Source organism: Paralimibaculum aggregatum (assembly GCF_030270585.1).
GTDB classification, from domain to species: Bacteria; Pseudomonadota; Alphaproteobacteria; order Rhodobacterales; family Rhodobacteraceae; genus Thermohalobaculum; species Thermohalobaculum aggregatum.
On sequence record NZ_BSYI01000049.1, the window covers coordinates 1 to 40,665 of the forward strand.

Consider the following 40,665-nt stretch of genomic DNA (forward strand, 5'->3'; position numbering starts at 1 on the left):
CTGAGGCGCGCAAACCGCCCGGGGCCCCAACCAGGGCCCCGGGAGAACCCGCATCCGGCGGGACATCGACACCGGACGATGCGCTGCCCGCGGTCGCGGCAGCCGTTCCCGCAGTCGCGCCGCCTTTTCGCTGGGAAAGCGCGGGCAAGCCCGGAGAAGCGCATCCAAGGCATCCGGGCCGGACGCGACGCTGCTCCTTGTCCACCTCCTGCCGCACGACTGGTAAGGTCCCCGCCACGGCGTCAGGACTGCCCTCCCACTGCGCCCTCCCCCTCGCATCCCCTCACGCGGGACGAACGGCCTATACCACCAGGTGCCGGAGTAGCGCCCGGCATCACCGATCGCGCCGCCTCCGCGGGTCCCGTCATGGCGGAGACCCTGATCGTGGGGTGCGCGGCGGCGAGCCCTGCCCTGCCACCCGGCCGCTGCTGGTCCCGGCCGTAACCCGGGCAAAGCCGCAGGGCGGGTGGAATTCTCGACGCCATCTGCCAGGACGGCAGTCCTCGGCGCGGGCGAAGGCCGCGGCATTGGCATCGGCACAGATGGGGTACGAAAGGTATCCGCTCCGCAAGGCAGTGCGTCGCGCGAGGGGTCATGCGGCTGCCCGCGCCGATATCGAGGTGGGCCCCCCTGCCCCGGTCTCGCGGAAGACCCCGGCGATGCGGTGCACGAGATCGCGCGTCGGCGTGGGGTTCGCCCGGCCCACAGGGGTGTCGCGGACAGCGCGGATGCGGCCCGCCACCGACAGGCGATGGATGCCGCCGGGCGGCGTCCGGCAACGGTGGTCGCGTCGCGGTCGCCGTTTGCACGTATCGAGCGGGGCGGGACATTGCCGGGATTGCCGCCGGTGCCCGGGTCGCCGCCGGGGAGATCGGCGAAGCCGCAGGCACAGGCGATGCCGCGCCCGTCCTTGCTTGTGGTCTCGATGACTGTGCGGACGGCCCGGTCGATACCGCCGGTGTTGGCGATGCGCGGGTATCCGACCGTTGATGCCAGCCGGTGCCGGCGCCCGCGTCGCTTGCAGTTGGAATCTTGCCACGCTCGAAGGTGCCGAGGCCGTTGCAGGCTCTGCCCATGTCGCCTTCCGCCTTTGCGGCAATCCCGTGGGCGATGCCCCCGATCGTCCCGCCATGGATGTCGAGCGCATCGGCGGTGTCGAGGTCGATGCCGCGGGCGCTGCCAGCCTCGGCGGCCCTTGGAGCAACGGTTGCGGGATTGGCGTGGTTGGCGCCGTCGCGGCCGAGGCTGGCTGCGAAGGGCGCCGCGGCGCTTTCGGTCGGCGGCGGGTCAGACGGCGCAGCTCTCTGCCGTCGTTGCCGCCAGCGGGTGTCCGCGCCCTTGAGAGATGCCCGGACGACGGGCCTGCCGCGGTGAGGTTGCGCGGGGAAGGGCGTTGCTCTCTGGCAAGTCCGGGCCAGGCCGACCTCGTGGCACCGCCGCCGCGCCGGTCCGGGAGGGTGTGCGGCAGACCGGCTCCGCCGCCGGGGCGGAGCCAGGCATCTTGCGGCGAGGATGCGGGCCGGCACCGGCCGGGCCGGCGCAGCGCCCCTCGACGGCCGCCGAAGCGCCGGCGGCTAGAAGAACACCGTCAGCGATCTCGGCAGGGTCGTGTGGTCGAGGATGACCTGCCGCCGGTGGATGCGCCAGCCGGCATCGGTGCGCCGGAAGGCATCCTGCCGCTCGCCGACATACTGGTGCTCGAGCCGCCCGAGCCGGGTCTGGTTGACCAGCAGGTTGCAGCGGGTCGCGAGCCCCTCCCCGGCCGGCTCGATCCGCAGGTTGGTGACGAAGTAGCGCAGCCGCGAGGGCGGCAGCTCGGCATGGGCGAGCGCCGACCTGAAGCGCTCGGCGCGCGCCGCGAGGAAGGTCCGGTCGTCGTCGTAGATCGCGAGATCGCCCTCGCCCCGGACCCCGAGCGCCCGGTCGTTGTGGGTCTCGCGGACCGGCATCCAGTAGTGGATGTCCTCGGTGAAGGTCGCCTCGATCCAGTCCTCGTAGCGGCCGGCCTCCAGCAGCTCCGCCTCGGCGAAGTAGAACTGCTCGATCTCGTAGTGCAGCAGGCGGGGGTCCTCGATCGTGTCCAGGGTCATTGCACGACCTCGGCGGCAGGCTCGGCCATCATCTCGGCCCAGCGGGTGTAGAAGTTCATCTGGTTGTTCTCGCTGAAATAGGGCGCAACGCGGCCCGGGTGCAGCGGATGCGGCTCGCCCGGCGCCTCGAGGCCCATCTGGTAGTTGAAGTCGAGCGTCTGGCCGATCACGCCGCGGGTCGCCTCGGTCACCTGCTCGAAGTTCTCCGCATCGTCCTGCGCCGCGATGCCCGAGGCGGCCTGGGTGCGCGTGAAGTCGACCCGCACCATCTCCTTCACCGCCTCCGGCGCGTCGCGGTCGATGGCGCACCACTGCCACATCTCGATCTCGTGCGGCGCCTTGGGATGGGCCTGGTAGAAACCCATCGGCCGCAGCGCGCTGAAGTTGTTGAAGGCAAGGTTCGGAAAGATGTTTCCGAAGCCGAGGGCATAGATGTTCGCACGATCCTCGCCAAGGCGCTCGACCAGCCGCGCCCGGCATTTCTCGAGATAGGCGCGCACCTCCTCGGTGTATTCCCTGGCCTCGTTCATGTCGGCCTCGAAGCGCTCGTTCTCGAAGGCGATGCTGGTGAAGCAGTGCCCGTTGTCGGCGGTCACGGTGTGCAGCGCCGGCGCCGAGGTGTAGGTCACCGGGCTGATCTGCCGGATGTTCAGGCGGTAGACCGAACCGTGGGAATAGGGAAGGTGATAGCTGTCCCCGGCAAAGTTCTCCGCCATCAGCTTCCAGTTCGAGGTGGCGCGGTAGCGCTGGGTGCCCTTCAGGAAGGTGACGCCGCCGAGCGGGCGCTCCATGGTGATGTCGAGATAGTATTTCGCGTTGCCGAGCCAGTCGTCGAGGCTCGGCGCGCCGGCGTCCCAGTTGGCGAAGACGAAGCCGCCATAGCTGGTGACCTTGGGCACCTCCAGCAGGCCCCATTTCTCGGTGTCGAGCCGCTTGCCGTAGGCCTCCTTCTGGTAGGGCACGCCGGCCAGCTTGCCATCGGTGGAATAGGACCAGCCGTGGAAGACGCAGACAAAGGTCTTGGTGTTGCCGAAATCGTTGCGGCAGACCTTCATGCCGCGGTGGCGGCAGGAGTTCAGGAACACCCGGACGGCGCCGGCCCGGTCGCGGACCATGATCACCGGGTCCTCGCCCATGTAGTTGGTGATGTAGTCCCCGGGCTCCGGGATCTGGCTCTCGTGCCCGACGAACAGCCAGGAGCGTGCGTAGATCCGCCGGATCTCCTCCCGGAAGATGTCCTCGTCGAAGAAGATCCGCCGGCTGACCAGCCTGTTGCTCGTGTCGACGAGCTGATGAAGCGCGGTTGCGCCGTCCATTGTGTGCCTCCCTCTGGTTGTCAGTCGACGAGTTCGAGATCGGCCCAGGAGCCGTAGGGGCCCTCCGCGCCGACGGTGTGGCCGGTGACCTTGACGTTGGCCAGCGTCACGAACTTCATCTCGAAGAGCTGCAGCACAGGCATGTCGCGATGCGCGATCGCCTGCATCTCGGCATAGAGCTCCTTGCGGACCGCCGGGTCGTTCTCGAACTGCGCCGCCTCGAGAACCTCGTCCATGCGCGGGTCGCTGTAGCCATGGGCATTGGCGAAGGGCACGCCCTTGCGGATGTTCTTGCTCCAGTAGAGCCGCTGCACGCCGATCGTCGGATCCGGCATCGCGTAATAGAAGTTGAGGTGCATGTCGAAGTCGTAGTCGGTGAAGACGCGGCGCAGCAGCGTCGGGATGTCCTGCGAGCGCAGCACGAGATCGACGCCGACGGCCTTCCAGGCCTGGCGCAGATACTCCGCCGTGCGCGGGATCGTCTCGGCATAGGGGCTGTAGTCGATCGAGAGCGAGAAGCGCATGCCGTCGTCGCCGCGCGGGAAGCCGGCCTCGTCGAGCAGCGCATTGGCCGCGCCCACATCGAAGCCGTAGCCATCCGAGGCCACGTGCAGATCGCCGTGCGTCGAGGGGACCGGGCTGTTCGCCACCTTGCCGTAGCCGTACCAGACCACGTCGACGATGAAGTCCTTGTTCACCGCCATCGCCAGCGCCCGGCGGACATCGCGGTTGCCGAGATACTCGCCGCGCTGGTTGAACTCGATCAGGAAGATCGGCGAGAGATACTCGTAGCCGCGGGTCTCGACCTCGAGGAAGCCGGTCTCGCGCAGCCGCTCGACATCGTTGAGCGGAACCGGGTTGAAGGTGGCGAGCTGGGCCTCGCCGGCTTCCATCGCCGCGGCACGCGAGCCGGCATCGTTGATGTAGCGGAACACCAGCTCGTCGAGATGGGGCTTGCCCTCGGCCCAGTAGTCGTCGTTGCGGGCATAGCGGGTGTAGTCGCCGCGCTGCCACTCGACGAACTTGTAGGGGCCGGTGCCGATCGGCGCGTCATTGGCCGGGTTCGCGGTGATGTCGGTGCCGGCATAGATGTGCTCGGGCAGCACCTGCGCGCCGTAGGAGGACAGCGATTTCATGATGGCCGGCGAGGGCTCGGACACCGTGATCACCACGGTGTGGTCGTCCGGCGCCGAGACATCGGTCACCTTCGCGAAGATGGTGCGCCCGCGCGGGTTCAGCTCGCGCCAGACCTCGTTGAGCGAGAACACCACATCCGCCGCGGTGAAGGGCTCGCCGTCGTGCCAGCGCACGCCCTTCCGGAGATTGAAGGTGTAGGTCAGGCCGTCGTCCGAGAGCTCCCAGCTTTCGGCCAGCGACGGCTGCGGCGTCAGGTCGAAGTCGTAGGTGAGCAGGCCCTCGAGGACCTTCGTCGAGACCACGCCCGCGAATCCCGCGGGGTTGAAGGCCGAGGTGAGCGTCGGCGGTTCGCTCTGCATGGCGACGACGACGGTGCCGCCCTCGGCGGCATCGGCCGCCGGGGGATGCGTGAGCGGAACCACGGCAAGCATCGCGGCGAGCGCGATCGAACCGAGGCGGTGTCGGTAGGCGTCCAGGGGTCGAAACATTGATGGTCCTCAACTTTACTGGCTTCGCTGTGATGAAGAGCTTGCGTTCCCTCCGTGTGATGTTGCAAGCTGAAATCGTCGCAGGAGGCCAAAATGTCATCAGAGTCAGCCAGAACAGTCGAGATCGCACAGTGATTGAACAGAATTGTAACTGTTGTGATGTGAAAATAGGCAGAATGAGGGCAAAACCCGGTGATTCGATGCCGACGGCGCTCCTCGGGCCCGGATCCGGGGGGTGCGCCGCGTGAGACGCTCCAGGATCCTCGCCTATGCGGGCCGGCGGCTGCTGCAGGCCGTTCCGCTCATCCTCGCGGTCGCGGTGCTCAACTTCCTGCTGCTGCAGATCGCGCCCGGCGACGCCGCCGAGGTGCTGGCCGGCGAAGCCGGCACCGCGACCCCCGAATACATGGCGCGGCTGCGGGAGGAGTTCGGCCTCGACCAGCCGATGCATGTCCAGCTCTGGAACATGCTGCTGCGGCTCCTGCAGCTCGATCTCGGCCATTCCTTCCGGCACGGCGTCCCGGTGCTCGAGCTGATCCTCGACCGGCTGCCGGCGACGCTGCTGCTGATGCTGACGACGCTCGGCGTCTCGGTGCTGTTCGGCGTGCTGCTCGGCACGCTGGCCGCCCGCGGTGCCAACGGGGTGGTCGATGCGATCATCTCGGTCGGCGCGATGATCGCCTATGCGACGCCGGTGTTCTGGATCGGCCTGATGATGATCGTGCTGTTCTCGGTGGAGCTGCGCTGGCTGCCCTCCGGCGGCATGACCACGATCACCGGAGACCGCGAGGGGCTGGCGCTCGTCGCCGACATCGCCTGGCACATGATCCTGCCGGTCACCACGATGTCCTTCTTCTTCATCGCGATCTACTGCCGGATCATGCGCGCCTCGGTGCTGAACGTGATGGAGGAGGACTATGTCACCACCGCCCGCGCCAAGGGGCTGTCGGAGCTGGCGATCCTGCCCCGCCACACCATGCGCAACGCGCTGCTGCCGATCGTCACGCTGGCCGGGCTGCACCTGTCGACGCTGCTCGGCGGCTCGGTGCTGATCGAGACCGTCTTCGCCTGGCCCGGGCTCGGCCGGCTCACCTTCGATGCGGTGTTCCAGCGCGATCTCAACCTGCTGCTCGGCATCCTCTTCGTCTGCTCGGTGCTCGTGGTGCTGATGAACCTTCTCGTCGATCTGCTCTATTTCTGGATCGACCCGCGGATCGAGGTGGACTGATGGCCGAGGCCGATCCTTTCCTGAAGCGCTTCGGGCGCAACCGGCCGGCCGCCATCGGCGCGGTGCTGCTGCTCGCGGTGACCGCCGGCGGGCTGCTCGCGCCGATGCTCTCGGCGCCCGATCCCTGGGCCATGGTGGCGCGGCCCTTCCTCTGGCCCGGCAGCGATCCGCGCTTCCCGCTCGGCACCGACATGCTGGGCAGGGACCTGCTGGCGGGGATCCTGCACGGCGCCCGCGTCTCGCTGCTGGTCGGGCTGATCGCGACCGCGGCGGCGGCCTTCGTCGGCATCTCGATCGGCGCGCTGGCGGGGTATTATGGCGGGCGCATCGACAACCTGCTGATGCGGCTCACCGAGCTTTTCCAGATCGTCCCGCCCTTCATCCTCGCGGTGGTGCTGGTGGTGATCCTCGAGCCCTCTGTCGGCACCATCATCCTCGCCATCGCGGCGATCTCCTGGCCCCAGCTCGCCCGGCTGACGCGGGCCGAGGTGCTCTCGATCCGCGAGCGCGAATATGTCGAGGCGGCGGTCTCGGTCGGCATGAGCGACCGGCGCATCATCTTCCGCGAGATCCTGCCGAACGCTGCGCCGCCGCTGCTGGTCTCCACCTCGCTGGCGGTGGCCACCTCGATCCTGCTCGAGAGCAGCCTGTCCTTCCTCGGGCTCGGCGATCCCAACGTGATGAGCTGGGGCACCATGGTGGGCGCCGGGCGCGAGGTGCTGCGCAGCGCCTGGTATGTCTGCGCCGTGCCCGGGGTGGCGATCCTCGTCACCGTGCTGGCGATCAACCTTGTCGGCGAGGGCCTCAACGACGCGCTCGATCCGAAACGGAGGCGGCGATGACCGGGGGCGATCCCATTCTCGACATCCGCGGGCTGGCGACCGAGTTCCACACCAGCCGCGGCCCGGTGCGGGCGGTCGACGGCATCGACCTCTCGGTCGGCCCCGGCGAGACCGTGGCGCTGGTCGGCGAATCCGGCTGCGGCAAGACCACGACGGCGTTCTCGGTGCTGCGGCTGATCCCGCGCCATCGCGGCCGGGTGGTGGCCGGCGAGATCCGCTTCGACAGGCTCGATCTCGCCACCCTCGACGAGCGCAGCCTGCGCAGGATCCGCGGCAACCGCATCGCGATGATCTTCCAGGACCCGGCCTCGGCGCTGAACCCGCTGATGACCGTCGGGGCGCAGATCGCCGAGGCGGTGCGGCTGCATCGCGGGCTCGGGCGGGCGGCGGCGCGGGCCGAGACCGAGGCGCTGCTGCGCGCGGTCCGGATCCCCGAGCCGCGGCGGCGCCTCGACGAGTTTCCGCACCAGCTCTCGGGCGGCATGCGCCAGCGGGTGATGATCGCGCTCGCGCTCTCCTGCCGGCCCAGGCTGCTGATCGCCGACGAGCCGACCACCGCGCTCGACGTGACGGTGCAGGCGCAGATCCTCGCGCTGATCGAGGAGCTCAAGCAGGAGTTCGGGATGTCGGTGCTGCTGATCACCCACGACCTCGCGGTGGTGGCCGAGGTCGCCGACCGGGTGGCGGTGATGTATGCCGGCCGCAAGGTCGAGGAGGCGCCGGTCTCGCGGCTCTTCGCGGCGCCCCGGCATCCCTACACGCGGGCGCTGCTCGCCTCGATCCCCGATCCGGACGCCGATACCGGCGGCGGCGCCGCGGCGCAGCCCCTGCCCGAGATCCCCGGACGGGTGCAGCCTGCCGGCAGCCGGATCGAGGGCTGCGCCTTTGCCGAGCGCTGCGCGATCGCGGCGGATATCTGCCGGCAGGCGGCGCCGCCCGAGGCGCTGAGCGGCGATGGCGCGGCGGTGTTCTGCCACCATGCCGCGCCGGAGGATGCGGGCCAGATAGCGGCCGCGGTGGAGGGACGGCTGTGAATCTCGTCGAGGCAACCGGGCTTGTGAAGCATTTCCACACCGGCCATGGCGCGGTCCAGGCCATCGACGGCGTCGACATCGCGGTGCGCGAGGGGGAGACGCTGGGCATCGTCGGCGAATCCGGCTGCGGGAAATCCACCCTCGGCCGGCTCCTGACCGGGCTGCTGCCACCCGACCGCGGCTCGGTGCGGCTGCTCGGCGAGGAATGCGCCGGGCAGAGCCGGCGCGCGCTGCGCCGGATCAGGCCGCTGGTGCAGGTGGTGTTCCAGAACCCCTATTCCTCGCTGAACCCGCGGCGGACCGTGGGGCGCACCCTGCTCGAGCCGCTCGCGGTGCACCGGATCGGAACCCCGCGCGACCGGGCCGCGCGGGTCGCGGCGATGCTCGAACGGGTCGGGCTCTCGCCGGCGGCGGCGGCGCGCTATCCGCACGAGTTCTCCGGCGGCCAGCGCCAGCGGATCGCCATCGCCCGGGCGATGATGCTCGAGCCGCGGCTGATCCTCTGCGACGAGGCGGTCTCGGCGCTCGACGTCTCGGTGCAGGCGCAGATCCTCAACCTGCTGGCCGAGATGAAGCGGGAGTTCGGCCTGTCCTACGTGTTCATCTCCCACGACCTCTCGGTGGTGCGCCACATCGCGGACCGGATCGCGGTGATGTATCTCGGTCGCATCGTCGAGGTGGCGGACCGGCAGCGGATCTGGAGCGAGCCGCGCCATCCCTACACCCGCGCGCTAATCGCCTCGGTGCCCCGGCCGCGCCCGGGGCGCCCGAAGCCGGCACCGGTCCTGCACGACGACCTGCCGAGCCCGATCGACCCGCCCTCGGGCTGCCGCTTCCGCACCCGCTGCCCGGTGGCGACCCCGTCCTGCGCCGGGCAGGCGCCGGTGCTCGAGAAGATGGGTGCGGACCACGCCTGTGCTTGCTTTCACGCGTAAACTGTCCGATCCGGTAGTGCCTACCCGACGGGCGGTTTTGCGAAGGAGCCTGCATGAACGGTGATATCCGGCTCAAACATGCCGATCTGCGCATGCTCCGGCGTTTCATCACCGTGGTCGAGGCCGGCGGGATCACCGCGGCGAGCCAGCAGCTCGGAATCACCCAGTCGACCCTGAGCAGCCAGCTCGCCTCGCTGGAGCGGACGCTCGGCACGCGGCTCTGCCGGCGCGGGCGCGGCGGTTTCCGCCTGACCCGCGAGGGCGAGGTGATCTACCGCTCGGCAGAGCGGCTGCTCGGCGCGGTGGACGCCTTCGGCAACGACGTCGCGGCCCTGCGCGGGGAGCTGACCGGCGTGCTCCACATCGGCACGGTCGACAACATCGCCTCCAACCGCGACTGCCGCCTGCCCGATGCCATCGCCGAGTTCCGGCGCGTCGCGCCGAACGTCCAGATCTCGCTGCGGGTCTCGACGCCGGAAGAGCTCGAGACCGGCGTGCTCGAGGCGAAATACGGGCTGGCGCTCGTGCCGCTGCGCAAGGAAGGCCGGGCGCTGCTCTACGATCATCTCTTCGACGAGCCGCAGGCGCTCTATTGCGGCCGGCAGCACCCGCTGGCGGAGGAGGCCGGCGAGATCGAGCCGGCGATGCTGACGGAGTTCGCCTATGCCGGGCGGGGCTATTTCCAGGACCAGACGATCCCGCTGAAGCCCGCGACCGTGGCCTGGGACATGGAGTCGATCCTCCTGCTCGTGCTCTCGGGCCATTTCATCGGCCACCTGCCCCGGCATTATGCGGAGACCTGGCTGAGCTCGGGCGAGATCTCCGAGGTCCGGGGCCCGGGGCTGCGCTATGCCTCCCCGTTCTACGCGGTCCGGCGCGGCGGCCATCACGCCGACCCGATGATCGACCGTTTCCGCCAGGCGCTCGTCGCGGTGCATGCCGCACCGATGGGCTGATCCGGCCGGCGGCTCGGCGTCGCCCGCCCCCCGCGGTCAGCTGAACGATGGCTCCACCCCCGGCGGCACCGAGAAGCCGAGATCGCCGCGCGCGATGATCGGCTCCTTGCCGCCGTTCTCGACAATCTTCCGGGCCTGATGCGCGCGCGCCTCCCGGTCCACCGCCGCCGGGTCGCAGATCTTCAGCAACTCCTGCATCAGCGCCTCGCGGATCGCGGCGCAGCCCGGCTCCTCCGCCCGGTCGTTCACCTCGTCCGGGTCCTCCGCGAGATTGAACAGCTGGTCGGGATAGTCGATGTAGTGGACCAGCTTCCAGTCGCCCTTGCGGATCATGAAGGCGGCCTTTCGCGAGCCCATGCCGTGATACTCGGAGAACGCCGCGCGATCGGCCTCGGCGCCGTCGATCAGGGCGCGCACGCTGGTTCCCGGCACGTCGTCCGGCACCGTCTCGCTGTCCCGCGCGCCGACGCCTTCCATGATGAAGGGATAGAGATCGAGGATGCTCGCCGGGGTCTTCACGACCGTGCCGGCGGGAATGCCGGGGCCGGCCACCATGAGCGGGACGCCGACCGACTCCTCGTACATCAGCGACTTGCCCCAGGCGCCCCGCGCACCGAGGTTGTCGCCATGGTCGCTGGTATAGACGACATGCGTGTCGTCCTGCAGCCCGGCCTTGCCCAGCGCGTCGAGCACCAGCCCGACCTGCTCGTCCATGAAGGAGACCAGCCCGAAATACCCGGCCAGCGCCCGCTTCACCGCATCCGGCGTGTCGAAATACTCGTCATAGGCGAAGATGCCACGATAGTCGTCGACATAGGGATGGATCGGCTTGTCGCGCAGGTGGTAGAGCTTCGGCTCCGGCAGGTCCTGGTTGTAGTAGTGGTAGAAGTGCTGCGACGGCGCGGTCAGCGGGAAATGCGGCGCCACCCAGGAGACGAACATCACCCAGGGCTTGCCGCGGTGTTTCGGCGCCTCCTCGTGCAGCCAGGTGATCGCGTCGGAGGTGATGTCGCGGTCATAGCGGGTGTACATCGACTCGCCCGGGCCGGCCATCTGCGCCATCTTGCGCGAGCCGCCGCGCTTGACCGTGTCCTCGTCGCGGATCAGCCCGAGCAGATCGCCCTTGGCCTCGACGATATGCATCGAGAGGCGCTCGTCGGCGAAGCCGTTGTCGTCCTCGGTCGAGCGGAAATGCAGCTTGCCGATCGAGACCGTCTGGTGCCCGCGCTCGCGCAGCAGCCGGTGCCAGCTCGGCAGCGAGCCGTCGAAGGCGGTCGCGTTGTCCCATGTCCCGATCTGGTGGATGTATTTCCCGGTGGCGAAGGCGGCGCGCGCCGGGACGCAGACCGGACAGGGGGTGTAGGCGGTGTCGAAGCGCGCACCCCGCGCCGCCAGCCTGTCGAGGTTCGGCGTCCTGACGATGTCGTGCCCGTAGCAGCCCGCCGCGCCGCGGGTGTGTTCGTCCGACATGAGGATCAAGACGTTCTTCGGTTTCATTCGGTCATTCCCAATCGTTCGGTGCCGGATCGGCCGCTTGCCGCGGGGCAGCGCTTGTGGATGCTCGGTGCACGGGCCGACAGGGGAGTGGCCGCATGCTGATTGCTATATAGTAATTACGCTATGCAGTGATATCATCCCTGTCAAGCGATCCGCGTGATGCAACCTGGGAGGCCGGCGATGGCGCGACGGGACAACGACTTGGAGCGGCTGGACCCGATCCGCGCGGCGCAGGTCGTCACGGTGCTGCGCGGGTATCTCGCGCGCGAGCTGGCAGATGGCGACCGGACCGTGCCGAAATACCTGCAGCTGCAGAACGCCCTGGTCCGCGCCATCGAGACGGGCGTGATCGTCGAGGGCGACAAGCTGCCGAGCGAGGCCGAGATGACCGCGCTGTCGCCCTACAGCCTCGGCACGGTGCAGAAGGCGCTGCGGGCGCTCATGGAGGCGGGGCTGGTGCTGCGCAAGACCGGGGTCGGCACGGTCGTCCGCGGGCTGGAGCACAGCATGCGCAAGCCGCTGCATGCGCGGTTCTCGCGGCCGGGCGGGCCCTTCCTGCCGGTCTATCCGAAGATCCTCGGCCGCATGACCGTCGCGGAACGGGGCGCCTGGACCGAGGTGATCGGCGAGGATGCGACCGTGCTGCGCCTCGACCGCCGGATCATGATCGGCGAGGAATTCGCCATCGTCACCCATTTCTACGTCGATGCCGGGCGGTATCCGTTCTTCAGGGACCGGCCGCTGGACGCGCTGCACAGCGAGAACTTCAAGAACCTGGTGCAGGCGGAAACCGACCGGCGGGTGACGCGCCTCGATCACCGGATCGCCTTTGCCGGCGCGCCGGAGGGGGCGGCACAGCACATCGGCGTGGCACCGGGGGCGATGATCCTGAACATCAAGTCCACCGCCTGGGATCAGACCGGCGAGGTGGTCTACTACCAGCGCTTCTACATCCCGCCGAACGAGCTGGATCTCACCATCGAGTCGCTGTTCTGATCGGCCGTGCCGGAGCGGTCTGCCGGGGCGTTCTTTCGGAGCGGGCCGCGGCGTGCAAAGGGAGATGGCCGGCCCGGCGGCGTGTGACTAGGCTGCCGCCGTCGTGATAGGGAGGATGCGCATCCGTGATGCCCGGCATTGCAGCGCCGCATGCACCGGGACGCGCGCGCTCCGAAGGCAGGATCTGTGAGGCTCGACAAGGTGGCAAACCCCTACAACACCGATCTCGATCGCAACCCGGCAAACCATCAGCCGCTGACGCCGCTGGGCTTTCTCGAGCGCGCGGCCAGTGTCTTTCCCGGCCACACGGCGATCGTGCACGGCCCGCTGAGGCGGGACTATGCGTCGTTCTACGCGCGCTCGCGCCAGCTTGCCTCGGCCCTGCAGCGGGCCGGCATGGGCCGCGGCGACACGGTCTCGGTGCTGCTGGCGAACACGCCCGCCATGCTGGAATGCCATTACGGCGTGCCGATGTGCGGGGCGGTGCTGCACTCGATCAACACCCGGCTGGATGCGGCGATCATCGCCTTCCAGCTCGATCATGCGATGTCGCGCCTAGTGATCGTCGACCGGGAGTTCATGCCGCTGATGCAGGCGGCGCTGGCGCTGGCCACGGTGCGCCCGGCGCTGATCCAATATGACGATCCGGTGTTCGACGGACCGGAAACCGATGGTATCGCAGAGGATTACGAGGCGTTCCTCACAAGCGGCGACCCGGCCTTCGAATGGCTGATGCCGGAGGACGAATGGGATGCGATCTCGATCAACTACACCTCCGGCACCACCGGAGACCCCAAGGGCGTCGTCTCCCACCACCGCGGCGCCTATCTGCTGGCGCAGGGCAATGCGCTGACCACCTCGATGGCCAAGCACGCGGTCTATCTCTGGACCCTGCCGATGTTCCACTGCAACGGCTGGTGCTTTCCGTGGACCCTGTCGGCGATCGTCGGCACCCATGTGTGCCTGCGCCAGGTGCGGGCCGGGCCGATCTGGGCCGCGCTGGCCGACGAGGGCGTGACCCATCTCTGCGGCGCGCCCATCGTGATGCAGCTGATGATCTCGGCGCCGGAGGCGGTGAAGCGCGATCTCGGCCGCACCGTGCAGGTCTTCACCGCGGCCGCGCCGCCGCCCGAGACGCTGCTGGCCGGGATGCAGGCCGCCGGCTTCGAGGTCACGCATCTCTACGGGCTGACCGAGACCTACGGGCCCGCGGTGGTCAACGACTGGCACGCGGACTGGTCCGCCCTGCCCCCGGCCGAGCAGGCCAGGCTGAAATCCCGCCAGGGCGTGCGCTACCTGCCGCTGGAGCGGCTCGCGGTGCTCGATCCGGAGACGATGCGCCCGGTGCCGCGCGACGGCCGCAGCATGGGCGAGGTGATGTTCCGCGGCAACGTGGTGATGAAGGGCTATTTCCGGAACCCCGGGGCGACCCGTGCGGCCTTTGCCGGCGGCTGGTTCCATTCCGGCGATCTCGGCGTGGTGCATCCCGACGGCTACATCCAGCTCAAGGACCGCTCCAAGGACATCATCATCTCGGGCGGCGAGAACATCTCCTCGATCGAGGTCGAGGAGGCGCTCTATCGCCATCCGGCGGTGGCGGTGGCGGCGGTCGTCGCCATGCCGCACGAGAAATGGGGCGAGACGCCCTGCGCCTTCGTCGAGCTCGCCGATGCGGCGCAGGCCGATGCCGAGACGCTCCGCGCCTGGTGCCGCGAGCAGCTCGCGCCCTACAAGGTGCCCGGCCGTTTCGTCTTCACCGCGATACCGCGCACCTCGACCGGCAAGATCCAGAAATTCGTCCTGCGCGAGCGCGCCCGGGAGATCGCCGACTGAGCCCCGGCGCCCGCCGGTTCTCCGGTTCTCCGGAGAGGTGAAGTACCGGAAGGCGCCCACGGCCCGCCAGCCCGGCGCCTCCGGATGCATCTCGTAGCCGCGCCGCTCCGCGGCATGGTGCCGGTCCACCTTGCGCCGGAACGGCCGGAAGATGATGCTGCTCCCATGCAGGACGCCCCCGCGCCGGGCCAAGATCTCGCGCCGGGCATCCCGGCCATCGGTCGCCGACGCCTCGTCCGGCACCAGCGCCCGAGCGGCCGCCCGCCCCGGTCGGTCTCCGGGAAGGGCGTTTCGTCCGGTCGCTCCCGAAGCTGCCGCCGAGGATCACCCTGCGCCCGACCGCGACCCCGGCCCGCCGGAGCCGGGCGCCGGCGGCATCCCTGGCGGTGCGCGGCCGGCCGCCGTCGATCGGGATCAGCGCGAACCCGTCCTCCCCCTGCCCGGCCTCGGCGAGCATGGAGAGGCCGCGCTCCGGGCCGTGCTCGGGCACCGGCAGCGCGGCACATCCCCGGTGCATGGGGCCCGTGTGGTGACTTGCGGCGGCTGGCCCGCTGTCGCCATTGCCGGGCTGTATGACGTGGCCGCTGCAAAGGACCAGCGGCATCGCCCGGCGCATGGCCCGGTCGGTGCAGGGCGCGGCGGTTGCGCTCTTGCGGGCGACGATGGATCGCGCCGTTTGCGTCTACCGGCGCGCGAGCCAGAGGCTGTCTAAGAGCCCGCGCAGGTTCGCCGGGCTCTCGCGGTCGGCATGGATCTCCGCTGCGCCGATGGCGGTGATCGCGGCGGCGCCATCGGTGCCGGGATCGATCTGCTCCACCGTGTCGAGCAGCGCCGAGCCACCGGCCGCCGTTCTCGCGCCGCTCCACAACCGCGCGGTGGCCGGCCGCGAGTTCTGCCAGCTCGAGGGGGCCGGTGCCGGTCGGCGCATCGGCCGGGGTGCCACTGGCGCCGGCACCGCGATGCACGATCAGCGCCGGGCAGACGGACATGGCGGCGTCCGGCGTGGCCATGAGACGGCCATCGCGCTGCCCTCGGCGGCGCGGCCGCACCGGCGGCGGATGGCTATCATCACCTCCGCCGGGCCAAAGGCGTCACCATCGATCCGGGCCGCGCCCTCGCGAAACGTCAGCGTGCAGGGATGCGTGTCGTCGGAGACCTCCCAGCGCCCGATCAGCCGCCCGGAGAAGGGTGGCGAGCTGCTCGCAGCGGATCGGCGTCCCGCAGATCGGGTGGGGGTCACTGAGCGTCATGACCTGCCGGCCGCCATGCGGCGACGACTCCTGCTCGAGCGTGGGGCGCGGCAGGCTGAGCATCGCTTGGGCGGCGACAGCGGCGGCGCCCAAAGTGCTGACTAGGCGGGAGAAAACTGCGCCGGTCGAGGCTGCCGCTCCGGGCCTTCCCCGCCAGACACGAGGCGATCGGGTGGCCCGCAGACGGGCGCCCGGCCTAGTTTGTCTTGGGTCTGCTTCCATTGATAGGTTGCGTGCATAGCGCGGCGGGCCGTGGCGCCGGGCGCGCCGGGGCCGGCGATAGAGCGGAAGAAGCCTGTCGGCGGCAGCAGTGGACCTGCGCTTGACGCGGCGGATCTTCGCTGGCCTGCCCGGCTCCGGCTCCGGAGCTATGCGGTCTCGCCGAGCCAGCCGGCCAGATCGCCATAGGCGGCAATGCCGAACTCGGCCGCGATGGTCTCGCGCCAGCGGGCCGCGAAGGCGGCGCGGATCTCCGGGGTGAGCGCCGCCCTGCCCTGCCCGTCCTGCCGGGCGACCTTGGTGGACCAGCCGCCCGGCGGCAGCCCGCAGGCGGCGTCGCGCGCGGCGCGCAGCAGGTGATCGTCGAACTGCGTCCCGTGGCGGCGCATGAAGTCGAGCCCGGCCTGGCGGGTGACGAGCGCGCGCAGCGCCGGGTCGGGCGGCGCGCCGATGAAATCCGCCACCCGGTCGACGGTGCCGGGCAGATCGGCCTTCATTCCCTCGAAGGTCAGCAGCAGGGTATCGGCCCGCCCGCGCCGGCGCAGCCAGGAGCGCGCATGGTGCCACCAGCTCTCCGACCCGCGCTCCAGGAAATAGGCCGCGAATTCCGCCACCGGGATCGCCCCCGCCTCGAACACCCAGCCCTCGAAGAAGCGGTGCAGCGACAGCATGGCGTCGAGCGGATCGCGGAACACCACGATGTAGCGCCCGCCCTTCGGGATCTCCTCCCAGCCGAGATGCGACTTGAAGGCGCGCGGATGCGCGCGCTGCGGCGCCGCCGGATCGACGCCCATGTCATGCGCCAGCTCGAGCCAGGGCACCGCCTCGGTGATCTCGCGGAAGTCCATCGAGCCGCCGGTGCGCAGCCCGTGCACGATCTGCTGCATCCAGGTGGTGCCGCATTTCGCGTAGGGCGAGATGAACACATCGCTGGGCCCGGCCACGAGAGCGAGGCCGCGGCGCAGGCCCTCCTCGGTCGCGAAACCCTCGAGCGCGCGGCGCATCTCGGCAATGGTGGCGGGCCGGCGAGAAACCATGGGATCTCCGGTGGATGCAGCCGCCCGGGCGGTGCGCGGGCTCATCCTGCACATGCCGCCGGCGCGGTCAAAACCGGATTGTCGCGCTGATGCGGAAGGCCCGGCCCGGCTCGTCGAGCGGCACCACGCCGTCAAACTCCTGGCCATAGGTGGCGCGGCTCGCATAGTCCTCGTCGAGAAGGTTGGTGACCTCGGCCCGCAGGGTCACGTTCGGGAATTGCGGCGGGGTATAGGCGGCGAAGGCGTTCACCACCTGATAGGCCGGCAGGGGGTTCGCGCGCTGCCCGGTATAGGGATCGTAGGTGCCGTCGTATTCCAGGTAGAACTCGGCATCCGCCCCGATGGTCAGGCCGATATCGGCGAAGCCGTGATTGACCTCGAGCACCACGACCTGGCCGACCGGTGTGGTGAGATACTGGCCGAGGTCGCTGTCCGCGGGCCTGCCGTCGATCTCGGTCTCGATGTTGGCATAGCCGACGCGGACGAAGCCGGGCCCCCAGCTGTAGCCGGCGCCGAGCTCGATGCCCTGCGAGAGCACGTCGCGGTAGAGCGCCGGGCCGCCGCGGTATTCCTCGTCGCGGGCATCGTCGATCTCGGTGCGGAACAGCTTGGCCTTGACGAAGGCGCCCTCGAGCGCCGGCACCAGCGGGCCGAAATCGTAGTGCAACCCGGCGAAGAGGTTGTTGGAGACCGCGGGCCTGAGATCCCCGTCCGGGTAGACCCAGGCCGGGTTGATCAGGAAGTTCTCGGCAAGCTCCACCCCGCCCCAGACCCGCGAGGCCCCGGCGCTGGCGGTGAGCCCGTCGAGGATCTCGTAGCTGCCGGAGAGGTTGCCGGAGACGCCGGCATTGCGGCTGACCGAGCCCTCGATCCCCTCGAAGCGCTGATAGTCGACCCGGCCGCCGAAGGAGATGTCGAGCCGGTCGAGCGGCGCGAGCCGGGCCTGGGCGAAGGCGCCGATGTTCCGCGCCGTCTCGGTGCCGCCCTCGTTGAACTCCGGCGCGGGCAGGTAGCGATAGTCGAGCTCGGCGCGGTCGGCATAGAAGTCGAGGCCCGCATCCAGCGTGCCGAACGCGAGGATCGACTGGTTGGCCAGCTTGCCGTTGAAGCTCCGGGTGCTGCCGAAGGAGCGCTGCTCGTCCTCCACGATGTCGAGATCGGTGGCGCTGTGGGCGACCACCAGCAAGGGGTTCCAGAGCCCCTCCGGGGTCGCATCCTCGAAGCTCAGCACGATGTTCTCGCGGTCGAGCGCATAGGGACGGGTCAGCGGCACCGGCCGGCCGCCGATGATCTGGCCGATATTGGCGCGGTAGGGCCGGGCCTCGTCGTCGTTGACCCGCTCGTAGGAGATCTCGACGCGGTAGCCCTCGTCGGACTGGTAGGCGAGCTTGCCGATGCCGCTCAGCAGGCTGGTGCCGGAGCCGATGATGGTCTGGCCGTCGCCGTCCTGCATCGCGTTGCCGCCGGCATGCTTGAAATAGGCCAGCCCCTCGAAACCCTCCGCCCGGCCGAAGAGAGAGACGCTGGTGGCGAACACGTCGCCATTGGTGCTGTACTCGCCCGAGAGATAGCCGCCGAAATCGTCGCCCGGCGCCAGCAGGTCGGCGGCGTCCTTCGTCTCGAACAGGATCGAGCCGGCCAGCGCCCCCGGCCCGGCATCCGCGGGCGCGACGCCGGGGTCGATGCGCACCGCCTTCAGCAGCTCCGGGTCGATCAGCGTGGTGGCGTTGTGGTGGAAGATCTTGTTGTTCTGCCGCGCGCCGTCGATGGTGACCGCGAGGTTGGTCTCCTCGATGCCGTTGACATAGAGCTTCTGCGAGGCCGGGATCGAGCTGCCGACGGTGATCGTCGGCTCGGTGCGGAAGAGGTCCTGCAGATCCACCGGGTCGAGCCGCAGCAGGTCCTCGTCGGTCAGCGTCACGCCGTCGCCGGCCAGCGATTCGATGACGATCGGGTTGAGCTCGAAGGTCTCGACCGATTGCGCCCGTGCCATTCCCTGCGCCATCGACACGGCACAGGCCAGCGCCGTCGGCGCCGCGATGCGCGACATTCCCTGCATGGTTCCCCCCAGGCTGAAACAGGCTGATCTGGGTGGCAGGCGGGGCGTGCCGCATGGCTTCCTGCGCCGGAACCGACCATATCCGACTGTTGCAGTCAAGAATGTTTCCCGCCCCCCTGGTGCGCCCGGAACGGTGCGGGATGAAGGGCGCATCGGATTAGTTGACTGCAATGATCGGGAATTGTATCCCTCCGCCGGTCCTCAATGGCCGCGGGCGGCAAACCCCCGGCCCACAACGCAAATCCGGGAAAGCGGGAATCAGCATGTCGGGATGTTCGATGGCATCGGTCAATCTGATGGCGGGAGCGGCGCGGCGCCGGGCGGGCGGCGGGTGCGCCGTTCTCGGCCTCGCGCTCGCCGGATTGCTGCTGACGCCCGCCGCCGGAGCGGAGGTGACCGTCGCGACCGCCCGCGGGCCGGTGGCTGTCGAGACCGATCCGGCGCGCCCGGTCGCGCTCGACATCGCCGCCATCGACACGCTCGACGCGCTCGGGGTGGATCTCGCCGGGGTGCCGGCGCAGCTCTACCTGGATCACCTCGCGCATCTTGGCGGCAGGGCCGAGCCGGTCGGCACGCTGTTCGAGCCGGACTACGAAGCCCTGGCCGCCCTCGCCCCGGAGCTGATCATCGCCGGGGGGCGTTCGGCGGGCGAGGTCGACGGGCTCGCGCGCCTCGCGCCGACCATCGACATGACCATCTGGGGCGACGATCTGGTCGCGCAGTCCTTCGCGCGGCTGCGGGACTATGGCCGGATCTTCGGCCGGGAGGATGCCGCCGCCGAACTCGCGGCGCGGCTCGAGGGCGCGATCGCCGCTGCCAGGGCGGCGGCCTCGGGCAGGGGCAACGCGCTGATCCTGCTGGTCAACGGCCCGAAGATCTCGGCCTATGGCCCGGGCTCCCGCTTCGGCTGGGTCCACACCGCGCTCGGCATCCCGCCCGCGGTCGAGGGGCTCGACACCGCCAATCACGGGCAGGCGGTCTCCTTCGAGTTCGTGCATGTCGCCGATCCGGACTGGCTGATCGTGATCGACCGCAGCGCCGCCATCGGCGAGCGCGGCGCCGGGGTCTCGCCGACGCTGGGCAACGCGGTGATCGCCGAGACCGCTGCCTGGCGCAGCGGCCGGATCATCGAGCTCGATGCCGCCGGCGCCTATATCGCCGCCGGCGGCGTGCGCGCCATGACCGGGATGTTCGACACCATTGCCGCCGGCTTCCTTGCCCACCGCTGAGCCTCGGGCCGGGCGCCATGCCGCGCTGGCGCTGGCCGGGCTGGCGCTGCTGGCGGGGGCGAGCCTCTTCGTCGGGGCGGCCCCGCTCTCGGCTTCGGCGCTGCTGGCCGATGGCGAGGGCGCGCGGATGCTGATGCTGAGCCGCCTGCCCCGCACCCTGGCCTGCCTGCTGACCGGCGCCGCGATGGCGATCGCCGGGCTCGTCATGCAGATGCTGGCGCGCAACCGCTTCGTCGAGCCCTCCACCGTCGGCTCGGCCCAGGGGGCGGCGCTCGGGCTGCTGGCGGTCACGCTGGTCTGGCCGGCGGCGGGGCTCGCGGCGAAGATGCTGGCGGCCAGCCTCGCGAGCCTTGCCGGCACCGCCGCCTTCCTCGCGATGGTGCGGCGCCTGCCGGTGACGCAGCCGCTGCTGGTGCCGCTGGCCGGGCTCGCCTGGGGCGCGATCCTCGGCGCCGCCGCCACCTTCATCGCCTGGGAGACCGACCTCATGCAGTTTCTCGAGATCTGGCTGAACGGCGAGTTCTCCGGCGTCGTCCAGGGCCGCTACGAGATCCTCTGGCTGACCGGGATCTTCGCCGCCGCCGCCTATCTGCTGGCCGACCGCTTCACCATCGCCGGGCTCGGGCGCGACGCGGCGGTCGGCCTCGGCCTGCGCTACGAGCGGGTGCTGCTGCTCGGCCTGCTGATCGTCGCCGCGGTGACGGCGCTGACGGTGGTGACCGTCGGCATGATCCCCTTCGTCGGGCTGGTGGTGCCCAATCTCGTGCGGATGGGCGCGGGCGACAACATCCGCGCCGCGCTGCCGCTGGTGGCGCTGGCCGGAGCCGGCGCGGTGCTGGCCGCCGATCTCGTCGGGCGGCTGGTGATCCATCCCTTCGAGGTGCCGGCGGCCACGGTGTTCGGGGTGATCGGCGCCGGGGTCTTCGTCTGGCTCATCGTCACGCGGCGCGGCCATGGCGCATAGGGGCCTCGCGATCCTCGCCGCGGCGCTCGCGCTCTCCTGCCTGGTCTACCTGGTGATCGGGGTGCGCGGGAACTGGGGCTTCGTGCTCGCGCTCCGGGCCGAGCGGCTGGCGGCGCTGCTGCTGGTCGCGGCCTCGGTGGCGGTGGCGACGCAGATCTTCCAGACCGTGAGCGGCAACCGGATCCTGACCCCGGCGATCGTCGGCTTCGACGCGCTCTACATCCTGATCCAGTCGGTGCTGGTGCTTGCCATCGGCGGGCTGGCGGCGGCGCAGCTCCCGGAGATCGGGCGCTTTCTCGGCGAGACGGCGATCCTCGCGCTGGCCGCGGTGGCCCTCTTCGCGGCGCTGCTGCGCGGCGCGGCGGGAGACGTGCAGCGCATGGTGCTGGCGGGGATCGTGCTCGGCGTCATGTTCCGCAGCCTGACCGCCTTCGTGCAGCGGCTGATCGATCCGAACGAGTTCGCCGCGGTGCAGATCGCCTCCTTCGCGCGCTTCAACCGGATCGAGGCGGGGCCGCTCTGGATCGCCATGGCGGTGGGTGCGGCGGCGCTGGCGGGGGCCTGGGCGATGCGCCACCGGCTCGACGTGATGGCGCTCGGGCGCGACCATGCGATCAGCCTCGGGCTCGACCATCGGCGCATGCTGATGACGGCGCTGGTGCTGGTGGCGCTGCTCACCGCCACCGCGACGGCGCTGGTCGGCCCCCTCGCCTTCTTCGGCCTGCTGGTGACGAGCCTCGCGCATCTCGTGCTGCGTGACCATCGCCATGCGGTGCTGATGCCCGGCGCGGCGCTGATCGCCGGCATCGTGCTGATCGCCGGACAGACCGTCTTCGAGCGCGCCCTCGGGCTCGCCGCCACGCTCGGCGTGGTGGTGGAGTTCCTCGGCGGGCTCGTCTTTCTTGCACTGCTGCTGGGGCGAGGCTGGCGATGATCGAGATCCGGAACCTGAGCCATGCGGAGGGTCGCACGCCGATCCTCCACGACATCACGCTGAGCCTGCCGAAGGGCGGCGTCACCGCGATCCTCGGGCCGAACGGGGCGGGCAAGTCCACCCTGCTGTCGCTGATGGCGCGGCTGCGCCCGCTGCAGGCCGGCAGCATCGCCTATGACGGGATGGACATCGCCGCGACGCCGACCGAGCGCCTCGCCCGCAAGCTCGCGATCCTGCGCCAGGACAGCACGGTGGGCAGCCGGCTCACGGTGCGCGACCTCGTCGGCTTCGGGCGGTTTCCGCATCACCGCGGGCGGCCGGGGCCGGCGGACCGCGCGGCGGTGGAGGCGGCGCTCGGGCAGTTCGACCTCGCGCCCCTGGCGGGCCGCTTCACCGAGGAACTCTCCGGCGGGCAGCGCCAGCGCGCGCTGGTGGCGATGGCCTTCGTGCAGGCGACCGACTACCTGCTGCTCGACGAGCCGCTGAGCGGCCTCGACATGTACTACGCGCGGATGCTGATGCGCCTGCTTCGCCGGCTCGCCGAAGAGCACGGGCGCACCGTGGTGGTGGTGCTGCACGAGATCAACTACGCCGCCGCCCATGCCGACCGGATCGTCGCGCTGAAGGACGGGCGGGTCGCGCTCGAGGGGCCGGCGGCGGAGGTCTTCGCCAGCGCGCGGCTCTCGCCGATATTCGGCATGGAGATCCCGGTGGAGCGCTGGCACGGGCGGCCGGTAGCCCTGCACTACACCTGACCCGCCGGGCGCCGGCGATCTCTTGCAGTCAGCGCCCCGGGATCGCGACATCCGGGTTGCCGGCGGCCCGCGGCGGGATCGCGGGGTGACGGCCGTAGTCCCCGAGCGCCGCCGGCGAGAGGCGCCGCAGCCGGCCGTCATCGAGCCCGGGCTGCACCGGGCGGCCGTTGATTGCGACGCCCTGCCCGTCGATCACCGTCTGCACGCGGAGATCCGGGTCCGGGATCGTCAGCCGCGCGCCGCTCGCATGCTGCGGCAGGCCGACGCGCTCCAGCCATTCCTGCCAGGCGGTGCTGCCGTCGCGGTCGTCGAGCAGGATCGCGTTGCCGAGGCTGCGCTCGCGCCCGAGCCCGCCGATCCGCCCGGCGAGCGCCGGCGACGCCGCCGGCCAGGCCGGGCAGGCGAAGAGCGGGGTGACGGGCATGTCCCGCCTCTCGCCCCTGCCCCGGCGGATCGCGACATCGACCCGGTCCCGCTCCGGATCGAACCGCCCGATCATCGGCTGCGGGCGGAGCCGGATCGCCGGATGCGCCTCGCTGAAGCCCATCAGCCGCGGCGAGAGCCAGCGCGAGCCGACATAGGTCGAGAGCCCCGGCGTCACCGAGCGCCGGCTCTCGCCGCGCGGCGCCAGGATCTGCCGGTCGAGCGCATCGACGGCACTGCGGGCGGCATGCAGCAGCTGGGCGCCCTTCTGGGCGGGCCGCACGCCGCGCGGAAGGCGGCGAAGGAGATCGAACCCGAGCGCCGCCGCGAGCGCCTTGATCCGGTGGCTGATCGCGCCCTTGGTCGGGTCAAGCCCCTGCGCCGCCGCCGTGATCCCGCCGAGCCGGGCGACCGCGATGACCTGCGGAGCCCCTCACGGTGCCTGAAGCGCATGGGCCGTGTCCAATTCCGTTGAACGGATGGGTGGGAGCCTTTCCACGGTCGACCGCCCCGCCCCGCGGCAATGCTTGTCTGCAGAGGCAGGCCGGAAAGAGACCCCATGATAGCGATACAGCCGTCCCGGACCATGCATCCGGCCCCCGCGGCGCCCCGGCGCCGGGGCGGGCGCAGGGCGCGGCGCGCCGGCGCGGCGGATCCGCTGCAGGACCGCGTCCGGCGCCTCCCGCAATATGCGCTGCTCGACGGGGCGGCGCTCGAGGCCACGGAGCGCCGGGCCCACCGGATTCTCGCCGAGATCGGCGCCGCGTTCCGCGGCGACCGCGAGGCGCCGGCGCTGTTCCGCGCGGCGGGCGCGAGCCTGGCGGGCGAGCGGATGCGCTTCACGCCGGGCCATGCGCGCGCTCCGTGCCGGCGCGCCGGCGCAGGTCGTGCTGCACGGGCGCGAGCCGGCCGGCGACATCGTGCTCGGCGGCGATCATCTGGCGCTTATGCCGGACCATGGCTCGCCCTTCGTAACCGGTCTCGAGCGCGGCCGGCGCCATGCCGCCATCGAGGGTCTCCGCAACTTCGGGCGCATGACCCAGGCCACGCCCTGTCCGCACCACTCCGGCGGCACCGTCTGCGAGCCGGTGGCCCCACCGGTCGACAAGCACCATCTCGACATGGTCGCGGCGCATCTGACGCTCTCGGCCAAGCCCTGCACGGGCAGCGTCACGGCGCCGGAGCGGGCCGCCGGCAGCATCGCGATGGCGCGGCTGGTGCACGGCGCCGGGGCGCGGGCGGTGCTGCAGGCCAGCATCAACGTCAATGCGCCGCTGGTCCATGGCGAGGCGATGCCGGCGGCGCTCGGGGTCCATGCCGGCGCGGGCCAGTGCGTCGCGGTCACCCCGGCGGTGTTCGCCGGCGCCATGGGGCCGCTCGCGCCGGCCGCGGTGGCGGCGCAGACGCTGGCCGGGGGCATGGCCGGCATCGCGCTGGCGCGGCTCGTCCGCCCCGGCTGCCCCTGCGTGCTCGGCAGCTTCCACGCGACGATGAGCCTGCGCCCCGGCGGGCTCGCCTACGGCAGCCCGGAGGCCGATCTGGCGACGCTGGCACTCGGCCAGCTCGGCGTGCCGGTGCGCTCCGGCGGCGGGCCGATCACCGCCTCGAACGCGCCGGACGGCCAGGCCATGCAGGAGAGCACCGGCGCGATGTGCGCGGCGCTGCTCTCGGGCGCTGCTCTCGCGCGCGCACCTGGTCTGGCACGCCGCGGGCTGGCTCGAGGGCGGGCTGGCGGCATCCGGCGAGAGGTTCGTGATGGATCTCGACCATTGCTGCGCGGTGCTCCGGATGCTCGGCGGCATGGCGACGGATGCGGAGGCCGTCGGCCGCGACGCCTATGCGGAAGCCGGGACGGGCCTTCCTCGCCGCCGCGCCCACGCTCCGCCATTTCCGCGACGCCAGCCACGAGCCCGCGCTGCCCGATCCCGGCCCCTGTGAGCGCCGGGTGGAGGACGGCGCGCCGCGGCTGGGCCAGCGGGCAACCGCGCGCCGGAAGGCGCTCCTCGCCGGGCACCGGCCCCCGCCGCTCGACGTGGCCGCCGCCGAGGCGCCCGCGGAGTTCGTCGCGCGCCGCAAGGCCGGGATGCCGGATGAATGGTACTGACCCCGAGGAGAGAGCTGACCGGGATGCCGGGCCGCCACTCGGCGCGCGCCGCACGCCACCGGGCTCCGCCCTCGAGGACTGGAACGGCATGGGCACCGCCTGGAGCAATGCCACCGACCCGCGCGCCGGGCACGACGCGGTGCGCGAGCGGGCCGGCATGTTCGACATCTCGCCACTGGAGACGGTCTTCCTGCGCGGCCCGGACGCCGCCGCGGTGCTCGACCACCCGACCACGCGCGACACCGCCCGCATCACGCCGGGCCAGGCCGCCCATCTCTGCGTGCTAACCGGGCGCGGCACCATCGCCGACGCATGGATGATCGTGCGCGGCTCGGGCGACACCATGGCGCCGCTCGGGGCCTCGGCCGAGGGCCGCGACGCGGAGCTCCGCTTCACCGGCGATCTGCACGACATCTCGGTGCAGGGGCCGAAGGCGCCGGAGATCCTCGATGCGGCCCGCGGCATCGAGTTCGCGGCGCTGGCCCAATTCCACCACGCGCCGGCAAGGCTCATCGACCTGCGCTGCCGGATCTCGCGCACCGGCGATTCCGGCGGGCGCGGCTACGAGATCTTCGCGGACCGCGCGCATGTGGCGGAGATCCAGGGCCGGCTGGCGGCGGCCGGGGCGATGCCCTGCGCCTTCACCGCGCTCGACAAGCTACGGATCGAGGCGGCGCTGCTGTCCTACGGCCATGACATGACCGACGAGCACACGCGCTGGGATGTCGGCCTCGGCGTCACGGTCACCCGCGGCAGGGCGGCGCGGCCGGTGATCCGCAATGTCGGGCTCGGCATCGACCGCGATGACATGGCGGCCGGCGGCGAGACGCCGGCGCTGGACGGTGCCGCGGTCGGCTCGGTCGACAGCCCCTGCCACGCGCACCGGCTCGGCGGGTCGCTCGCGCTGGCCCATCTGCGGCCGGATATCGCCGATGGCACGGCGCTGCGCCGCGCGGGCGACGGGATCGGCACGACGGCGCGGGTGATCGCCCTGCCGGAGCAGGACCCGGCCAGGGCGGCACCCATGCCGCGTGAGCGCGCCCCGGCTCAGCCGGCGCGGGCCGGCGCGGCCCGGGCGCCATAGCCGGGGCCGGCATGGAGGCCGGCGGTGTCGATCTCCCCGCCTTCGATGCGCAGCGTTAGGCGCCGCTCGTCGGCGCGGTAGAGACCGGGCTGGCGGGCGCGGATCGCGGCGATCGCCTCCGGGTCGAGCCCGGTCCGCCCGTCGCCATAGAAATGCCCGTTGCGCTCGGTGTGGCCGAGGCCGAGCACCGAGGCCAGCGCAAGGTCCTGCTCCACCGCGAGGCCGGGCGGCGAGCTGAGATCCTCGGCCGACATGAAGAAGGCCGCGCGCCCGGCATCGGCGTTCCAGGCCGCCACGCGCACGCGGTTGAGCAGCGCCCGGTAGACCCCCTTGCAGGACTTTGCCGAGACCCCGCGATAGCCCATCGCCCGCGCGCCGGGAAAGGCATCCGGGCAGTCGTCGGATTCGTCGATCTCCACCGCGAGCCCCGACAGGTCCGGCCCGAGCGGGGCGGAGAGCGCCGCCGCCCGCGCCACCGGCTGCTCGACGAAGGCGATGGCGGCGCGGAGCCGCGCCAGCGCCGGGTCCTCCGCCGCCCGCTGCCAGAATGCCGCGAAGGCCGGGCCGTCGGCGAACTGCTCGTTGCCGTCGAGGGTCACCGTCAGCCCCTCGATCCGGTCGATCACCGCGGCGATGGCGCGGAGCCGCTCGAGATCCGCCTCCGGCCGGCCGGAGAGCTTGAGCTTGAACGCCTTCAGCCCCCAGGCCGCGATGGCCTCCTCGAGCGTCTCCGGCAGCCCGTCGTTCAGGCGGGCCGAAGGGGCGAGCTCGGCCGCGGTCAGCGGGTCGATCTGGCCGACGGTGTGCCGCGCCAGCAGCCGGGGGGCCGGGGCGAGCCCGGCCAGCACCCGCGCGATCGCCCCGGCGGAGAGATCCGGCGCGGTCTCCGGCCCGAGGCCGATCAGGTTGGCCCGCACCACGGCGGCGAAGGGCCGGTTCACGGCGGCGCAGAGCGCGCCGATCACCGCCTTGTCGATCAGCGCCATGCCGAAGCCGGCGACCAGCCCGTTGAGCCCCTCGCGCGCCGCCTCGGCGCGCTGCGCCGCGTCATGGGCGGCATGGAGGCCGAAGGCGGTCATGTCCTCGCCGGTGCCGAGATAGCGCGCGCGGGTCAGCGCCAGCGCCCGGCGCAGCTGCGCGACATTCTCGGCATCCGTCAGCGCGGGCGACTTGTCGAACCATTTCGGCGCCATCAGCTCGGCCGCGGCGCCCTCCGCCTCGCGCCCGTCGGGCATGCGGATGCGGGCCGTGACGCGGGCCTCGACCGCCGCGCGCAGCGTCACCGCGCCATAGCGGAACGGGATGCGCAGGCCCACCGGCCGCTCGTCGATCGCGATCCCGATCACGCGGAACCGCGGGGCGCTCTCTGGCGATGTCATGGAGGTCTCCCGGAATTCTGGCTGCGCGCGGCAGGCCGGGCCGCCGCGCGCGGGGCCGCTCAGTCGGCCGGCGGATAGGCGACGCTCTCGTCGATGAAGGCGTTGCTGAAGCGCGCCGTCACGTCGAAATCCGGCAGCCCGTAGGCCTCCTGCACCACGCCGTAGTCGGAGGCGATCCGGTCCATGTCCCAGGCGCCGACGGGCAGCGCCTGGCCGGTGCCGGGCATCACGCGGGCGGCGTATTCGAACTGCCGCTCGGCATCGGAGGTCTTCATCGAGACGGCGCTGGAGAGCGCCTCGGTGCAGGGCTCCGGCGTCTCGAGGCAGAAGGCGAAGGCGCGCTGGGTCACCTGCACCACGGCGCGCACCGCGTCCTGCTTCTCGGCCAGCACCCGGTCGGAGGCATAGTAGGCCAGGCTGTAGGTGTTCATCCCGTGGTCGCGCAGCAGCGCATAGCCGAGATCGTCGCCGAAGATGTCCTCGTAGATGAAGTGCACCGAGTAGAAATGCGTGGTCACGTCCACCGCGCCCGACTGCAGCGCCGCGACCTTGCCGGTGGGCTGCAGGTTGACCCATTCCACGGTGTCCGGGTCGATGCCGAGCGCCTTGGCGGCGGGCTGCCACATCTGCCGGGTGGCGTCGAAGGCCGGTGCGCCGATCTTCTTGCCGGCGAAGTCCTGCACGCCCGAGATGCCGGAGCTCTTCTTCCAGTAGAGCCCGGCGGCGTTGTCGTTATAGGCCACGAAGACCCCGGTGAAGGGCGCGCCCTTGGCGAGGAACTGCAGCGCCGTCGGGGTGTCGATGATCGCCATGTCGGCCTGCCCGACCTCGAGCGCGGTGGCGGCGGCGCCGGAGCCGGTGCCCTGCCGGATCTCCAGCTCGACGCCAGCATCGGCATACCAGCCCTGGGCCTGCGCGTAGTAGACCGGGGCATGGTCGCCGCCGGCGGTCCAGTTGAGCTGCAGGCTGATCTCCTCGGCGGCGGCGGCGCCCCCGGCGGTCAGCAGCGCGGCCAGCGCCGCGGCGGTCCCTGTGATGCGTTTCATGGTTTTCCTCCCTCGTTATTCTTGGCGCCCGGGTCGGTGCACGCGGTCAGTGCATTCCGAGCAGGTGGTAGATCTCGCGGGTGTAGTTTCCGAACTTCTCCGTGGTCTTGACGTCCAGCGTGCGCGGCTCGGGCAGGTCGATCTCGAACTGCGCCGCCATCCGCGCCGGCCCTGCCGTCATCACCGCGACCTTGCTGCCGAGGAACACCGCCTCCTGGATGCCGTGGGTGACGAAGAGGATGGTCTTCGAGCTCTCGCGCCAGATCCGCAGCAGCTCGAGGTTCATGCGCTCGCGGGTCAGCGCGTCGAGCGCGCCGAACGGCTCGTCCATCAGGATCAGCTTGGGGTCGTGCACCAGCGCCCGCGCGATCGAGGCGCGCTGCTGCATGCCGCCCGAGAGCTGCTGCGGATAGGCGTCGGCGAATTTCGAGAGCCCGACCATCTCGAGCAGGTCGCGCGCCCGCTCGCGGCTGGCCCGGCGCGGCAGGCCGAGGATCTCGGCCGGCAGCATCACGTTGTCGATGATCGTGCGCCATTTCAGCAGCAGCGCCTTCTGGAACACCATCCCGACATCGCGGCCCGGGGTGAACGGGCTGTCCGGCGTGCCGATCTCCACGGTGCCGCCGCTCGCGGCCTGCAGCTCGGCGAGGATCGAGAGCACGGTGGACTTGCCGCAGCCCGAGGGCCCGACGATGGAGACCAGCTCGCCCTCCTCGACGTCGAGGGTGACGTCGCGCACCGCGAGGAACTCCTGCGCGCCGGCGTGATAGGTCTTGGTGACGCCGACGAGGCGGACGAATGGCCGGGTCATTTGCCGATCCCCTTGCGCGTGACGACGAGGTATTCGAGCCCGAGCACGAGGCCGTAGAGCGCCACGCCGATCAGGGTGATGAAGGCCAGCGCCATCATCATCGCCGAGGTGTTGAGGGCGTTCTGCTGCGCCAGCAGGAAGTAGCCGAGCCCCTTCTGCGAGGCGATGAACTCGCCGACGATGGCCCCCGCCACCGCCAGCACCGCGGCCACCTTCATGCCCGAGAAGAGATAGGGCAGCGAGCCGGGCAGCTGGATCTTCAGGAAGATCTGCCAGCGGTTCGCCTTCAGCGACTTCACCAGGTTGATCAGGTCCGGCTCGACCTCGAGCAGCCCGCGATAGGTGGTCAGCAGGATCGGGAAGAAGCAGATGGTGAAGGCGATCACCATGTTGGGCACGATGCCGAAGCCGAGCCAGACGATGAAGAGCGGCGCCATCGCCACCTTCGGCACCATGTTGAGCACCACCAGCAGCGGCATCAGCGCCGCGTTCAGCGCCGGCAGCCAGCTGAACAGCACCGCGAGGCCCACCCCGATCACCACGGCGAGCACATAGCCGCCGAAGATCTCCTGCGTCGTCGCCCAGATATGCGTGCCCCAGTTGTAGGAGGGCTCCCAGATCTCGGCCAGCGCCGCCCCCGGCGAGGGCAGCAGATAGGCCGGCAGGTCGGTCATCACCGTTGCCAGCCACCAGACGACGACAAAGCCCGAAAGCCCGGCCGTGGCCCAGAGATAGCGCGACAGCAGGGTCATGGCTCAGAAGCTCCCCGTGCGGACCTGGAACTTGGAGGGCTTGCCGTGGATCGGCTTGCCCTCCTTCACCCAGTCGGCCACCCAGCGGATCATCGCGTCCATCGGCACCACCGGGTTGCCGTAGAGCCCGTTGGCCCGGTCGCAGTTGACCAGCAGGCAGTGGTCGGATTCCGCGCCCTCGAAAACCGGCTCGCGGCCCAGCGCCTCGCCGAAGCGGTTGGCGAGATAGCGCACCGAGACATGCTCCGGCCCGCCGATGTTGATCGGGCTCGCCGGCGTCTCGCAGTTGGCCAGCGTGCGGAGAAACTGGGCGTTGGCATCGCCTTGCCACATGATGTTCACGTGGCCGGTGGCGAGCGGGATCGGCGTGCCGTCCTTCACCCACTGCGCGATCTCCTGCATCACGCCATAGCGCGGGTCGATCGCGTAGACGAAGCGCAGCAGCCGCCCCGGCGTGCCGTGCCTGCGCGAGAAGTACTGGAAGGTGCGCTCCCGCCCGACCACCGAGTTGGCGTATTCGCCGGGGCGCGCCAGCGGCGGGCTCGCCTCGGTCACGCCGCCATGCAGCGGGTTCGACCACGGATAGACATGGATGGTGGAGAAGGCGACGATGCGGCTCTCGCGGAACGCCTCGGCGGTGATCTGCGGCGCCAGCGTGTTCATCGCCCAGAGGAAGTCCTCGCGGCCGCTGGCGTCGAATTTCAGCCCGGCCATGTAGATCACGTTGGGCAGCTTCGGCAGCGCGTTCACCGCCTCGCGGTCGAGCAGGTCGCAGCGGATGGTCTCGACGCCCCAGGCGTTGAGACGCTCCTCCACGCCCTCCTCGGAGAAGCGCGAGACGCCGATCACCCGCTTGTCCGGGGCGGCGCGCTTGGCCATCCGCGCCATGGTGACGCCGATCTTGCCGCCGACGCCGAGGATGATGATGTCGCCCTCCAGCCCGTTCAGGTCGCGCACGACGCCTTCGGTGGGCAGCGACATGAAGTCCTCGAGATGCGCGACATCGCGGAAGCTCTCGGGGAAGGTCTCGGGGGTGAGAAGCTCGGTCATGGTCATTCCTGTGTTCGCTCAGGCCACCAGAGGCCGGGACTTGCCGGCATCGCTCAGCCAGCGGTCGAGATTGGCGCGGACGAAGGCGTCGTCGTTCATCTCGGGATATTGGCGATAGACGCGGTCGATCTCGGCGGCCTGGCCGGGGCTCATCACCTCGGCCGGGTCGAGGCACCAGGTGCCGGCGAGCAGCCCCTGCCGGCGCAGCACCTCGAGGCAGCCGGGGATGCAGCCGCGCAGGTCGTTGATCGCGTCGTAGATCGCGAGGTTGCAGTCGGTGACGATGCTGTCCTGCGCCAGCAGGTCCTCGGGGATGTCCACGCCATCCGGCAGCGCGTGCACCCGGTCGAGCAGTTCCACCGCGGTCCTGGTCCAGACCGACCAGTGCCCGAGCAGGCCGCCGCGGATGCGCACGCGGGTCTCGCTGCGGCCGTCCTCGGAGCGGATCGCGAAGGGCTGCAGCAGGTCGAGCACGATGTGGTCGTCATTGCCGGTATAGAGGGTCACCCGGTCCGCCGCCCCGGCATCCTGCACGGCGCGGACGATCTCCAGCGTGCGGTAGCGGTCGAACGGCGCCATCTTGATCCCGGCGACGTTCTCGATCCCGGCGAAGGCGCGCCAGAAGCCGTAGGAGAGGTGGAAGCCCCCCACCGAGGGCAGCAGCGAGAAGCCGATCACCGGCATCACCGCGGCCACCGCGCGGCAATGCTCCAGCAGCTCCGCCTCCGAGGCGCCCTTCATCCGCGCGAGGTTGAGCAGCACGAAGTGATAGCCGAGCGCGCGCGCGGTTTCCGCCTCCGCCACCGCCTGCGCGGTGCGCCCGGTGACGCCGGCGACCAGCAGGCGCGGGTCCTCGGCCCAGTCGGCCACGGTCTCGGCGGCGAGCCGCAGCACCGGCTCGTAGAGCCCGGCCTCGCGGATCGCGAACTGCGTGGTGTGCACGCCGACCGCGACGCCCCCCGCACCGGCATCGAGGTAGTAGCGCGTCACCGCGCGCTGGCGCACCGGGTCGAGACGGCGGCGCGCATCGAGCGCCAGCGGATGGGCGGGCAGCGCGGTGCCGCGGCGAAACCGGGCCAGCGCGGCGGCGGGAATGCTGTCGGGGGTCATGCGGTCACCTCGGCGGCCTTTGTGGCGGGGCACTGCCGGAAATGCGCCGCATCCATCAGCGGCAGCGGGTCGGCGATGCGGACGGGGGCGAAATCCATCAGGTCGAGCACCTGGCTCTGCAGGTCGATCCCCGGCGCGATCTCGATCAGCTCGAGCCCGTCCGCCGCGGCGCGGAACACCGCGCGCTCGGTGACGATCAGCGCCTCCTGGCCGCGGATGCGCACGCCCTCGGCGACGCGGTAGGTGATCGAGGCGGCCGCGCGCACGAACTTGCGCACCTTGCCCTCGCGGGTGATCGCGAGGCGGCCGTCCGCCACCTCCGCCTGCAGCCCGCCGGTGGTGAAGGTGCCGGCGAAGATCAGCCGCCGCGCGTTCTGGGCAATGTCGATGAAGCCGCCCGCCCCCGGATTGGCCTTGCCGAACTTCGAGACGTTGACCACGCCGTCGGCGTCGTATTCCGCGAAGGAGAGCGCCGCGAAGGGGCAGAGCCCGCCGTCGATGGCGTCGAACTGCGTCACCCCGTCCATGATCGCGTCCGGGTTGATGTTGGCGGAGAACTGCCAGCCCGGCATCACCACCCCGCCATAGGCGCCGTGCTCGGTGGTGCCGGGATAGTCGGCCAGCCGCCCGTCATCGAAGAGCCCCTGCTCGGCCATCACCAGCGGCACGTCGGTGGCCGCGCCGAAGCCGAAGATCGAGAGCTCGTGCGGCCGCACCTCCGGCACGATGCGGTTGGCGATGATCCGGTCCGCCGAGAAGGGCGGCGGCGACAGCGTCGCGATGTCGATCCGCGGCCCCGAGAAATAGGCCGGCTCATAGCGCACGCCGGTGGTCATCATCATCTCGGGATCGACCACCACCTGGTCGACATAGACCCCCGGCAGGCGGACATCGCTGGCCTTGCGGGCGCCGGCCTCCACGACCCGGCGGACCTGCGCGATGACCCGCCCGCCGCTGGCCTTGACGGCGAGCGCCAGCGCGGTGTTGGCGGTGGTGAGCGGCTCGTCCTCCCAGGAGAGGTTGCCGTGCTCGTCGGCGCTGGCGGCGCGCAGGATCGCCACGTCGAGCGGCCAGGTGGGGTAGTAGAGCAGCTCCTCGCCGTCGATCTCGATCACCCGCACGAGGTCCTCGGTGGTGCGCTCGGTGAAGCGCCCGCCGCCATGGCGCGGATCGGCATAGGTGCCGAGGCCGACCCGGGTGATGTAGCCCGGGCTCTTGCGGGCGACCTCGCGCAGCCACTGCATGCTGGCGCCGATCGGCCAGGAATAGGCCTCGATGCGGTTCTCGCGGATCAGCCGCATCAGCTCCGGCCGCCGGCCGGTGGCGGGATCCACCGGGTTGATGAAGCTGCCCGCGACGATGCGCTTCATCAGCCCCTCGCGGGCGACATGGTCCATGCCCTTGATGCCCATGGCATCGCCCGTGCCGCAGGGGAAATAGAAGGTGAGCCCGCGCGGCGCGCCGGTCTCGGCAAAGCGCCGCCCGAGGGCGCCGAGCACGGCATCCGGCGTGACCCAGCCGATCACCCCGGCGCTGGCCACCGCGGCGCCGTCCGGGATCGCGGCGACGGCCGCGTCTGCGCTGACGATCTTGCTCATGCCGGCACCGTGAAGCGGGCCAGCGTCGCCTTGGCCTCGGCGCTCTCGCAATCGGCGGCGAAGAGGCGGTTGGCCTCGGCGTCCTGGCGCTCGGCATCGGCGGCGATGGCGGCGGAGAAGAACCGCTTGGTCGAGCGCACGGCATCGGCCGGCAGCGCGGCGATCCGGGCGGCCCAGTCCGAGGCCATGGCCAGCGCGCCGCCATCCTCGGCCAGCCCGTCGGCGACGCCGAGGCGCACCGCCTCCGCCCCGTCCATCTCGAGGAAGCCCCAGGTGATCTGCTGCGCCTTCACCGGGCCGACGCGGGCGAGCAGCGTCTGCAGCCCCCAGGGCGGGATCCAGCCGTTCGGCACCTCCGGCAGCCCCCATTTCGCGCCGCGCGCGGTCACCACCGCATCGCAGGCGGTGGCGAGGATGAAGCCGCCGCCGAGGGCATAACCCTCCACCGCCGCGATCACCGGCACCGGCAGATGCGCGATGCGCCGGGCCATGGCGGCGGTCTCGGCCTCGTGGTGGCACATCTCCGGGATCGAGAGCCCGCCGAGCTCCTTGAGGTCGCTGCCCGAGCAGAAGGCCGGCGGCGCGCCGGCAAGCACCACCGCGCGGCAGCCCGGGTCCGCCGCCAGCGTCTCGAGCGCCGCGCCGAGCCCGGCCACGCTCTCCATCCCGAGCGCGTTGCGCCGCCGGGGCTTGTTCATGGTCACGACGGCAAAGCCCTCGTGCCGGTCTGTCTGGATCTGTTCCGTCATCCCTGGTCCTTTCAGTCGAGCCGCGCGCCGTCGCGGTTGAGGATGCCGCGCAGGTCGCGGCCGTCGATGGCGCGCGGCGCCAGTCCCTCGCGCACCGCAAGGCGCGCGGCATGGCCGATGGCGTGGCCGTAGCCGAAGCACTGCGCGGTGACGCGCGCCGAGGCGACCGCCTCGTGCTCGGCCGAGAGGCAGCGCCCGGCGGCGAGGATCCCCTCCCCCCGCTCCGGCACGAAGCAGCCATAGGGCACCTCGTAGACATCGTTCAGCAGCCACTCGACGCGGGGCTTCTCGCCGGCATGCAGCTCGATCGGCCAGGGCGAGCGCACGATGCCGTCGGCGAACTTGGTGCCGGCCACCACGTCGCGGTTGCCGAGCCGCGCGGTGCCGGAGATCTGCCGCGTCTGGCGCACGCCGACCTGCACCGCCATGTCGTTGACGAAGGCGTTCTCGCAGCCGGCGAGGCGCGCGCGGAAGAAGCGCGCATAGTCGCGGGCCTGCCGGCGCCCCTGCGTCTCGGCCTCGGCGAAATCGCGCCAGTGGAGCGGGTTGAGCTCGCGCCCGTCGGCGCCGACGATGCGGGTGCAGTTGCAGAGCAGCTCGCCCGGGCGCGTGGTGGGAAAGAGCCAGATCTTGGCCCGCGGCAGGGTGAAGGTGCCGGCCCGGTTGGCCGCGGCGATCATCTCCGAGACCTCGGCCGGCATGATCGTGTCGTCGCCATAGGCGGCGCGGAAGGCCGGCACGTCGACCCCCATCAGCCGGAAGATCATGGTCGGGTTCTGCACCCGGCCGTTGTCGCCGACGAAGCTCGGCAGCCCGGCCATCGCCACCAGATCGGCATCGCCGGAGGCATCCACCGTGAGCGGCGCCAGCACCCTAAGCGGCCCCTGCTTGGTCCAGAGCTCGACGCCCTCGATGCGCTCGCCCTCCGCCAGCACCCGGGTGGCGACGGCGTGGTAGATCACCGTGACCCCGGCCTCGGCGAGCAGGTCGTCGGCGGTCTCGCGCCAGACGATCGGGTCGTGCACGCGGGTGAAGGTCTTGCCGTAGCGCACCGGATCGGCCAGCCCGCCGCGCGCCTCGAGCGCCCGGACGAACGCCTCGGCAAAGCCGAACACCGCCTGCACCGGGCCGTTGCCGGGGTTGTCGGAAGCCTCGTAGAGCCCGCAGACGGTGCCGGAATGGCCGGCCACCGCGCCGCCGCCGCAGAAGCCGTGGCGCTCGATCAGCACCACCTCGAGCCCGCCGCGCGCCGCGGTGACCGCCGTGGCCACGCCCGCGGCGCCGCCGCCCACCACCACCAGATCCGCGCGCAGCTGCTCCGTGCTGCGCATGTCCTGCGCGGCTGCCATCGCCATCCTCCCCGTGTTCTCCATCTGACATATCAGATGTTTTATAGATGTGTATCTATTGCCGAACAGGCTGTCAATCGCTAGTCTCCGGCCGACAGGGAAAGGACCGGGATGAACGAGCAGAGCGAAACCGCGGCGCCGATCTCCACCGCCGAGCAGGCCTATGCCGAGATCCAGCGGCTGATCGTGATCGGCACGCTGCCGGCCTATGAGCTGCTGTCGGAGAACGATCTGGCGCGGCGCATCGGCTGCGGCCGCACGCCGGTGCGCGAGGCGCTGCAGCGGCTGAAGTTCGAGGGCTTCGTGGATATCCTGCCGCGGCGCGGGATCATGGTGACGCCGGTCGACATCACCCGCCAGCTCGAGCTGCTGGAGACCCGCCGCCCGCTCGAGGAGCTGATGGTCTCGCTGGCGGCGGTGCGGGCCGACGAGCGCCAGCGCGCCGAGATGCTGCGCCTGGCCGACGAGCTCGAACGCGCCATCGCCGCGCGCGACCGCGGCCGCTATCTCGAGATCAACCGCGAGATCCACCGCATCGAGGCGGAGGCGGCGCGGAACCGCTATCTCACGCAGCACATCCATCTGCTGCATGGGCTCTCGCGGCGGTTCTGGTACTCCTTCATCACCGAGACTGAGAGCTTCTCGGAGGCGGCGGTGCACCATGCCCGCACCCTGCGCGCCATCGCGGCGGGCGAGCCGGAGACCGCGCGGCAGGAATGCGTCGCGCTGCTCGATCTGCTCGAGCAGGTCTCCCAGAAGGCGATCCGGGAGCGTCTGAGGGGCGGCTGAGGCGGGCGCCGGCCGGCCGGCGCGGCGCCCTCCCGGCTAGTTTCTGAGCTCGAGGATCACCTCGCCCTCGGCAATGTTCGGCGCCGCGATGTTGAGATTGGCGGCGTTCTCGCTGATCCACTTGTGCGCGAGGCGCGAGGACCAGTCGGTCCCGTGCTTGTCTTCGCAGGCGGTCACCGAGGCGCCGCCGCTGGCGGTGCGCACCAGCGTGTAGGACCGGAAATCCGGCACGCCGCGCATGATCTCCTCGATCTCCGGGCGGCGGGTCTCGAGCATCTCGAAGAGCTCCCGCGCGCCCTCCCCCGAATAGAGCCTGATCACGACATGCATCTGCGCCTCCCGCGTCTCCGGCGCCGCGCCGGGCGGGCGGCGGCGCCCGTTGTGAATGCGGGCGAGTTTAGCACGTCTGCGGGAAATCCACCGGGGCTCCGTCGCCCGGTCTTGTCGCGGCGCCCGGGCGCTTCTACCTGAAGGCGCCAGGGCGGGGCGCCGCGGAGGCGCGCGAAGGGGGAGCCGGCGCTTGGATAGCTGGGCATTGCTGCTGGGGGGCTTCGTGCTCCTGATCGTCGGGGGCGAGCTGCTGGTCCGCGGCGCGGTGCAGGTGGCGACGCGCTTCGGCGTCTCGCCGCTGGTGATCGGGCTGACGCTGGTCGGCTTCGGCACCTCGATGCCCGAGCTGGTGACTTCGGTACAGGCGGCGCTGGCCGATGCGCCGGGCATCGCCTATGGCAACGTCGTCGGCTCCAACATCGCCAACATCCTGCTGATCGTCGGCATCGCGGCAATGATCAGCCCGATCGCGGTGACCTCGGCGGCGCTGCGGCGCGACGGCATGGCGATGCTGGCGGTGGCGGCGGGCTTCGCGGCGCTCGCGGCGCTGATGCCGATGGGCCGGGCGCTCGGCGCCGGCTTCCTGCTGCTGCTGGCGCTCTACGTGCTGCTCGCCTTCCGCCAGGAGCGCGCCGCCGCCGGGGGCGAGGACCATGGCGCCGCCTTCGACAAGGGGCTGGCGCTGCAGGGGGCCGACCCGGCGCTGGCCCCGGCGCCCGCCCCTGCCCCGGCGCATCCAGGCCTGCTGCCGGCGGTGCTGACCGCGCTCGGCGGGCTGGCGCTGGTGCTGCTCGGCGGCCGCCTGCTGGTGGACGGCGCGGTGACGCTGGCGCGCGGGCTCGGCATCTCGGAGACGGTGATCGGGCTCACCGTGGTCGCGGTCGGCACCTCGATGCCGGAGCTGGTGACCTCGGTGGTGGCCGGCCTCCGGCGCCAGGGCGATGTCGCCTTCGGCAACATCGTCGGCTCCAACATCTACAACATCCTCGGCATCGCGGGCACCACGGCGCTGATCGCACCGGGCGCGGTGCCGGCCGAGATCCTGCGCTTCGACAACCTGGTGATGGTGGGCGTGACGGTGGTGCTGGTGCTCTTCGCCTGGACCGGGCTGCGCATCGCGCGCTGGGAGGGGGCGGTGCTGCTGGCCGGCTACGGGCTCTATCTCGCGCTGCTCTGGCCCTGATGGTCGGCACCCCCGGCCTGCAACCGGGGGGCGATATCTGCCACGGGTGGCCCGTTTGATTCTGCAGGCATGAAGAAAGCGGGCGAAGCGCGCGAAACCAGTGATCTGTCCAGGGGGAAATGCAGGACCTGCACTCTAATCAACTCCAGATTGTGCGATCAAGATCAATACAGCCGTTGTTGGCCGGGTTGCCCCGAAATGCTGGGCAAGGTTGCATGTAGTCACTTCGAAATTTTCGGAACTCGTCGTATTCTTACCAAGGGTGAACGAACCCGCGTCTTGCGGTCTCATTCTGTGGGTTCAGGCGCTTGTTCTGCGCCTGCGCCGCCGTGATTGGGTGAGTATTTCGATTGGCGTGAAAGCTTTCCGAACCAGCCCGGACGGGTGACCGTCCCGGCCATGCTCCTCCGATCCCCGACCTGCAAGGCGCCGTCCCGTTTTTGCGGAAGTGCGGCCTGTCATGCGCATCCGGCCGGCCGGTCTGGAGTGAGGGTCAGTCAATGACGAAAGTGGTCATTCAGGCGGAGGACATGGACTCCGTCGGTTTCGTGACGAAGAGCGGCGACAGGGCCTCCGGCGGCGAACTGGTGCGGCTCACCGGCGCCAGCGGCACGCTTTCCACCGGGTTCGGCGGGCCGGACGGGGCCTACGAGGTCAAGTTCCGCATCCAGGACGAGGCCGACGGCCAGAGCACCGTGCGCCTGCTGATCGATGGCGTGCTCGCCGGCGAGATCCTGCTCGACAAGGACAACCGCGGCAGCGGCTCCGACAACGGGAAGTTCACCAGCTTCTTCCTCGACGACGTGGCGATCCCGGCCGGTGCCGAGGTCACGCTGGAGGCCGAGCGCGACGGCGGCGAGATGGTCCGTGTCGACCGGCTGATCCTGACCCGCACCGGCGACATGCCGCCCCCGCCCCCGCCCCCGCCCCCCGCTCCGGACCCAGATCCCGAGCCGGAGCCCGAGACCGCCGGCGACGGTGCCGCCGCCCTGCCCGCGGTCTCGGAGATGTCGAAATACCTGCTGATCGGCACCACCAGCAATTCGATCGCCAAGGCGGTCAACGTCCAGAACGGCGATCTCGGTGCCAACATCGTCATGCTCTCCACCGAGATCGACGACAATGTCGATTTCGACCTCGACGACGTGTTCCTGCACAATGCCGGCGGCCAATGGGTCGATGCCGACAACGACTGGAACGGCGTCTCCGACTACCTGCCCGGCGCCGCCCCCGTGGTCGAGGGCGTGAGCTGGACCGGCGACGTCGCGCTGACCAGCCCCGATGCCAAGTTCGACATGAGCAATGTCGAGCTCTACGGCCAGGTCGGCGTGGTCTCCGACAGCGGCAACCCGGCGAGCAGCGTCTCCAACTCGGAGTTCTTCGCCGACGGGCTCGGCGACGGCTACGACACCACCGGCGACGGCTCCAGCCTCACCGCCGCCGGCGTCACCGCCAATGCCGATGCCGAGATGGCGGCGCTGCGCGCCGAGCTCGACGCCTATGAGGACTGGGTGACCGAGCTGTCGCCGGAGGCGGTGCTGCGGCCCGGCAGCGGCCTGCCCGGCTCCGACGGCATCGAGGATGTCGATATCTTCACGATCAATGTCGACCAGCACGACACCGACGGCGACGGCATCGCGGTGATCGACATCGACATGGACGACAACGACTTCAAGCTGACCAACTCCAACATCATCATCGACGGCGACGGCTCGACCTTCGCGATCTTCCGCATCCTCGGCGACAGCAACCTGGTGCTCAACCAGTCCACCATCGTGCTCGGCGACGGCGGCATCGCGGATGGCGATCTCGGCGCGATCTTCGTCAAGGCGGCGGAGTTCGCCGATGGCCAGGGCGGCTACAATGCCGGCGAGAGCAATTCCGGCGACACCGTCTTCAGCTTCAACGACACCGTGCTCAACGGCGTCGGCTTCTACGATCTGATCGTCTATGACGAGACCATCGGCAACGCCGATTTCGACAACGGCACAACCGAGCTCAAGATCAACAACGGCCAGGGTTGCGCGCAGTTCATCAGCCCGAAGATCAACTTCAACAACGTGCGCTTCGATCTCTGCGCGCCGCCGGAGCCCGATCTGTTGGGTGCTT

Annotated in this window: 33 protein-coding genes and 1 pseudogene; 16 read left to right on the forward strand and 18 right to left on the reverse strand. The window is 70.8% G+C overall.

The window, feature by feature from the left end:
• Positions 1–1,574: 1,574 nt before the first annotated feature.
• From QSJ97_RS21085 to QSJ97_RS21095, 3 genes are read right to left on the reverse strand one after another with little or no spacing between them, the layout of a single operon-like run.
• Positions 1,575–2,090 carry an aromatic-ring-hydroxylating dioxygenase subunit beta gene (locus tag QSJ97_RS21085; RefSeq protein ID WP_285674244.1) on the reverse strand — a complete coding sequence of 172 codons (516 nt, stop codon included), beginning with the start codon at positions 2,088–2,090 and terminating at the stop codon, positions 1,575–1,577.
• Complete coding sequence (locus tag QSJ97_RS21090) at positions 2,087–3,406, reverse strand: aromatic ring-hydroxylating oxygenase subunit alpha (RefSeq protein ID WP_285674245.1); 1,320 nt, start codon at positions 3,404–3,406, stop codon at positions 2,087–2,089. Before QSJ97_RS21090 ends, QSJ97_RS21085 begins: the two co-directional genes overlap by 4 nt.
• A gap of 20 nt (positions 3,407–3,426) precedes the next feature.
• Complete coding sequence (locus QSJ97_RS21095) at positions 3,427–5,031, reverse strand: ABC transporter substrate-binding protein (RefSeq protein WP_285674246.1); 1,605 nt, start codon at positions 5,029–5,031, stop codon at positions 3,427–3,429.
• A gap of 244 nt (positions 5,032–5,275) precedes the next feature.
• On the opposite strand from QSJ97_RS21095, the gene QSJ97_RS21100 reads away from it, so the two are divergent.
• From QSJ97_RS21100 to QSJ97_RS21120, 5 genes are read left to right on the forward strand one after another with little or no spacing between them, the layout of a single operon-like run.
• Complete coding sequence (locus tag QSJ97_RS21100; RefSeq protein WP_285674247.1) at positions 5,276–6,259, forward strand: ABC transporter permease; 984 nt, start codon at positions 5,276–5,278, stop codon at positions 6,257–6,259.
• On the forward strand, positions 6,259–7,101 hold the full coding sequence (locus QSJ97_RS21105) for an ABC transporter permease (protein ID WP_285674248.1): 843 nt from the start codon (positions 6,259–6,261) through the stop codon (positions 7,099–7,101). Before QSJ97_RS21100 ends, QSJ97_RS21105 begins: the two co-directional genes overlap by 1 nt.
• Entirely contained in the window at positions 7,098–8,135 is a 1,038-nt protein-coding gene (locus tag QSJ97_RS21110) for an ABC transporter ATP-binding protein (RefSeq protein ID WP_285674249.1), read from the forward strand. The genes QSJ97_RS21105 and QSJ97_RS21110 overlap by 4 nt, the downstream gene beginning before the upstream one ends.
• Positions 8,132–9,070, forward strand: coding sequence for an ABC transporter ATP-binding protein (locus QSJ97_RS21115; protein WP_285674250.1), 939 nt, complete (start codon positions 8,132–8,134; stop codon positions 9,068–9,070). The genes QSJ97_RS21110 and QSJ97_RS21115 overlap by 4 nt, the downstream gene beginning before the upstream one ends.
• A gap of 53 nt (positions 9,071–9,123) precedes the next feature.
• Complete coding sequence (locus tag QSJ97_RS21120) at positions 9,124–10,026, forward strand: LysR family transcriptional regulator (RefSeq protein ID WP_285674252.1); 903 nt, start codon at positions 9,124–9,126, stop codon at positions 10,024–10,026.
• A 36-nt stretch (positions 10,027–10,062) separates the two neighbouring features.
• On the opposite strand, the gene QSJ97_RS21125 is transcribed toward QSJ97_RS21120, so the two are convergent.
• On the reverse strand, positions 10,063–11,523 hold the full coding sequence (locus tag QSJ97_RS21125) for a sulfatase family protein (RefSeq protein ID WP_285674254.1): 1,461 nt from the start codon (positions 11,521–11,523) through the stop codon (positions 10,063–10,065).
• Positions 11,524–11,703: 180 nt separating this feature from the next.
• Between QSJ97_RS21125 and QSJ97_RS21130 the strand changes: the two genes are divergently transcribed.
• Together QSJ97_RS21130 and QSJ97_RS21135 are read left to right on the forward strand one after the other, a co-directional pair.
• Positions 11,704–12,519 (forward strand): GntR family transcriptional regulator, encoded by an 816-nt coding sequence (locus QSJ97_RS21130; RefSeq protein ID WP_285674256.1) that lies wholly within the window; start codon positions 11,704–11,706, stop codon positions 12,517–12,519.
• 186 nt (positions 12,520–12,705) lie between these two features.
• Positions 12,706–14,352 (forward strand): acyl-CoA synthetase, encoded by a 1,647-nt coding sequence (locus QSJ97_RS21135; RefSeq protein WP_285674259.1) that lies wholly within the window; start codon positions 12,706–12,708, stop codon positions 14,350–14,352.
• 682 nt (positions 14,353–15,034) lie between these two features.
• On the opposite strand, the gene QSJ97_RS21140 is transcribed toward QSJ97_RS21135, so the two are convergent.
• The 3 genes from QSJ97_RS21140 to QSJ97_RS21150 form a co-directional block, all read right to left on the reverse strand.
• The gene (locus QSJ97_RS21140) at positions 15,035–15,280 is read right to left on the reverse strand and encodes a hypothetical protein (protein WP_285674260.1); all 246 of its coding nucleotides are present in this window, start codon (positions 15,278–15,280) and stop codon (positions 15,035–15,037) included.
• 690 nt (positions 15,281–15,970) lie between these two features.
• Positions 15,971–16,858, reverse strand: coding sequence for a sulfotransferase domain-containing protein (locus QSJ97_RS21145; protein WP_285674261.1), 888 nt, complete (start codon positions 16,856–16,858; stop codon positions 15,971–15,973).
• Positions 16,859–16,925: 67 nt separating this feature from the next.
• Positions 16,926–18,908 carry a TonB-dependent receptor domain-containing protein gene (locus QSJ97_RS21150; RefSeq protein ID WP_285674262.1) on the reverse strand — a complete coding sequence of 661 codons (1,983 nt, stop codon included), beginning with the start codon at positions 18,906–18,908 and terminating at the stop codon, positions 16,926–16,928.
• A 305-nt stretch (positions 18,909–19,213) separates the two neighbouring features.
• Here QSJ97_RS21150 and QSJ97_RS21155 point away from each other — a divergent pair, with 305 nt between their 5' ends.
• Genes QSJ97_RS21155 through QSJ97_RS21170 form a run of 4 tightly spaced genes read left to right on the forward strand, consistent with a single transcriptional unit; the run spans position 19,214 to position 22,799 of the window.
• Positions 19,214–20,146, forward strand: coding sequence for a siderophore ABC transporter substrate-binding protein (locus tag QSJ97_RS21155; protein ID WP_285674285.1), 933 nt, complete (start codon positions 19,214–19,216; stop codon positions 20,144–20,146).
• On the forward strand, positions 20,133–21,110 hold the full coding sequence (locus QSJ97_RS21160; RefSeq protein ID WP_285674263.1) for an ABC transporter permease: 978 nt from the start codon (positions 20,133–20,135) through the stop codon (positions 21,108–21,110). Before QSJ97_RS21155 ends, QSJ97_RS21160 begins: the two co-directional genes overlap by 14 nt.
• Complete coding sequence (locus QSJ97_RS21165) at positions 21,100–22,044, forward strand: iron chelate uptake ABC transporter family permease subunit (RefSeq protein ID WP_285674264.1); 945 nt, start codon at positions 21,100–21,102, stop codon at positions 22,042–22,044. The genes QSJ97_RS21160 and QSJ97_RS21165 overlap by 11 nt, the downstream gene beginning before the upstream one ends.
• Positions 22,041–22,799, forward strand: a complete 759-nt coding sequence (locus QSJ97_RS21170; RefSeq protein ID WP_285674265.1) for an iron ABC transporter ATP-binding protein — start codon at positions 22,041–22,043, stop codon at positions 22,797–22,799. The genes QSJ97_RS21165 and QSJ97_RS21170 overlap by 4 nt, the downstream gene beginning before the upstream one ends.
• Positions 22,800–22,827: 28 nt before the next feature.
• Here QSJ97_RS21170 and QSJ97_RS21175 read toward each other — a convergent pair whose 3' ends face one another.
• On the reverse strand, positions 22,828–23,640 hold the full coding sequence (locus QSJ97_RS21175; RefSeq protein ID WP_285674287.1) for a LysR substrate-binding domain-containing protein: 813 nt from the start codon (positions 23,638–23,640) through the stop codon (positions 22,828–22,830).
• A gap of 168 nt (positions 23,641–23,808) precedes the next feature.
• Here QSJ97_RS21175 and QSJ97_RS21180 point away from each other — a divergent pair.
• Positions 23,809–24,877: pseudogene (locus QSJ97_RS21180) on the forward strand (trimethylamine methyltransferase family protein); the annotation flags it as partial.
• A 537-nt stretch (positions 24,878–25,414) separates the two neighbouring features.
• On the forward strand, positions 25,415–26,410 hold the full coding sequence (locus tag QSJ97_RS21185) for a glycine cleavage T C-terminal barrel domain-containing protein (protein WP_491630631.1): 996 nt from the start codon (positions 25,415–25,417) through the stop codon (positions 26,408–26,410).
• Here QSJ97_RS21185 and QSJ97_RS21190 read toward each other — a convergent pair.
• From QSJ97_RS21190 to QSJ97_RS21230, 9 genes are read right to left on the reverse strand one after another with little or no spacing between them, the layout of a single operon-like run.
• A complete protein-coding gene (locus QSJ97_RS21190; protein ID WP_285674267.1) occupies positions 26,374–27,789 on the reverse strand; it encodes an enolase-like domain-containing protein in 1,416 nt (471 codons plus the stop codon). The genes QSJ97_RS21185 and QSJ97_RS21190 overlap by 37 nt on opposite strands.
• Before the next feature lie 59 nt (positions 27,790–27,848).
• Positions 27,849–28,835 (reverse strand): ABC transporter substrate-binding protein, encoded by a 987-nt coding sequence (locus QSJ97_RS21195; RefSeq protein WP_285674268.1) that lies wholly within the window; start codon positions 28,833–28,835, stop codon positions 27,849–27,851.
• Between the two features lie 46 nt (positions 28,836–28,881).
• Entirely contained in the window at positions 28,882–29,646 is a 765-nt protein-coding gene (locus QSJ97_RS21200) for an ABC transporter ATP-binding protein (protein ID WP_285674269.1), read from the reverse strand.
• Positions 29,643–30,398 (reverse strand): ABC transporter permease, encoded by a 756-nt coding sequence (locus tag QSJ97_RS21205; protein WP_285674271.1) that lies wholly within the window; start codon positions 30,396–30,398, stop codon positions 29,643–29,645. Before QSJ97_RS21205 ends, QSJ97_RS21200 begins: the two co-directional genes overlap by 4 nt.
• A gap of 3 nt (positions 30,399–30,401) precedes the next feature.
• The gene (locus QSJ97_RS21210) at positions 30,402–31,448 is read right to left on the reverse strand and encodes an NAD-dependent epimerase/dehydratase family protein (RefSeq protein ID WP_285674272.1); all 1,047 of its coding nucleotides are present in this window, start codon (positions 31,446–31,448) and stop codon (positions 30,402–30,404) included.
• Between the two features lie 18 nt (positions 31,449–31,466).
• Positions 31,467–32,558 carry a dihydrodipicolinate synthase family protein gene (locus tag QSJ97_RS21215; protein ID WP_285674274.1) on the reverse strand — a complete coding sequence of 364 codons (1,092 nt, stop codon included), beginning with the start codon at positions 32,556–32,558 and terminating at the stop codon, positions 31,467–31,469.
• The gene (locus QSJ97_RS21220; RefSeq protein WP_285674275.1) at positions 32,555–34,156 is read right to left on the reverse strand and encodes an acyl CoA:acetate/3-ketoacid CoA transferase; all 1,602 of its coding nucleotides are present in this window, start codon (positions 34,154–34,156) and stop codon (positions 32,555–32,557) included. The genes QSJ97_RS21215 and QSJ97_RS21220 overlap by 4 nt, the downstream gene beginning before the upstream one ends.
• Complete coding sequence (locus QSJ97_RS21225; protein WP_285674276.1) at positions 34,153–34,905, reverse strand: enoyl-CoA hydratase/isomerase family protein; 753 nt, start codon at positions 34,903–34,905, stop codon at positions 34,153–34,155. The genes QSJ97_RS21220 and QSJ97_RS21225 overlap by 4 nt, the downstream gene beginning before the upstream one ends.
• 11 nt (positions 34,906–34,916) lie before the next feature.
• Complete coding sequence (locus QSJ97_RS21230) at positions 34,917–36,254, reverse strand: FAD-dependent oxidoreductase (protein ID WP_285674277.1); 1,338 nt, start codon at positions 36,252–36,254, stop codon at positions 34,917–34,919.
• Positions 36,255–36,365: 111 nt separating this feature from the next.
• Here QSJ97_RS21230 and QSJ97_RS21235 point away from each other — a divergent pair, with 111 nt between their 5' ends.
• Positions 36,366–37,043 carry a GntR family transcriptional regulator gene (locus QSJ97_RS21235; protein WP_285674278.1) on the forward strand — a complete coding sequence of 226 codons (678 nt, stop codon included), beginning with the start codon at positions 36,366–36,368 and terminating at the stop codon, positions 37,041–37,043.
• Positions 37,044–37,079: 36 nt separating this feature from the next.
• On the opposite strand, the gene QSJ97_RS21240 is transcribed toward QSJ97_RS21235, so the two are convergent.
• Entirely contained in the window at positions 37,080–37,373 is a 294-nt protein-coding gene (locus QSJ97_RS21240; RefSeq protein ID WP_285674279.1) for a hypothetical protein, read from the reverse strand.
• Between the two features lie 190 nt (positions 37,374–37,563).
• Here QSJ97_RS21240 and QSJ97_RS21245 point away from each other — a divergent pair, with 190 nt between their 5' ends.
• Entirely contained in the window at positions 37,564–38,556 is a 993-nt protein-coding gene (locus QSJ97_RS21245; RefSeq protein WP_285674281.1) for a calcium/sodium antiporter, read from the forward strand.
• A gap of 530 nt (positions 38,557–39,086) precedes the next feature.
• A partial coding sequence (locus QSJ97_RS21250; RefSeq protein ID WP_285674283.1) for a hypothetical protein occupies positions 39,087–40,665 on the forward strand: 1,579 nt, incomplete at its 3' end.

Excerpts from the sequence above, each read along its gene's own strand:
- QSJ97_RS21155 (WP_285674285.1), top strand. The coding sequence starts at position 19,214 with ATGGCGGGAGCGGCGCGGCGCCGGGCGGGCGGCGGGTGCGCCGTTCTC.
- QSJ97_RS21090 (WP_285674245.1), bottom strand. The coding sequence starts at position 3,406 with ATGGACGGCGCAACCGCGCTTCATCAGCTCGTCGACACGAGCAACAGG.
- QSJ97_RS21215 (WP_285674274.1), bottom strand. The coding sequence starts at position 32,558 with ATGACCCCCGACAGCATTCCCGCCGCCGCGCTGGCCCGGTTTCGCCGC.
- QSJ97_RS21185 (WP_491630631.1), top strand. The coding sequence starts at position 25,415 with ATGGGCACCGCCTGGAGCAATGCCACCGACCCGCGCGCCGGGCACGAC.
- QSJ97_RS21145 (WP_285674261.1), bottom strand. The coding sequence starts at position 16,858 with ATGGTTTCTCGCCGGCCCGCCACCATTGCCGAGATGCGCCGCGCGCTC.
- QSJ97_RS21110 (WP_285674249.1), top strand. The coding sequence starts at position 7,098 with ATGACCGGGGGCGATCCCATTCTCGACATCCGCGGGCTGGCGACCGAG.
- QSJ97_RS21085 (WP_285674244.1), bottom strand. The coding sequence starts at position 2,090 with ATGACCCTGGACACGATCGAGGACCCCCGCCTGCTGCACTACGAGATC.
- QSJ97_RS21195 (WP_285674268.1), bottom strand. The coding sequence starts at position 28,835 with ATGAAACGCATCACAGGGACCGCCGCGGCGCTGGCCGCGCTGCTGACC.
- QSJ97_RS21205 (WP_285674271.1), bottom strand. The coding sequence starts at position 30,398 with ATGACCCTGCTGTCGCGCTATCTCTGGGCCACGGCCGGGCTTTCGGGC.
- QSJ97_RS21105 (WP_285674248.1), top strand. The coding sequence starts at position 6,259 with ATGGCCGAGGCCGATCCTTTCCTGAAGCGCTTCGGGCGCAACCGGCCG.
- QSJ97_RS21200 (WP_285674269.1), bottom strand. The coding sequence starts at position 29,646 with ATGACCCGGCCATTCGTCCGCCTCGTCGGCGTCACCAAGACCTATCAC.
- QSJ97_RS21190 (WP_285674267.1), bottom strand. The coding sequence starts at position 27,789 with ATGACATCGCCAGAGAGCGCCCCGCGGTTCCGCGTGATCGGGATCGCG.
- QSJ97_RS21220 (WP_285674275.1), bottom strand. The coding sequence starts at position 34,156 with ATGAGCAAGATCGTCAGCGCAGACGCGGCCGTCGCCGCGATCCCGGAC.
- QSJ97_RS21140 (WP_285674260.1), bottom strand. The coding sequence starts at position 15,280 with ATGCGCCGACCGGCACCGGCCCCCTCGAGCTGGCAGAACTCGCGGCCG.
- QSJ97_RS21120 (WP_285674252.1), top strand. The coding sequence starts at position 9,124 with ATGAACGGTGATATCCGGCTCAAACATGCCGATCTGCGCATGCTCCGG.
- QSJ97_RS21170 (WP_285674265.1), top strand. The coding sequence starts at position 22,041 with ATGATCGAGATCCGGAACCTGAGCCATGCGGAGGGTCGCACGCCGATC.
- QSJ97_RS21235 (WP_285674278.1), top strand. The coding sequence starts at position 36,366 with ATGAACGAGCAGAGCGAAACCGCGGCGCCGATCTCCACCGCCGAGCAG.
- QSJ97_RS21095 (WP_285674246.1), bottom strand. The coding sequence starts at position 5,031 with ATGTTTCGACCCCTGGACGCCTACCGACACCGCCTCGGTTCGATCGCG.
- QSJ97_RS21240 (WP_285674279.1), bottom strand. The coding sequence starts at position 37,373 with ATGCATGTCGTGATCAGGCTCTATTCGGGGGAGGGCGCGCGGGAGCTC.
- QSJ97_RS21165 (WP_285674264.1), top strand. The coding sequence starts at position 21,100 with ATGGCGCATAGGGGCCTCGCGATCCTCGCCGCGGCGCTCGCGCTCTCC.
- QSJ97_RS21225 (WP_285674276.1), bottom strand. The coding sequence starts at position 34,905 with ATGACGGAACAGATCCAGACAGACCGGCACGAGGGCTTTGCCGTCGTG.
- QSJ97_RS21230 (WP_285674277.1), bottom strand. The coding sequence starts at position 36,254 with ATGGCAGCCGCGCAGGACATGCGCAGCACGGAGCAGCTGCGCGCGGAT.
- QSJ97_RS21130 (WP_285674256.1), top strand. The coding sequence starts at position 11,704 with ATGGCGCGACGGGACAACGACTTGGAGCGGCTGGACCCGATCCGCGCG.
- QSJ97_RS21210 (WP_285674272.1), bottom strand. The coding sequence starts at position 31,448 with ATGACCGAGCTTCTCACCCCCGAGACCTTCCCCGAGAGCTTCCGCGAT.
- QSJ97_RS21150 (WP_285674262.1), bottom strand. The coding sequence starts at position 18,908 with ATGTCGCGCATCGCGGCGCCGACGGCGCTGGCCTGTGCCGTGTCGATG.
- QSJ97_RS21125 (WP_285674254.1), bottom strand. The coding sequence starts at position 11,523 with ATGAAACCGAAGAACGTCTTGATCCTCATGTCGGACGAACACACCCGC.